Origin of the sequence: Rhodococcus sp. NPDC127593 (assembly GCF_042671975.1) — a bacterium.
Taxonomy (GTDB): domain Bacteria; phylum Actinomycetota; class Actinomycetes; order Mycobacteriales; family Mycobacteriaceae; genus Rhodococcus_F.
In genome coordinates this window covers 1-57,671 of the sequence record NZ_JBHXWI010000012.1, presented here as the reverse complement: position 1 = coordinate 57,671, position 57,671 = coordinate 1, and the positions used below count along the sequence as shown (strand labels likewise).

General features: G+C 66.8%; 49 protein-coding genes, 2 rRNA genes and 1 pseudogene (1 of these 52 running past the window's edge). 34 read left to right on the top strand and 18 right to left on the bottom strand.

Going from position 1 to position 57,671, the window contains the following annotated elements; genetic code table 11:
* Both ACFVJ3_RS13360 and ACFVJ3_RS13355 read right to left on the bottom strand, forming a co-directional pair.
* Positions 1 to 107: the 5' end (the start) of a branched-chain amino acid ABC transporter permease gene (locus tag ACFVJ3_RS13360; protein WP_378452482.1), read on the bottom strand. It extends 883 nt beyond the left edge of the window; the window shows 107 of its 990 coding nt (coding positions 1-107); it begins with the start codon at positions 105 to 107; the stop codon falls past the left edge of the window.
* Between the two features lie 4 nt (positions 108 to 111).
* Entirely contained in the window at positions 112 to 1,482 is a 1,371-nt protein-coding gene (locus ACFVJ3_RS13355) for a branched-chain amino acid ABC transporter permease (protein WP_378452481.1), read from the bottom strand.
* 226 nt (positions 1,483 to 1,708) lie between these two features.
* Here ACFVJ3_RS13355 and polA point away from each other — a divergent pair, with 226 nt between their 5' ends.
* Positions 1,709 to 4,453 (top strand): DNA polymerase I, encoded by a 2,745-nt coding sequence (gene polA / locus ACFVJ3_RS13350; protein ID WP_378452480.1) that lies wholly within the window; start codon positions 1,709 to 1,711, stop codon positions 4,451 to 4,453.
* Between the two features lie 19 nt (positions 4,454 to 4,472).
* On the opposite strand, the gene trxA is transcribed toward polA, so the two are convergent.
* Together trxA and ACFVJ3_RS13340 are read right to left on the bottom strand one after the other, a co-directional pair.
* Positions 4,473 to 4,841 carry a thioredoxin gene (gene trxA / locus ACFVJ3_RS13345; RefSeq protein WP_005260388.1) on the bottom strand — a complete coding sequence of 123 codons (369 nt, stop codon included), beginning with the start codon at positions 4,839 to 4,841 and terminating at the stop codon, positions 4,473 to 4,475.
* Between the two features lie 73 nt (positions 4,842 to 4,914).
* Entirely contained in the window at positions 4,915 to 5,913 is a 999-nt protein-coding gene (locus ACFVJ3_RS13340; protein WP_378452479.1) for a helix-turn-helix domain-containing protein, read from the bottom strand.
* A 194-nt stretch (positions 5,914 to 6,107) separates the two neighbouring features.
* Between ACFVJ3_RS13340 and ACFVJ3_RS13335 the strand changes: the two genes are divergently transcribed.
* Complete coding sequence (locus tag ACFVJ3_RS13335) at positions 6,108 to 7,013, top strand: DMT family transporter (protein WP_378452478.1); 906 nt, start codon at positions 6,108 to 6,110, stop codon at positions 7,011 to 7,013.
* On the opposite strand, the gene ACFVJ3_RS13330 is transcribed toward ACFVJ3_RS13335, so the two are convergent.
* Positions 7,014 to 7,535: a 2'-5' RNA ligase family protein gene (locus ACFVJ3_RS13330; protein ID WP_378452477.1), complete on the bottom strand. Its 522-nt coding sequence runs from the start codon at positions 7,533 to 7,535 to the stop codon at positions 7,014 to 7,016. It lies immediately after the preceding gene.
* A gap of 19 nt (positions 7,536 to 7,554) precedes the next feature.
* Between ACFVJ3_RS13330 and ACFVJ3_RS13325 the strand changes: the two genes are divergently transcribed.
* From ACFVJ3_RS13325 to ACFVJ3_RS13310, 4 genes are all read left to right on the top strand, one after another.
* Positions 7,555 to 8,652 carry an isocitrate/isopropylmalate dehydrogenase family protein gene (locus ACFVJ3_RS13325; protein ID WP_378452476.1) on the top strand — a complete coding sequence of 366 codons (1,098 nt, stop codon included), beginning with the start codon at positions 7,555 to 7,557 and terminating at the stop codon, positions 8,650 to 8,652.
* Positions 8,653 to 8,800: 148 nt separating this feature from the next.
* A complete protein-coding gene (locus tag ACFVJ3_RS13320; RefSeq protein ID WP_378452475.1) occupies positions 8,801 to 9,730 on the top strand; it encodes an ABC transporter substrate-binding protein in 930 nt (309 codons plus the stop codon).
* Between the two features lie 20 nt (positions 9,731 to 9,750).
* A complete protein-coding gene (locus ACFVJ3_RS13315; RefSeq protein WP_378452594.1) occupies positions 9,751 to 10,734 on the top strand; it encodes an amino acid ABC transporter permease in 984 nt (327 codons plus the stop codon).
* A complete protein-coding gene (locus ACFVJ3_RS13310; RefSeq protein WP_378452474.1) occupies positions 10,731 to 11,492 on the top strand; it encodes an amino acid ABC transporter ATP-binding protein in 762 nt (253 codons plus the stop codon). Before ACFVJ3_RS13315 ends, ACFVJ3_RS13310 begins: the two co-directional genes overlap by 4 nt.
* 39 nt (positions 11,493 to 11,531) lie before the next feature.
* On the opposite strand, the gene ACFVJ3_RS13305 is transcribed toward ACFVJ3_RS13310, so the two are convergent.
* Complete coding sequence (locus ACFVJ3_RS13305) at positions 11,532 to 12,425, bottom strand: class I SAM-dependent methyltransferase (protein ID WP_378452473.1); 894 nt, start codon at positions 12,423 to 12,425, stop codon at positions 11,532 to 11,534.
* 249 nt (positions 12,426 to 12,674) lie between these two features.
* On the opposite strand from ACFVJ3_RS13305, the gene rpsA reads away from it, so the two are divergent.
* A complete protein-coding gene (rpsA, locus tag ACFVJ3_RS13300) occupies positions 12,675 to 14,159 on the top strand; it encodes a 30S ribosomal protein S1 (RefSeq protein WP_378452472.1) in 1,485 nt (494 codons plus the stop codon).
* A gap of 148 nt (positions 14,160 to 14,307) precedes the next feature.
* On the opposite strand, the gene ACFVJ3_RS13295 is transcribed toward rpsA, so the two are convergent.
* Positions 14,308 to 14,526 (bottom strand): hypothetical protein, encoded by a 219-nt coding sequence (locus ACFVJ3_RS13295; RefSeq protein WP_378452471.1) that lies wholly within the window; start codon positions 14,524 to 14,526, stop codon positions 14,308 to 14,310.
* 170 nt (positions 14,527 to 14,696) lie between these two features.
* Here ACFVJ3_RS13295 and coaE point away from each other — a divergent pair, with 170 nt between their 5' ends.
* Positions 14,697 to 15,911, top strand: a complete 1,215-nt coding sequence (coaE, locus tag ACFVJ3_RS13290; protein WP_378452470.1) for a dephospho-CoA kinase — start codon at positions 14,697 to 14,699, stop codon at positions 15,909 to 15,911.
* Between the two features lies 1 nt (position 15,912).
* On the opposite strand, the gene ACFVJ3_RS13285 is transcribed toward coaE, so the two are convergent.
* Positions 15,913 to 16,431 carry a DUF402 domain-containing protein gene (locus tag ACFVJ3_RS13285; protein ID WP_378452469.1) on the bottom strand — a complete coding sequence of 173 codons (519 nt, stop codon included), beginning with the start codon at positions 16,429 to 16,431 and terminating at the stop codon, positions 15,913 to 15,915.
* 77 nt (positions 16,432 to 16,508) lie between these two features.
* On the opposite strand from ACFVJ3_RS13285, the gene uvrB reads away from it, so the two are divergent.
* The 3 genes from uvrB to ACFVJ3_RS13270 all read left to right on the top strand — a co-directional run bounded on the left by uvrB (position 16,509) and on the right by ACFVJ3_RS13270 (position 20,214).
* Complete coding sequence (uvrB, locus tag ACFVJ3_RS13280; protein ID WP_378452468.1) at positions 16,509 to 18,671, top strand: excinuclease ABC subunit UvrB; 2,163 nt, start codon at positions 16,509 to 16,511, stop codon at positions 18,669 to 18,671.
* A 30-nt stretch (positions 18,672 to 18,701) separates the two neighbouring features.
* The gene (locus ACFVJ3_RS13275) at positions 18,702 to 19,574 is read left to right on the top strand and encodes a hypothetical protein (protein WP_378452467.1); all 873 of its coding nucleotides are present in this window, start codon (positions 18,702 to 18,704) and stop codon (positions 19,572 to 19,574) included.
* 187 nt (positions 19,575 to 19,761) lie between these two features.
* Positions 19,762 to 20,214, top strand: a complete 453-nt coding sequence (locus ACFVJ3_RS13270) for a universal stress protein (RefSeq protein WP_378452466.1) — start codon at positions 19,762 to 19,764, stop codon at positions 20,212 to 20,214.
* A gap of 12 nt (positions 20,215 to 20,226) precedes the next feature.
* Here ACFVJ3_RS13270 and ACFVJ3_RS13265 read toward each other — a convergent pair whose 3' ends face one another.
* From ACFVJ3_RS13265 to ACFVJ3_RS13250, 4 genes are all read right to left on the bottom strand, one after another.
* Complete coding sequence (locus ACFVJ3_RS13265) at positions 20,227 to 20,613, bottom strand: DUF732 domain-containing protein (protein WP_378452465.1); 387 nt, start codon at positions 20,611 to 20,613, stop codon at positions 20,227 to 20,229.
* The gene (locus ACFVJ3_RS13260; RefSeq protein ID WP_378452464.1) at positions 20,610 to 22,892 is read right to left on the bottom strand and encodes a HelD family protein; all 2,283 of its coding nucleotides are present in this window, start codon (positions 22,890 to 22,892) and stop codon (positions 20,610 to 20,612) included. The genes ACFVJ3_RS13265 and ACFVJ3_RS13260 overlap by 4 nt, the downstream gene beginning before the upstream one ends.
* Positions 22,893 to 23,051: 159 nt before the next feature.
* Positions 23,052 to 23,981, bottom strand: coding sequence for a DoxX family membrane protein (locus tag ACFVJ3_RS13255; RefSeq protein WP_378452463.1), 930 nt, complete (start codon positions 23,979 to 23,981; stop codon positions 23,052 to 23,054).
* Positions 23,982 to 24,148: 167 nt separating this feature from the next.
* Positions 24,149 to 24,838: an MBL fold metallo-hydrolase gene (locus ACFVJ3_RS13250; protein ID WP_378452462.1), complete on the bottom strand. Its 690-nt coding sequence runs from the start codon at positions 24,836 to 24,838 to the stop codon at positions 24,149 to 24,151.
* Positions 24,839 to 24,989: 151 nt separating this feature from the next.
* Here ACFVJ3_RS13250 and uvrA point away from each other — a divergent pair, with 151 nt between their 5' ends.
* Complete coding sequence (gene uvrA, locus ACFVJ3_RS13245) at positions 24,990 to 27,986, top strand: excinuclease ABC subunit UvrA (protein WP_378452461.1); 2,997 nt, start codon at positions 24,990 to 24,992, stop codon at positions 27,984 to 27,986.
* A gap of 6 nt (positions 27,987 to 27,992) precedes the next feature.
* On the opposite strand, the gene ACFVJ3_RS13240 is transcribed toward uvrA, so the two are convergent.
* Positions 27,993 to 28,739, bottom strand: a complete 747-nt coding sequence (locus tag ACFVJ3_RS13240) for an alpha/beta fold hydrolase (protein ID WP_378452460.1) — start codon at positions 28,737 to 28,739, stop codon at positions 27,993 to 27,995.
* A gap of 119 nt (positions 28,740 to 28,858) precedes the next feature.
* Here ACFVJ3_RS13240 and ACFVJ3_RS13235 point away from each other — a divergent pair, with 119 nt between their 5' ends.
* On the top strand, positions 28,859 to 29,560 hold the full coding sequence (locus ACFVJ3_RS13235) for a helix-turn-helix transcriptional regulator (protein WP_378452459.1): 702 nt from the start codon (positions 28,859 to 28,861) through the stop codon (positions 29,558 to 29,560).
* 41 nt (positions 29,561 to 29,601) lie between these two features.
* On the opposite strand, the pseudogene ACFVJ3_RS13230 reads toward ACFVJ3_RS13235, so the two are convergent.
* Both ACFVJ3_RS13230 and ACFVJ3_RS13225 read right to left on the bottom strand, forming a co-directional pair.
* Positions 29,602 to 29,979, bottom strand: a pseudogene (locus ACFVJ3_RS13230) (DUF1801 domain-containing protein); the annotation flags it as partial.
* Between the two features lies 1 nt (position 29,980).
* Positions 29,981 to 30,364 carry a DUF1844 domain-containing protein gene (locus tag ACFVJ3_RS13225; RefSeq protein ID WP_378452458.1) on the bottom strand — a complete coding sequence of 128 codons (384 nt, stop codon included), beginning with the start codon at positions 30,362 to 30,364 and terminating at the stop codon, positions 29,981 to 29,983.
* Positions 30,365 to 30,741: 377 nt separating this feature from the next.
* Here ACFVJ3_RS13225 and infC point away from each other — a divergent pair, with 377 nt between their 5' ends.
* The 17 genes from infC (at position 30,742) to ACFVJ3_RS13140 (ending at position 49,110) form a co-directional block, all read left to right on the top strand.
* The gene (gene infC, locus ACFVJ3_RS13220; protein ID WP_378452593.1) at positions 30,742 to 31,398 is read left to right on the top strand and encodes a translation initiation factor IF-3; all 657 of its coding nucleotides are present in this window, start codon (positions 30,742 to 30,744) and stop codon (positions 31,396 to 31,398) included.
* A 57-nt stretch (positions 31,399 to 31,455) separates the two neighbouring features.
* A complete protein-coding gene (gene rpmI / locus ACFVJ3_RS13215) occupies positions 31,456 to 31,650 on the top strand; it encodes a 50S ribosomal protein L35 (RefSeq protein WP_005247390.1) in 195 nt (64 codons plus the stop codon).
* A 64-nt stretch (positions 31,651 to 31,714) separates the two neighbouring features.
* Complete coding sequence (rplT, locus tag ACFVJ3_RS13210) at positions 31,715 to 32,104, top strand: 50S ribosomal protein L20 (RefSeq protein ID WP_005247385.1); 390 nt, start codon at positions 31,715 to 31,717, stop codon at positions 32,102 to 32,104.
* A 41-nt stretch (positions 32,105 to 32,145) separates the two neighbouring features.
* Positions 32,146 to 32,955 carry a TrmH family RNA methyltransferase gene (locus tag ACFVJ3_RS13205; protein WP_378452457.1) on the top strand — a complete coding sequence of 270 codons (810 nt, stop codon included), beginning with the start codon at positions 32,146 to 32,148 and terminating at the stop codon, positions 32,953 to 32,955.
* 94 nt (positions 32,956 to 33,049) lie between these two features.
* Positions 33,050 to 34,135, top strand: a complete 1,086-nt coding sequence (pheS, locus tag ACFVJ3_RS13200) for a phenylalanine--tRNA ligase subunit alpha (RefSeq protein WP_378452456.1) — start codon at positions 33,050 to 33,052, stop codon at positions 34,133 to 34,135.
* A gap of 67 nt (positions 34,136 to 34,202) precedes the next feature.
* Positions 34,203 to 36,689, top strand: coding sequence for a phenylalanine--tRNA ligase subunit beta (pheT, locus tag ACFVJ3_RS13195; RefSeq protein ID WP_378452455.1), 2,487 nt, complete (start codon positions 34,203 to 34,205; stop codon positions 36,687 to 36,689).
* A 45-nt stretch (positions 36,690 to 36,734) separates the two neighbouring features.
* A complete protein-coding gene (locus tag ACFVJ3_RS13190) occupies positions 36,735 to 37,133 on the top strand; it encodes a hypothetical protein (protein ID WP_378452454.1) in 399 nt (132 codons plus the stop codon).
* A gap of 68 nt (positions 37,134 to 37,201) precedes the next feature.
* Positions 37,202 to 38,257, top strand: a complete 1,056-nt coding sequence (gene argC, locus ACFVJ3_RS13185; protein WP_378452453.1) for an N-acetyl-gamma-glutamyl-phosphate reductase — start codon at positions 37,202 to 37,204, stop codon at positions 38,255 to 38,257.
* Positions 38,254 to 39,498, top strand: coding sequence for a bifunctional glutamate N-acetyltransferase/amino-acid acetyltransferase ArgJ (gene argJ / locus ACFVJ3_RS13180; RefSeq protein ID WP_378452452.1), 1,245 nt, complete (start codon positions 38,254 to 38,256; stop codon positions 39,496 to 39,498). The genes argC and argJ overlap by 4 nt, the downstream gene beginning before the upstream one ends.
* Positions 39,495 to 40,421, top strand: coding sequence for an acetylglutamate kinase (argB, locus tag ACFVJ3_RS13175; protein ID WP_005247368.1), 927 nt, complete (start codon positions 39,495 to 39,497; stop codon positions 40,419 to 40,421). Before argJ ends, argB begins: the two co-directional genes overlap by 4 nt.
* Positions 40,418 to 41,617 carry an acetylornithine transaminase gene (locus ACFVJ3_RS13170; protein ID WP_378452451.1) on the top strand — a complete coding sequence of 400 codons (1,200 nt, stop codon included), beginning with the start codon at positions 40,418 to 40,420 and terminating at the stop codon, positions 41,615 to 41,617. Before argB ends, ACFVJ3_RS13170 begins: the two co-directional genes overlap by 4 nt.
* Entirely contained in the window at positions 41,614 to 42,561 is a 948-nt protein-coding gene (gene argF, locus ACFVJ3_RS13165) for an ornithine carbamoyltransferase (RefSeq protein ID WP_378452450.1), read from the top strand. Before ACFVJ3_RS13170 ends, argF begins: the two co-directional genes overlap by 4 nt.
* Positions 42,558 to 43,094 (top strand): arginine repressor, encoded by a 537-nt coding sequence (locus tag ACFVJ3_RS13160; protein WP_378452449.1) that lies wholly within the window; start codon positions 42,558 to 42,560, stop codon positions 43,092 to 43,094. Before argF ends, ACFVJ3_RS13160 begins: the two co-directional genes overlap by 4 nt.
* Positions 43,095 to 43,141: 47 nt before the next feature.
* Positions 43,142 to 44,341, top strand: a complete 1,200-nt coding sequence (locus ACFVJ3_RS13155) for an argininosuccinate synthase (RefSeq protein WP_378452448.1) — start codon at positions 43,142 to 43,144, stop codon at positions 44,339 to 44,341.
* 2 nt (positions 44,342 to 44,343) lie between these two features.
* On the top strand, positions 44,344 to 45,762 hold the full coding sequence (argH, locus tag ACFVJ3_RS13150; protein WP_378452447.1) for an argininosuccinate lyase: 1,419 nt from the start codon (positions 44,344 to 44,346) through the stop codon (positions 45,760 to 45,762).
* A gap of 106 nt (positions 45,763 to 45,868) precedes the next feature.
* Positions 45,869 to 48,859, top strand: coding sequence for an acyl-CoA synthetase (locus ACFVJ3_RS13145; protein ID WP_378452446.1), 2,991 nt, complete (start codon positions 45,869 to 45,871; stop codon positions 48,857 to 48,859).
* Positions 48,860 to 48,897: 38 nt separating this feature from the next.
* Positions 48,898 to 49,110: a Trm112 family protein gene (locus tag ACFVJ3_RS13140; protein ID WP_378452445.1), complete on the top strand. Its 213-nt coding sequence runs from the start codon at positions 48,898 to 48,900 to the stop codon at positions 49,108 to 49,110.
* On the opposite strand, the gene ACFVJ3_RS13135 is transcribed toward ACFVJ3_RS13140, so the two are convergent.
* The 3 genes from ACFVJ3_RS13135 to ACFVJ3_RS13125 are packed head-to-tail and all read right to left on the bottom strand — an operon-like array spanning position 49,111 to position 51,220.
* Entirely contained in the window at positions 49,111 to 49,737 is a 627-nt protein-coding gene (locus tag ACFVJ3_RS13135) for a TetR family transcriptional regulator (protein WP_378452444.1), read from the bottom strand.
* Entirely contained in the window at positions 49,734 to 50,489 is a 756-nt protein-coding gene (locus tag ACFVJ3_RS13130) for an ABC transporter permease (RefSeq protein WP_378452443.1), read from the bottom strand. The genes ACFVJ3_RS13135 and ACFVJ3_RS13130 overlap by 4 nt, the downstream gene beginning before the upstream one ends.
* Entirely contained in the window at positions 50,489 to 51,220 is a 732-nt protein-coding gene (locus ACFVJ3_RS13125; RefSeq protein WP_378452442.1) for an ABC transporter ATP-binding protein, read from the bottom strand. The genes ACFVJ3_RS13130 and ACFVJ3_RS13125 overlap by 1 nt, the downstream gene beginning before the upstream one ends.
* 39 nt (positions 51,221 to 51,259) lie before the next feature.
* Between ACFVJ3_RS13125 and ACFVJ3_RS13120 the strand changes: the two genes are divergently transcribed.
* The 4 genes from ACFVJ3_RS13120 to ACFVJ3_RS13105 form a co-directional block, all read left to right on the top strand.
* A complete protein-coding gene (locus ACFVJ3_RS13120; protein ID WP_378452441.1) occupies positions 51,260 to 51,931 on the top strand; it encodes a DNA-3-methyladenine glycosylase in 672 nt (223 codons plus the stop codon).
* Between the two features lie 8 nt (positions 51,932 to 51,939).
* Positions 51,940 to 53,217: a tyrosine--tRNA ligase gene (gene tyrS / locus ACFVJ3_RS13115; RefSeq protein ID WP_378452440.1), complete on the top strand. Its 1,278-nt coding sequence runs from the start codon at positions 51,940 to 51,942 to the stop codon at positions 53,215 to 53,217.
* 602 nt (positions 53,218 to 53,819) lie between these two features.
* Positions 53,820 to 55,337: ribosomal RNA gene (locus ACFVJ3_RS13110) — 16S ribosomal RNA — on the top strand.
* A 353-nt stretch (positions 55,338 to 55,690) separates the two neighbouring features.
* Positions 55,691 to 57,671: ribosomal RNA gene (locus tag ACFVJ3_RS13105) — 23S ribosomal RNA — on the top strand; the annotation flags it as partial.

Genomic DNA, 57,671 nt, shown 5'->3' with positions numbered 1-57,671 from the left:
GCGTAGCCGAAGTGCAGATTGAGGCCGATCGCGAGCAGCGCGTAGAAGATCGCGGACGGGCCGATCAGCTGGGCGAGCGAGACCTGGAGTGCTCCTGTGATGTCCATGCCCTCACCCGATCCTTTGCCGGCTGCCGAGAATGCCCTGAGGCCGGACGACCAGGATGACGATCAAGATGAGCAGTCCTCCGATGTACTTGAGGTCGGGGTTGATCACCAGCGTCGACAGCTGGACGAGCAGACCGACGATCACACAGCCGAGCAGTGCGCCGTAGGCGGTGCCGAGTCCACCGAGCGTGATGCCGGCGAACATCAGCAGCAGGAGTTTGAAGCCCATTTCCCACTGCACGCGGCCGCCGAGTTCGGAGATGCCGAACAGGACGCCGCCGAGCGCGGCGAGACCGCCTCCGAGACCCCACACGAAGCGGATCACGCGTTCGACGTCGATGCCGGAGGACGCGGCCAGGTCGCGGTTGTCGGACACCGCGCGCATGGCCTTGCCGATGCGCGTCTTCTGCAGCAGCAGGGCCACTCCGACGAGAACGACGAGACTGATTGCGATGCTCACGAGGTTGGCGTCGGTGATCGCGATCGGACCCCAGTGCCTCTCCACCTGGGCCTGGTAGTCGACGAACGGCTCCGCGCGATCGGAGAAGAAGATCAGGATCAGGTAGCGCAGGGAGATCGCGAGTCCGATCGACACCACCAGCTGCGCTATCAGGCCGGTCTTGCGTTTTCGCAGCGGTTTCCAGATCGCGGCGTTGTTCAGCAGACCTATCAGGATTCCCACGAAGACCGCGAGGATCGTGGCCGGGATCAGCTGCACACCGAACGTCACGTTGATCACCCACGCCGCGACCGCGCCGAGGGTGACGAGTTCGCCGTGCGCGAAGTTCGTCAGGCCGGTGGTGCCGTAGATCAGGCTCAGCCCGACACCGGCGATGGCGATGACGAGGCCGAACCGGAGTCCGTCGATAGTCTGGCGAATCAGCTTCTCGTAGAACGGGACCGCGGAACCGGTGCGGGCCTCGCCGAACGAGAAGATCACCGTGTTGGTGCGACCGGCCACCACTTCCCGCTGCACGGTGCCCTGCACGCTGACGTCGTCGGGAAGCGAGTCCGCCACGATCTCGAACGTGTACGTGCCGGGCGCGACCTGGACTTCCCAGCGGCCGTTCGACTCCGACGTCGCCTTCGCCACCTCGTTGCCCGACGAATCGAGAGCGCGCACCTCGACGTCGGCGAGCCGTTCGCCGGCGTTGTTCAGATTGCCGCTGACCCGCACCGCGTTCTCCGGGGGCGCCGGTTGCCCGCTCGTCGCGGGCGGTGGGGGCGGCGGGGTGGGTTCCTGCGCCGCCGCGGGACCGCCGAAAGCGATCGCCGCGACGAGGCCGAGCAGGACGAGGACGAACGCACGGCCGAGTTGCCGGGTGACCGACCCTCGCCTCGTGCGTTTCCTCGCGGATTTCGGTCGCGTACTCACTGCTGCGAGTCGCTTCCTCACGGTTGGGGCCACGCAGGTCCTCCGGGGACGTGTAGATCGGTCAGGAACGTGCTGCGACGGACTCGACTACCGTCCGTGCCGCAATTTCCGGACTCTAACGGCTCCGGTCGCGCGAAATGGGGTTCTCGGATTTCCGGCACGTTTCGGTTGGGTATCGAACCATCCGGCTGATCGGTGTCGGATCCGCTCCCTAGACTGGGCAACCGTGAGCCCTGCAACCACCCCCCGGTCCACCACGTCCCCCGCGTCCGGCGCAGCCGCGTCGTCCGACGATCGCCCCACCCTGATGCTGCTCGACGGCCATTCGCTGGCCTTCCGTGCGTTCTACGCCCTGCCCGCCGAGAACTTCAAGACGCACAGCGGTCAGGTCACCAACGCCGTCTACGGGTTCACGTCGATGTTGATCAACCTGCTGCGCGACGAACAGCCCAGCCACGTGGCGGCGGCGTTCGACGTGTCCAGGCAGACGTTCCGGGCCGAGAAGTTCCCCGAGTACAAGGCCAATCGCAGCAAGACTCCGGACGAGTTCAAGGGGCAGGTCGAGATCACCAAGGACGTCCTCGGGGCCCTCGGCATCCCGGTGATGGCCGAGGAAGGCTTCGAGGCCGACGACATCATCGCCACGCTCACCACCCAGGCCGAGGCGCTCGGGTACCGCGTCCTCGTGGTGACCGGCGACCGGGACTCGCTCCAGCTGGTCACCGACGGGGTGACGGTGCTCTACCCGAAGAAGGGCGTCTCGGACCTCACCCGGTTCACGCCGGCGGCCGTCGAGGAGAAGTACGGGCTCACACCTGCGCAGTACCCCGACTTCGCGGCATTGCGCGGCGACCCGAGCGACAACCTGCCGGGCATCCCGGGTGTGGGGGAGAAGACCGCCACCAAGTGGATAAAGGAGTACGGCGATCTCGTCGGCCTGGTCGACAACGTCGACAAGGTCCGCGGCAAGGTCGGTGACGCGCTGCGGGAGAACCTCCCGAACGTTCTGCTCAACCGGGAACTGACCGAGATGGTGCGCGACGTCCCGCTGCCGTACACCCCGGACCAGCTGATGCTCGCGCAGTGGGATCGGGAGAAGATCCACGCGCTGTTCGACGATCTCGAGTTCAAGGTGCTGCGCGACCGGCTGTTCGCGACGTTGGCCCCTGTCGAAGCGGAGGCGGAGGAGGGCTTCGAGGTGCGCGGGGGCGCGCTCGATCCCGGAGCGGTCGCGGACTGGCTGTCGGCGCACGCGTCGACGGGCGAGCGATCCGGCGTGTCGGTGGTCGGCACCCGCACCCCGTACGGCGGTGACGTGACGGCGATCGCCATCGCGGCCGCAGACGGCGAGGGCGCCTACATCGCCACCGCGTCCGCCACCCCGGAGGACGAGAAGGCGCTCGGCAACTGGCTCGCGGACGCGGGTCAGCCGAAGGCCCTGCACGAGGCCAAGTGGGCGATGCACGCGCTGCGCGGACGCGGCTGGGTGCTCGGCGGTCTCACCAGCGACACCGCGCTGGCGGCCTACCTGGTGCGCCCCGGACAGCGGACGTTCAACCTCGACGACCTGTCGCTGCGGTACCTGCGCAGGGAGCTGCGGGTGGAGGAGACCGGCCAGGAGCAGCTGTCGCTGCTCGACGACGCCGACCAGGTCGACGCGGAAGCCGCCGAGACCGAAATTCTCAGCGCCCGCGCCGTCCTCGACCTCGCGGCCGCGCTCGACACCGAACTCGAAAACATCGAATCGACGGCTCTGCTGTCCGAGATGGAGTTGCCGCTGCTGGAGGTGCTGGCCGTCATCGAGGCGTCCGGTATCGCCGTCGACGGCACCCACCTGCACGACCTGCAGAGCCGTTTCGCGGCCGAGGTCTCCGAGGCGGCGGAGGCGGCCTACGGGGTCATCGGCAAGCAGATCAACCTCGGGTCACCCAAGCAGCTGCAGGTCGTGCTGTTCGACGAGCTGGAGATGCCCAAGACGAAGAAGACGAAGACCGGGTACACCACGGACGCCGAGGCGTTGCAGAACCTGTTCGAGAAGACGTCGCACCCGTTCCTCGAGCACCTGCTCGCGCACCGCGACGCGACGCGGCTGAAGGTGACCGTCGACGGCCTGCTGAAGACGGTCGCCGAGGACGGGCGGATCCACACGACGTTCAACCAGACCGTCGCGGCCACCGGCCGGTTGTCGTCGACCGAGCCCAACCTCCAGAACATCCCGGTGCGCACCGACGCGGGCCGTCAGATCCGGGACGGTTTCGTCGTCGGCGAGGGCTACGACACGCTGCTCACGGCCGACTACAGCCAGATCGAGATGCGGATCATGGCCCACGTTTCCGGTGACGAGGGACTGATCGAGGCGTTCAACACCGGAGAAGACCTGCACAGCTTCGTCGGCGCGCGTGCCTTCGGCGTGCCGATCGAGGAGGTCACGCCGGAGCTGCGCCGCCGCGTGAAGGCGATGTCCTACGGGCTGGCGTACGGGCTGAGCGCGTTCGGTCTGGCCGCCCAGCTCAAGATCTCGACCGAAGAGGCCAAATCACAGATGGAGGCGTACTTCGCCCGGTTCGGCGGGGTACGCGATTACCTGCACGAGGTCGTGGAACAGGCCCGCAAGGACGGCTACACGTCCACGCTGTACGGGCGTCGCCGCTACCTTCCCGACCTCACGAGCGACAACCGCCAGCGGCGGGAGGTCGCCGAGCGCGCCGCGCTCAACGCCCCCATCCAGGGCACGGCCGCCGACATCATCAAGGTCGCGATGATCAACGTGCAGCGTTCGCTGCGCGAGGCGGGTCTGAGGTCGCGGATGCTGCTGCAGGTCCACGACGAACTCGTGCTCGAGGTCGTCGACTCGGAACGGGAACAGGTCGAACAGCTGGTCCGCGACAAGATGTCCTCGGCCATCGAGCTGTCGGTGCCGCTGGACGTGTCCGTCGGCACCGGTCGCAGTTGGGACGCCGCCGCACACTAGGCGGCGGCGGTCCTCCGCCCTATTCGGCCGGCGCCTGCTCGGCGATCTGCTTGCGCACCTCGTCCATGTCGAGGGCCTTGACCTGCGTGAGAAGATCCTCGAGCGCCGCAGGCGGCAGCGCACCCGGCTGGCTGAACACCAGCACACCCTCACGGAACGCCATGATGGTCGGGATCGACCGGATGTTCGCGGCGGCGGCGATGCCCTGTTCCGCCTCGGTGTCGACCTTGGCGTGCACGACGTCCGGGTGCTGCTCCGACGAGGCCTCGAAGGTGGGCGCGAAGGAGCGGCACGGTCCGCACCACGATGCCCAGAAGTCGACCAGAACGACGTCGTTGCCGGTCACGGTCTCGTCGAAGTTCTGCTGAGTCAGAGTCTTGGTGGCCACGAGGGTCCTTTCGTTCGATGACTGCTCTGCGTGTGCAACGCCGCGCCGCCGTCGATTCTTCCCTGCGGCGTCGTCAGCCGGTGCGCTCCGTGTCCCGGAACGTGCGGCGGTACGCCTGCGGGGTGGTGTGGCGCAGCCGCAGGAAATGCTGCCTCAGGACGGGGCCGCCGCCGAAGCCGACCCGTTCGGCGATCACGTCCACCGAGAGGTCCGAGTTCTCCAGGAGGTGCTGCGCGGCCAGCACCCGCTGATCGCTGAGCCATCGGGCGGGGGTGGTCCCGGTCTCGGCCTGGAACCGCCGCGCGAACGTGCGGGGAGACATGTTGGCCTTGGCCGCCACCGCGGTCACCGACAGGTCGAGGGCGAGGTGCTCGGTCATCCAGTCGAGCAGCGGTCCGAGCGTGTCGATCGTCGTCGACGGCAGCGGCATCGCCACGTACTGCGCCTGACCGCCGTCCCGGTGCGGCGGGACCACCATGCGCCGCGCGATCCCGTTGGCCACCCGGCTGCCCTGTTCCTTGCGCACGATGTGCAGGCACAGGTCGATACCCGCGGCGGTGCCCGCGCTGGTCAGGACGGGATCGTCGTCGACGTACAGGACGTTCGGGTCGACCGTGGCCGCCGGGTGGAGGTCGGCGAGCCGCTGGGCGTGCCGCCAGTGGGTGGTGCATTTGCGCCCGTCCAGCAGTCCGGCCGCACCGAGCACGAAGGCGCCGCTGCACAGGCTGGCAACCTTGGCGCCCCGGTCCACCGCGGCCCGCAGTTTGTCGAGGAGGGGGTCCATGCACGGATCGGGGTCCTTCGCGCAGACGAAGGTGCCGTCCGCCTCGGCGTAGGTTCCGCCCGCGGGAACGACGATGAGGTCGGCGTCGTCGAGCCGGTCGAGGTCGTACGGGACGTCGATGCCGTATCCGAATCGGGTGCGGATGGGTTCCCGTGAGCCGGCGACGAGGGAGAATTCGTAGGTGGGAAGTCCGTCGTCGGATCGGTCGAATCCGAACACCTCGCAGGCGACTCCGAGCTCGAACGCCTCGGTGAGCGGCATGAGCGGTACGACGACTTTTTTCAGCACCACCCGAGTATGGCAGAAATACGATCATCAATGTCGTTTCTGCCACTTTTCCTCGTAGGCTGATGATACGAGGCTGAAGACATGACAATCCTGGTCGTGGTACTCCTCGTGTTCCTGGCGCTCGACGCGCTGGCGCTCGCCGGCCGCACGCCCGACACGCACAACGAAGTCATCCAGCACGGGGACTTCCGCTTTTGAGAGGGAATCTGGCGGTCCAGTACGCGGGCACGGCGCTCGCCTGGGGCGCAAGTTTCCTCTTCATCAAGGTCGGGCTCGAGGGCCTGTCCTTCACGCAGGTCGTGCTGTGGCGACTCGTGTTCGGGGCGGTGACCCTCGGTGCCGTCCTCGGACTCACCCGGACACGGTTGCCGCGCGAAGCGGCGACGTGGGCGCACCTGTCGGTACTGGCGGTCGCCCAGTGTGTGGTGCCGTGGTTGCTGTTCAGCTGGGCCGAGCAGAGCATCAGTTCGGGCCTGGCCAGCATCTACAACGCGACCACACCGCTCATGACGATGTCGGTGGCCCTGGCGTTCCTGCCGGGGGAGAAGCTCACGGACGCAAAGCTGTTCGGCCTCCTGCTCGGTTTCACGGGGGTGGTCGTGGTGCTGGCGCCGTGGCAGGCGGGGATCATCGGTAGCGTTCCCGCCCAGCTCGCGTGCCTCGGCGCCACCGCGTCGTACGGTGTGGCACTGGTCTACCTGAGACGGTTCATCCTTCCGCGGGGCGTCGGCACACCCACCATCGCGTTCATGCAGGTGTCGATCGCCGCTGCCGCGATGGTCGTCGTCACCCCGTGGGTCGCGAGCACGCCGATGCACCTGACCCCCGCGATCGTCGCGTCGATGGTCGGGCTCGGGGCGTTCGGCACCGGGCTGGCGTTCGTGTGGAACACGAACGTGGTGCGCGGCTGGGGGCCCACCGCGGCCTCCACCGTCACCTACCTGACCCCGGTGGTCGGCGTCGTGCTCGGCGCGGTCGCACTCGACGAGCACATCTCCTGGAACCAGCCCGTCGGGGCACTCGCGGTGATCGCGGGAATCGTCGTCACTCAACGGTCTTCGCGCAAGGCCGCCCAGACGGTCGCCGCGGATGCACCGTGATCACGGCGGCGCCGTGACCACCCACTCGCGTTTGGCGTCCCCGTCCCACCGGCGCACCACCGACGCGCGGCCGATGATGTCGCCACCGTCGAGCAAGCGCGCAGCCTCCGCGATCTGATCGGCCGGCAGTCGCCGCGCGAGAGTCACGTGCGGCGTCCACTCGCCCGGGCGGATGTGCGGCGTGATTTCCGTGGCATGCGCCGCGAGATCGAACACGCTGTGGTGCAGGGCCAGCAGGGCCTTCGACGGCACCACCAAACGGGACAGCGTGACGTGCCTGCCGCCGAACATCACGAGCCCGCCCAGCCGGATGTGGAACGACGGCGTCGCGATCCGGCGGCCCAGCAATTCGTCGATCTCGGGCGGGATGTGGCGCGCCACGAACAGGGTGATGTGGGGCCTATTCGATTCGGCGCGAACGCGAGTGCGGCTGGGCATCCCGGCATCCCACAGGCGTTGCCACTCCGCGCGCACGGCAACGTCGGTCGCTTCGTCGAACAGCAGTTCCACCGACTGGACCATGGTAGGCAATGATGGCCTCATGAGCGGTGCTACGGCAAACATTTCCGATACCCGGATCGGGGTGCTCCTCGGCGACGGCATCGGTCACGAGATCGTTCCGGCAACCCAGCGGGTGGTGTCGGCCGCGTTGACTGCGGCGGGAGGCGGCGACGTCGACTGGGTGGAACTGCCCCTCGGCCTGGGCGCCATCGAGTCGCACGGAACGCCGATTCCCGATTCCACGCTCTCCGCGCTGGACGAACTCGACGCCTGGATCCTGGGCCCGCACGACAGCGCCGCCTACCCGGAACCGTTCCGCGGCCGGCTGACCCCCGGCGGGGTGGTGCGCAAGAAATTCGACCTCTTTGCAAACATCCGCCCCGCGCGCTCGCTCGAGGGCGTCGCCTCGACGGTTCCGGACATGGACCTGGTGATCGTCCGGGAGAACACCGAAGGGTTGTACGCGGACCGGAACATGTTCGCCGGCAGCGGCGAGTTCATGCCGACGCCCGACGTGGCCCTGGCGGTCGGCGTCGTGACGAGGAGGGCGTGTGAGCGCATCGCGCACACCGCATTCGCGCTGGCGCGCACGCGCGGCCGCCACGTCACGATCGTGCACAAGGCCAACGTCCTGTCGATGACGACCGGACTGTTCCGCGACGTCTGCCGGGAGGTGGGGGAGAGCGACTACCCGGACGTGCGGATCGACGACGAGCACGTCGACGCCATGACCGCGCATCTCGTTCGCAGGGGACGCGACTTCGATGTCGTGGTGACAGAGAACATGTTCGGCGACATCCTGTCGGACCTGACGGGTGAGTTGTCCGGGTCACTCGGCACGGCCCCGTCGATCAACATTTCCGAGACCAAGGTGATGGCGCAGGCGGCGCACGGAGCCGCCCCCGACATAGCGGGACGCAACCGGGCCAATCCCACGGCGCTGATGCTGTCGGCCGCGATGATGCTGGAGTGGCTCGGCGACCGCCGTGCGGACCGGCATCTGGGCGGCGCTGCCCACCGGATCCGCGACGCGGTCCGTGCGACGATCGCATCCGGAGTCGCCACGGCTGACCTGGGTGGACTCGCGTCGACCAGTGAATTCACCGAGACGGTCCTCGCGCGGACACTCCGTCGCTGAAACCGCCGCCACGGGCCGGGACAGGCCGTTAATGTTCGGTAACGACGTCCGCAGATGCGGGTGCCGTAACCTACCGTTCGACTATTCGGAGTTCGAGAGTTCTCCGTCGCCGTAGCTCGCTCGCTGTACCACGATTTCCTTGGAGGACATGCCAGTGTCTGGTCGATCTGTCTTCGCGCGAGGCCGAGTGGCCCGCACCATCTGTGCACTGGCGGGTGGCAGCGCTCTGCTGCTCGCCGGATGCGCCAGCAACACCGAGGGCGGTGGTACGCCTTCCGGAGAAGAGACCGTCGCCGTGGAAGTCGACAAGGTGGATGCCATCGCGGCGACACTGCCCGAGAAGATCGCCTCGTCCGGCAAGATCGTCGTCGGTGTCAATATTCCGTACTCGCCCAACGAGTTCAAGGATCCGAGCGGCAAGATAGTCGGCTTCGACGTCGACCTCGTGGATGCCGTGGGCAAGGTGCTCGGCGTGACACCGCAGTACACCGAGGCGGACTTCGACAAGATCATCCCGTCGATCCAGGCGGGCAGCTACGACATGGGTATGTCGTCGTTCACGGACACCAAGGAACGCGAGCAGTCGGTCGACTTCACCACCTACTTCAGCGCCGGAGTGCAGTGGGCGCAGCCCGCCGGTAAGTCCGTCGACCCCACCAACGCGTGCGGCCTGCGGGTCGGCGTGCAGACCACCACCATCGAGGATCTCGAGGAGGTGCCCGCCAAGAGCGCGGCGTGCGTCGCGGCAGGTAAGCCGCCCATCGAGATCGTGAAGTTCGACAGCCAGGACGACGCCGCCAACGCCGTCGCCCTCGGCAAGGTCGATGCGATGTCCGCCGATTCGCCCGTCACCGCGTACGCGATCAAGCAGAGCGACGGCAAGATCGAGGCCGCGGGCGAGGTCTTCGACGCCGCGCCGTACGGCTGGCCCGTCGCGAAGGGTTCGCCGCTCGCGCAGACCCTCCAGCAGGCGTTGCAGCACCTCATCGACGACGGCACCTACCGGACGATCGCGGAGAACTGGGGCGTCGAGGCGGGCGTCATCACCACGTCCCAGATCAACGGCGCCACGAGCTGAGCGGTTGACGAGTGTCTGACGTGGAGAAGGCTCCGGACCGGTCCGGCACCGAGACGGGGCAGGAACCGGAACCGATCAAGGCGATCCCGCTGCGGCGTCCCGGCCGCTGGATCGCCGCGATCGTCGTCGGTCTGCTGCTGGCGCTGTTCGTCAACGGTGCGCGTACCAACGAGGCGTACCGCTGGGACATCTACGCCCGCTATCTGTTCGACGCACGGATCTCGGCCGCGGCGTGGAACACCATCCAGCTGACGATCCTGTCGATGGCGATCGCGATCATCCTGGGTGTCGTCCTCGCCGTCATGCGGCTGTCGCCGAACCCGGTGCTGAAGGCGGCGTCGTGGGGTTACCTGTGGATCTTCCGCGGGACCCCGGTCTACGTGCAGTTGGTGTTCTGGGGACTGTTCCCGTCCATCTACAAGCAGCTGGATCTGGGAATCCCGTTCATCCACCAGTTCGTGCACATCGACCTGCAGGGAATCAACGCGGCGTTCCTGTTCGCGGTGATCGGGCTGGGACTCAACGAGGCCGCGTACATGGCCGAGATCGTCCGTGCCGGCGTGAACTCGGTCGCCGAGGGGCAGACCGAGGCGTCGGTGGCGCTCGGTATGACGTGGTCGCAGACGATGCGGCGCACGATCTTGCCGCAGGCCATGCGAGTGATCATCCCGCCCACGGGCAACGAGCTGATCAGCATGCTGAAGACGACCTCGCTGGTCACCGCGGTGCCGTACAGCCTGGAGTTGTACGGACGTGCCAGAGACATCTCGGGTGCGAACTTCCAGCCCATCCCGCTGCTGATGGTGGCCGCCACCTGGTACCTCGCCATCACCAGCCTGCTCATGATCGGCCAGTTCTACCTGGAGCGGTATTACTCGAAGGGCGCGTCCCGCAAACTCACCCCGCGGCAACTGCAGGCGCTCGCCGACGCGCAGGGCAAACCGCTGGTGATCGAACCCGGGCCCGAGACCTTGCCCGACACACCCGGAGGGGAACGACGATGACGCCGATGGTCAAGGCGGAGCGGGTCTGCAAGAACTTCGGGGCGCTGAAGGTACTCAAGGGCGTGTCGCTGGAGATCGACTCCGGCCAGGTCCTGTGCCTGGTCGGGCCGTCGGGCTCGGGGAAGTCGACGTTCCTGCGGTGCATCAACCACCTCGAGCAGGTCAACGCAGGGCGGCTGTACGTCGACGGTGAGATCGTCGGGTACTCCGAGCGGGGCGGAAAGCTCTACGAACTCCACCCCAGGGCTGCCGCGAAGCAGCGCCGCGACATCGGGATGGTCTTCCAGCACTTCAACCTCTTCCCGCACCGGACGGCACTCGAAAACATCATCGAGGCGCCCATTCAGGTGAAGAGGCTGAGCAAGAAGAAGGCGCTCGAGCGGGGACGGGATCTTCTCGAGCAGGTGGGTCTGAGCGAGAAGGCGGACGCGTACCCGGCGCAGCTGTCGGGTGGTCAGCAGCAGCGCGTCGCGATCGCCCGTGCGCTGGCGATGGACCCCAAGCTGATGCTGTTCGACGAGCCGACGTCCGCCCTCGACCCGGAGCTGGTCGGGGAGGTGCTGACCGTGATGAAGGATCTCGCGGCAGGCGGAATGACGATGGTCGTCGTCACGCATGAGATGGGCTTCGCACGCGAGGTGGCCGACCAGCTCGTCTTCATGGACGCCGGCGTCGTCGTGGAATCGGGCAACCCCCGCGAGCTGCTCGCCAATCCGCAACACGACCGCACCAAGTTGTTCTTGTCGAAGCTGCTGTAATGGCCTCCGGCCCCGTGAGTACTTGTCAACCGCGGGCGGTTAACAAGTACTCACGGGTTTGCGGCAGCTGAAGATGGCGGTGCCGGGGAAGATCTGCCCCCGCAGCGGGCTCCACTGCCCCCATTCGCGGTCGAGCCACTCGGGCCACTCCGGCTCGATGATGTCGCGCACCTCCAGGCCTGCCGCCACGATCTCGCGCACCCGGTCGCCGATGGTCCGGTGGTGCTCGACGTAGGTGGGGACGCCGTCGCCGTCGATCTCCACGTAGGGCGTGCGGTCGAAGTAGGGGAGCGACGCGGTGAGCCCGCGCGGGCCCGGATCGTCCGGGAAGATCCAGCGGATCGGATGGTTGACGGCGAACACCCACAGCCCGCCCGGACGAAGAACCCGGGCGACCTCACACATCACCTGCTGTGAGTCCGCCACGAACGGAACTGCTCCAAAGGCCGAACATGCGATGTCGAAGCTCGCGTCGGCAAAGGGGAGGTGTTCGGCTCCCGCATGAACGAGCGGCACGGTCGCGCCGCCCGCCTGCATGGCCTCGACCCCGCGGGTCAGCATCGACATGGACAGATCGAGCCCGACCGCCCGGGCGCCCCGGCCGGCGAGCCACCGCGCGCAGGGCGCGGAACCGCAGCCCACCTCGAGGACGTCCTTGCCCGCCACGTCACCGAGAAGGTGGTAGTCGCCCTCGTGGACTCCCTCCGGACACCAGACGAACTCACCCTCGGACGAGTCCACGCCGAGGAACTCGCCGTGGGTGCGGTGGTAGTCGTCCGCATCGGCGTCCCACCAGGCACGGCTCGCGCGTTCGCTGGACTCGGAATCGACGCGGACGCGGCTCACCCCGGACGTTCCGAGGACACTGTTGGCGGTGCCGTGACGGTCGTCTTCGGGGGAGAGAGGAGAATCGGACGGGCGAGGATCGGGCATGGGCAACAGAGTAGAGCGTGGGAACGTGCCCGGGTTTGCCCAGCTTGCCCCGGGGCGCGTAGCCTATTGCACGCGAGTGTCTATGTGTGCGGCATCGGATTCGGTTCAGTTCGAGTTTGTTCGGTTCCAGTCGGGTGTCGTTCACTGCGCTTGCGGTGATCTGATTCGGCGAAATGCTTCGTCGATTCAGGTCGCTTGTCCGACAAAACACCATCAACCGACCACAACCCGTCCGGAGCAACTCAACATATGCCCTCCACCACCGTGACCTCGCCGCAGGTAGCCGTAAACGACATCGGCTCCGCCGAGGACTTCCTCGCCGCCATCGACGCAACGATCAAGTACTTCAACGATGGCGACATCGTCGAAGGCACCATCGTCAAGGTCGATCGTGACGAGGTCCTGCTCGACATCGGTTACAAGACCGAAGGCGTCATCCCTTCCCGTGAGCTCTCCATCAAGCACGACGTCGACCCCAACGAGGTCGTCTCCGTGGGCGATGAGGTCGAAGCTCTCGTCCTCACCAAGGAGGACAAGGAAGGCCGACTGATCCTGTCGAAGAAGCGCGCTCAGTACGAGCGCGCCTGGGGCACCATCGAGGAGCTCAAGGAGAAGGACGAGGCCGTCAAGGGCACCGTCATCGAGGTCGTCAAGGGCGGCCTGATCCTCGACATCGGCCTGCGTGGCTTCCTCCCCGCTTCGCTCGTCGAGATGCGCCGTGTCCGCGATCTGCAGCCGTACGTCGGCAAGGAGATCGAGGCCAAGATCATCGAGCTCGACAAGAACCGCAACAACGTCGTCCTCTCGCGCCGTGCATGGCTCGAGCAGACGCAGTCCGAGGTTCGCAGCGAGTTCCTGCACCAGCTCCAGAAGGGCCAGGTCCGCAAGGGCGTCGTGTCCTCCATCGTCAACTTCGGTGCCTTCGTGGACCTGGGTGGCGTCGACGGCCTGGTGCACGTTTCCGAGCTGTCCTGGAAGCACATCGACCACCCGTCCGAGGTTGTCGAGGTCGGCACCGAGGTCACCGTCGAGGTTCTCGACGTCGACCTGGACCGCGAGCGCGTCTCCCTGTCGCTCAAGGCCACCCAGGAAGACCCGTGGCGCCAGTTCGCCCGCACGCACGCTATCGGCCAGATCGTGCCCGGCAAGGTCACGAAGCTGGTTCCGTTCGGTGCCTTCGTGCGCGTCGAAGAGGGAATCGAAGGCCTCGTCCACATCTCCGAGCTGGCCGAGCGCCACGTGGAGGTCCCGGACCAGGTTGTCGGCGTCAACGACGATGCACTCGTCAAGGTCATCGACATCGACCTCGAGCGTCGTCGTATCTCGCTGTCGCTGAAGCAGGCCAACGAGGACTACAACGCCGAGTTCGATCCGTCCAAGTACGGCATGGCGGACAGCTACGACGAGCAGGGCAACTACATCTTCCCCGAGGGCTTCGATCCCGAGACCAACGAATGGCTCGAGGGCTTCGACAAGCAGCGTGAAGAGTGGGAGAACCGCTACGCCGAGGCTGAGCGTCGTCACAAGATGCACACCGCTCAGATGGAGAAGACCGCTGCAGACGAGGCCGCCGAGGCTGCCACCGCTGCTGCCGGCTACTCCTCCGAGTCGGGTGCCGGCGAGGCCGACGCCGCTGCGCCGTCCAGCTCCTCGTCGTCCGAGTCTGCGGGCGGATCGCTCGCCAGCGACGCACAGCTCGCCGCTCTGCGCGAGAAGCTGTCGGGCAACGCCTAGCAAGTCCGCCTGACTCGTCAGGCAAAGCCGAAGACCCCGCTCCTGCCTTGCAGGGGCGGGGTCTCGTCGTTGCCGGGGCATGTCGAACATGACTGTGGCCCAACCTCTTCGGAGGTCGGGCCACAGTGGTGTCGGGTGAGGCGGGTGCTCAGTTCGCGGTGGCGGGAATCCAGTAACCGGACGACGACTGCACCTCGGCACGCTTGCGCATCGTTGCGAAGCTGTGCCTGCCGTGGCTGATGAGTGCCGTGAGCCACGTCCGGCGATGGTCGGCGAGCGCGGAGGCCACCTCGGGGATCTCGATGCAATGCACCCCGCCCGGAATGCCGAGGCGGTGCCGACCGAACTGGTTGCGGTGATCGCGCATGGCGTTCCTCTTCTTCGAGAAGGTGCAGGTCGGGTGCGTTCGCTAGAACATAACCGACCGTGTCGGACATCTGTGGTATTTGGGGCAGGTGAGTCTGCAGAGAGGGAAGTGGGTGGAGATCGGCGAGGGACGTGCGTACTCGTTCCGCGGCGGGTGCAACACTGGGAGGCGTGTTGAGAATCGGCCTCACTGGAGGCATAGGAGCCGGTAAGTCCACCGTGTCGAAGGTCCTCGCCGAACTCGGGGCCGTGATCGTCGACGCCGATCTGATCGCGAGGGAGGTCGTCGAACCCGGAACGCCCGGCCTCGCGGCTCTCGTCGATCGGTTCGGCGAGGAGATCCTGACGGAGGACGGCGCGCTCGACCGGCCCGCTCTGGCTGCCCGCGCCTTCGCCGACGACGAATCGCGGCTCGCGCTGAATGCGATCGTCCACCCGCTCGTCGGGGCGCGCACCACCGAGACCATTGAATCGGCGCCAACGGACGCGATCCTCGTTCAGGACATTCCGTTGCTGGTCGAGGGCGGAATGGGCGCCGCGTTCCACCTGGTCGTCGTCGTGTTCGTCGATGCGGAGGAGCGGGTGCAGCGGCTCGTCGGATCGCGGGGGATGCCCGAGACCGATGCGCGGGCGCGGATCGCAGCCCAGGCCGACGACGATCAGCGGCGGGCGGCGGCCGACGTCTGGCTCGACAACAGCGGCGCCCCGGGCGCGCTCGAGCCGGACATCCGGGCACTGTGGTCGGAGCGTCTCGTGCCCTTCGAGTCCAACATCCGCACGCGGACCGTCGTGCGTGTCCTGCCCGAACTCGCCCCGCCGAATCCGCAGTGGCAGGCGCAGGCGCACCGGCTGATCGCTCGACTGACACTGGTGTGCGGCGACCGCGCCATCCGGATCGACCACATCGGGTCGACGGCCGTCGAGGGATTGCCCGCCAAGGACGTCATCGACGTCCAGGTGACCGTCGCGAACCTCGAGATCGCGGACGACCTCGCCGAATCACTCGCCGACGCCGGGCTCCCCCGCATCGAGCACATCACCGCCGATGACCCGAAGCCGTCGTACCAGGGCGGGGAGACCGACCCGGCGCTGTGGGGCAAGCGAATCCACGGCGGTGCCGACCCGGGACGGCCCGTCAACGTCCACGTTCGGGTCGACGGGTGGCCCGGGCAGCAGTTCGCGCTCGTGTTCCGCGACTGGCTCCGCGCCGACACCGACGCCCGCACCGAGTACCTCGCGGTCAAGGAAGGTGCGGCGGAAAAGGCGGCCGGCCACACGGACTACCGGGACGCGATCACCGCCTATGTCGACGCGAAGTCTCCGTGGTTCGACCGCGCCTATCACCGGGCGTGGGAATGGGCCGAGCGGACCGGCTGGAGCGTGTAGGTCACCGCCAGTCGATCGGCATGTCGATCGAGGCCAGCCAGCGGCCGAGGTCGTGGCCGTGCGCGGCGATCCCGTCGATCGCCGTGGTGGCGGTGAGGATCGCCCGCTCGACGGTCGGTGTATCGAGCAGTCCGGTGCTGTGCGCCTCCATCAGTTCGTCGACGTCGAGGAGTTCGGTGTCGCGGCCGGTGCGGACGACCAGGTCCAGGTAGTGGTCCTCCGACTTCCACACGTCGTCACCCCGGGTGAAGGTGCCGATGTCGACGTAATGGTCCTGATCGCGCTGGTGGTAGGGGTGGTAGTGGAAGATCGACGCGCGCAGACCGAGGTCGGGGAGCAGCCACGACTCCAGGTAGTGGAACTGCCGGTGGTCGGAGGTGCGCGCCATATACAGCCCCCACGGTTCGACGCGGTAGTGATCGACGTGGCGGACGAAACCCTTGGGGTCGGTGTTGGTGTGATCCCGTAGGTCGAAGTACTCGACCTTCGGTGGGTGGATGTCGTGACTCGCGCCTGCCATGGTGGGGAACCTACCGGGTTTTTCAGCTGACGGAGATCGTCGGGGAGTTTGTCGGTACCTGCGCCTACCCTGGTTGCATGGCGTTTGCATCCGAGCACCCCGTGGTGGCACATTCCGAGTTCCGTCCCATCGGGGAGATCGAGCGGTCGGAAACGCGGTTCGAGGTCGTCAGCGACCACAAGCCGGCCGGTGACCAGCCCACCGCGATCGCCGATCTGGAACGCCGCATCAACGCCGGCGAGAAGGACGTGGTCCTGCTCGGCGCCACCGGTACGGGTAAGTCCGCGACCACGGCGTGGCTGATCGAGAAGGTGCAGCGGCCCACCCTGGTGATGGCGCCCAACAAGACGCTCGCCGCGCAGTTGGCCAACGAACTGCGCGACATGCTGCCCAACAACTCCGTCGAGTACTTCGTCTCGTACTACGACTACTACCAGCCCGAGGCGTACATCGCGCAGACCGACACCTACATCGAGAAGGACTCGTCGATCAACGACGACGTCGAGCGACTGCGCCACTCCGCGACGTCGAGCCTGCTGTCGCGCCGGGACGTGGTCGTGGTGGCGTCCGTGTCGTGCATCTACGGCCTCGGCACTCCGCAGTCGTACCTCGACCGGTCGGTGCAGCTCGAGGTCGGTGTGGAGGTTCCGCGCGACGCTCTGCTGCGGCTGCTGGTCGACGTGCAGTACACCCGCAACGATCTGGCGTTCACCCGTGGATCCTTCCGGGTGCGCGGCGACACCGTCGAGATCATTCCCTCGTACGAGGAGCTGGCGGTCCGGATCGAGTTCTTCGGCGACGAGATCGAGGCGCTGTATTACCTGCACCCCCTCACCGGGGATGTGGTGCGGAAGGTCGACTCGGTGCGCATCTTCCCGGCCACGCACTACGTCGCGGGTCCCGAGCGGATGGAACGTGCCGTCAAGGACATCGAAGCCGAACTCGAGGAGCGGCTCGCCGACCTCGAGAACAAGGGCAAGCTGCTCGAGGCGCAGCGGCTGCGGATGCGCACCCAGTACGACCTCGAGATGATCAAGCAGGTCGGGTTCTGCTCCGGCATCGAGAACTACTCGCGTCACATCGACGGTCGTGGTCCGGGCACGGCGCCCGCAACGCTGATCGACTACTTCCCGGAGGACTTCCTCCTCGTCATCGACGAGTCCCACGTGACTGTCCCGCAGATCGGCGCGATGTACGAGGGCGACATGTCGCGCAAGCGGAACCTCGTCGAATTCGGGTTCCGGTTGCCGTCCGCCACCGACAACCGCCCGCTGACCTGGGAGGAGTTTACCCAGCGCATCGGGCAGACGGTGTACTTGTCGGCCACACCAGGCAAGTACGAGCTGGGACAGGCAGGCGGGGAGTTCGTCGAGCAGGTCATCCGCCCCACCGGTCTCGTCGACCCCCAGGTGGTCGTCAAACCGACCAAGGGGCAGATCGACGATCTCGTGCACGAGATCCGCGAACGTGCCGACCGGGACGAGCGCGTCCTCGTCACCACGTTGACGAAGAAGATGTCGGAAGACCTCACCGACTACCTCCTCGAGCTCGGTATCCGTGTGCGATATCTGCACTCGGACATCGACACCCTGCGACGGGTCGAGCTGCTCCGGCAGCTCCGGCTGGGGGAGTACGACGTTCTGGTGGGTATCAACCTGCTGCGTGAGGGACTCGACCTTCCCGAGGTGTCGTTGGTCGCCATCCTCGACGCCGACAAGGAGGGGTTCCTCCGGAGCTCGACCAGCCTCATACAGACGATCGGCCGTGCGGCTCGAAACGTCTCCGGCCAGGTTCACATGTACGCCGACAAGATCACCGACTCGATGCAGCACGCGATCGAGGAGACCGAGCGGCGGCGTGAGAAGCAGATCGCCTACAACGAGAAGATGGGCGTCGATCCGCAGCCGCTGCGGAAGAAGATCGCAGACATCCTCGACCAGGTCTACGAGGAAGCCGAGGACACGGCGAGCGGAGTCGACGTCGGCGGTTCCGGACGCAACGCCACCCGCGGGCGCCGCGCGCAGGGCGAGGCCGGTCGCTCGGTCAGCGCCGGGGTGTACGAGGGCCGCGACACGAAGTCGATGCCCAGGGCGGAGTTGGCGGACCTGGTCAAGGAATTGACCGATCAGATGATGAACGCAGCCCGTGATCTGCAGTTCGAACTCGCCGGGCGACTGCGCGACGAGATCGCCGATCTGAAGAAGGAGCTGCGCGGCATGGACGCCGCAGGCCTGAAATAGCGGCGGCGCCGAGGCAGTACGGTCTGAAGCATGGATGCACACAACGCAGGTCGTACCGCCCGGTCCTTGGAGTTGCTTCATTCGCTCAGCTATTTCGTTCCCGAGGTCGAGGATCGTCTGGTCGAGGCGGGTCTCGAACCGGGTCGGATGGGCTACTTCGCGGGCCGCTCCGCGCCGATGGGCGCAGTCGGTGCGGGCGTCGTCACTGCGACCTTCTTCAACTTCAGTCCCGCCGTGATCGAGTCGGTCATTCCGCGCGCCTGGGGTCTGGCTACGCCCGCGGCAGTCGTCGAGGCGCGGTACCGGGCGGTCGGGGAGGCGTATGTGCGACTTCTCGGCGAATCGGTGACGAATTCACCGGAGATGGCCGAGGCCGCCGAACTCGCGTCGATCGCGGCCCGCGGGATCCCGGGTGTCGAGGGCAGGCCGCTCTGTGCGGGGTACACGGAGGTGGAGTGGCCGGACGCACCGCACCTCGCTTTCTGGCATGCCCTGACAGTGCTGCGGGAGTACCGCGGCGACGGTCACGTCGCCGCCCTGCAGACGGCGGCACTGAGCGGACTCGAATCGCTGATCACGCACACCGCGACGGGGCTCGGCTTCCAGAAGAAGTTCGCGATGACCCGCCGCGCCTGGACCCAGGACCAGTGGGACTCGGCATGCGAGAGTCTGCGTGACCGCGAGATCCTGGACGCCCGGGGCGAACTCACCGCCGACGGGAAGGAACTGCGGGTACTGGTCGAGGATCTCACCGACGATCTCGCGCTGGCTCCGTGGGCAGCGCTGGGGGAGGACGGGGCGGCCCGGCTCGTCGAACTCGCGACCCCGTGGCGTGACGCGATCGTGGCGGCGGGGGTGTTCCCGGCCGGCGTGTTCGGGCCCAAGGTCGGCGCGTCACGCTGACGCTGATCACAGCCCGGGCGCATCCGGAATGTGATCCGTCATGCACTGGGGATATCCCCTGTGGCATGTGTTGCAAATACACCTATGCGGGCACCGATACAGCTAGGGTCAGCGCAGTGGCTGCTGGGTCCAGACATGCGTATGTCCGGACCCCGGCCAATTGACCACCGCAGACATGGAGGAATGAATGAGCGCCTACCGGACCGTTGTCGTCGGAACCGATGGCTCCGAGTCGTCGTTTCTGGCCGTCGAGAAGGCTGCTGCCATCGCGGGGGACGCGGGCGCCAAGCTGATCATCGCCTGTGCGTACTACCCGGCCGATCCGAAGGACGTCGGGCAGGCCGCCGACGCGCTCGGTGACGAGGCCTACCAGATCACGGGTTCGGCCCCGACGTACGAGATCCTCCGCACCGCGAAAGAGCGCGCCCACGCCGTCGGCGCGAAGGATGTTGTGGAACGCGCTGTCGTCGGTGCCCCCGTCGAGTCGCTGCTGAACCTGGTCGACGAGGTCGAGGCCGGTCTTCTGGTGATCGGCAACCGCGGACTCAACACCCTCACCGGGCGGCTCCTCGGCTCCGTTCCGTCGGATGCCGCACGCAAGTCGACGTCCGACGTCCTGATCGTCCACACGGTGCGCTGACACCGAGGCGGATCAGCAGTAATTCGCCTCGGCGGCATCGAGATAGACCTGCGCCACCTGTTCGGTGGTGAGGCCGATATTCGACGTCGCCGAGGCGTACTGCGCCATCGGGGTCAGATGCGCGACGATCGTGGCTTCGTCGGTCCCCTCGGACAGCTGACCGCAGATCCCGTTGGCCAGTGCCATGACCGTGTCGTCGGGCAGCGCCGGTATGCCGGCCCCGATCAGCGACTCCTTGTAGCGCAGGCCACGGGCGTCGAGGTGTGTTGCGGCCGTAGTGGGCGCAACCGAGGCCGTCGACGGCGGGTCGGAGGCGGTGGCCTCCGAACACGCGGTCAGCACGATAGTGGTGAGGACGAGCCCACACCCGATCAGCCGACCGCGACCGCCCGGTGTCACGATAGGATCCCGACCTCGGCCGGACCGAGTTCGGACAGCACCGCGGGCAACGCCTTCGTGTGCACCACACCGAGTCGTTGCGTCGCGCGGGTCAGTGCGACGTAGAGGTCGTTCATTCCCCGCGGCGACTCGTCGAGAATGTCCTGTGGCTCGGCGATGAGCACCGAGTCGAACTCCAACCCCTTGACGTCCCGCACCGTCAGGACGCTGACGGAGTCCGACCTCAGATCGGCCAGCGCGGCGACGAGGTCGTGGCCCCCGATCACGACAGTCGTGCCCGGTCCGGTCTCCCGGGACACACAGGTGCGCACGGTGTCTGCGAGTTCGGTCTCGGACACCTGCAGTGCCCACGGTGCGAAACCGGATTCGCGCACCGACCGCGGCACGGTCTGTTCGGTGTCGATCTCGGCGAGAACTCGACGTGCCGACGTCATGATCTCCGCCGGAGTGCGGTAGTTGACGGTCAGTTCCGTGAGCTTCCACCGTGCGGCCACGTACGGCTCGAGGATCCGTTGCCACGACGACGTTCCCGCCGGGTCGCCGGTCTGCGCCGTGTCGCCGACGAGCGTCATCCAGCGATTCGGTATGCGCCGCATCAGCATTCGCCAGGCCATCTCCGAGAGTTCTTGCGCCTCGTCGACGATCACGTGGCCGTAGGTCCAGGTTCGGTCGCCCGCTGCGCGCTCCGCGGTGGTCTGGTGCTGCCCCACGTCGTGGCGTTCGGCCAGCTGACTGGCGTCGATCAGGTCGTAGGCCATCAGTATTTCCGGGTCCAGCTCGTCCTCGAGATCCTGTGGCGCCGAACCGGTCAGGATGTCCAGAGCACCCTGGGCATCCGCGATCTGCGCTCGCCACTGGCGGCGGGCGCGCTCCCGTTCGGCGGCGTCGTCGACGCCGAGCAGCTCCGCCAACTCGTCGAGGAGTGGCGCGTCGGCGGCACCGAAGCCGCGCATGACGGGGCGTCGCAGCGACTCACGTTGCGCTTCGGTCAAATTCGGCGCGGCGTCGGCCAGTCGCTTCGGCGATGCGTACAGCTCGGCGAGGACCTGCTGCGGCGAAAGTTCCGGCCACAGCGCGCTGATCGCCGTCATGATCTCCGGGTCTTGACGCATCTCGTCCCGCATGTCGGCGATGTCGTCGCGGCTCAGCAGGTTCCCGCCGTCGACGACGTTGGCGCCCAGTGTGTCCGCGAGTTGCTGGGCGAGTGCCTCGATGACCGACGAGACGAAGATGGGCCGCGCCAGGTTGTGCGGGCGCCGTGACGACCTCGCCCGGCCACGAGCGCGGGTGACGACCTTGCGGTCGAGGGAGATCCGGTAGGTGTCGAACGTCAGCTCCACGGGACGCGACGGCACTTCCTGTCGATCCCGGACGGCCTTCTTGAGAACGTCCAACATGTCGAGCGAGCCCTTGATCTCGCCGGCGTCGAGGCTGTCCTCGACGGTGGCGCGGACACCGGGGTAGAGGTCGCCGATGGTCGAGAGCAGCACACCGGTCTCGCCGAGCGACGGCAGCACCTGGCCGATGTAGTCGAGGAACGTGGCGTTCGGGCCGATGATGAGGACACCGGCCTTCGCGAGCTGCTGACGGTAGGTGTACAGCAGGTAGGCGGCGCGGTGCAGAGCGACCGCCGTCTTACCGGTACCGGGTCCACCCTGGACCACCAGCACACTCTTGTGGTCCGACCGGATGATCGCGTCCTGCTCACCCTGGATCGTCTCGACGATGTCGTTCATCTGACCCGTGCGGGCCGCGTTGAGCGCCGCGAGCAGCGCACTCTCACCCGCGACGCCGTCCGAGCCGGTGACCGTGCCCGCAGCTTCCGCCGCCGCCAGATCCAGATACTCGTCGTTGACGGCCGTCACCCGGCGGCTCCGCGTCCGGATGTGCCGTCGACGGGACACGCCGTCGGGGGCGGCGGGGGTGGCCAGGTAGAACGGGCGGGCAAGGGGCGCACGCCAATCGAGGAGCATCGTCTCGTAGTCGTTCTCCTCGTCGAGGATGCCGAGTCGGCCGATGTAGCGGTGCTCGCCGTCGAGATCGATGCGCCCGAAGCACAGTCCGTTCTCGGCGGCGTCGTACTTGGCGAGGTCTTCGGTGTAGAGCTGGTTGAACGACTCCCGCTCGCTGCGGGCCTGCGGGGTCCCGCCGGTTTCGAGCAGTACGCGGCTCAGCCGGTTCGCCGCGTACTGGCGAAGGCCGTCCAGTCGGGTGTAGAGCATCGTCACGTACTGCTGCTCGAGCTCGCGCTCGTCGCGTGACGTGTCCTCGTCGGGCAAGAGGTCTCCTTGACTGGTTCGGCTGCAACCGGATCGGCTGCAAAAGTGCCTGGACAGTCTAGTCGGCCCCGGAGACGGCCCGCTGACATTGCAGGTCAGGGGTGATCTCCGGGGCCGATCAGATCGAATATCCGGCGCCGGGCGGCGCCGCGCCGCGGGTCAGTGGGACAGTTCGTGCCGCTTCGCTCGGGCCTTCTCGAGCGCGGTCTCCGCCTGTTTGCGGGCCCGCTTGCTCAGCACTTCACCGCGTTCCGCGGCGGTGCCGGCCCATTCGCCGCCCTTCTCACGGGCGACCTCGGCCAATTCCGGGCCGCGCTCCTTCGCGACGTCGACGAGTTCGGCGCCGCGCTCCTTCGCCAGTTCGACGAGTTCGGCGCCGCGCTCCTTGGCGACCTCGGCCCACTCGGAGCCGTGTTCCTTCGCGACGTCCGCCCACTCGGGGCCGCGATCTGCGGCGACCTTCGCGAGTTCGGCGCCGCGGTCTTTCGCGACCTCGAGGAGACCGGAGCCGCGCTCGGCGGCCTCACCGGAGAGAATGCGTGCACGCTCCGACGCCGCAGCCAATGCCTCCCCGAACTCGGGGCCGTGATGGTCGTGACCCGATCCGAGCGGCAGAGCCGCGGCCACGGCCTCCTGTGCGTGCCGTGCGGCGCGGCGTCCACGCCAACCGAGGGACGGCTTGCCCTCGGTGTCGACGGCGGCGATCAGCAGTCCGCCGAGCAGGCCGACATTCTTGAGGAACTGAGTGCGCTGTGCCGCCTTCTTGGCGGGGTCGGTCTCGTTCCAGAAGTCGTGCCCCACAACGGTAGTGGGCACGAGACTGCCGGCCAGCGCGAGCGACGCGAGCCGTGGCGCCTTCCCGGTCGCGAGGAGCACGCCGCCGCCGATCTGCACGGCGGCGTTGATCTTGACCAACGTCTCCGGGTCGGACGGGATCTTCTGCGTGACGGACTCGGGAAGCGTCTCGGTGGACTTGTCGATCAGTGGTGCGGCGGCCTGTGCTCTCTGCGCCGGATTTCGAAGTGCATCGATCCCTCCGCTGATGAAGACTGCGGACAGCAGTGGGCGAGCGATACGACGGACAAGCATTCCTGGCCTCCCAATCTCGAGTTCTCCCGTCTCACACTAACGAGAGTTCTGGGCAGCCGTCGGCGTACGACTGTGTTGCCGAACCGACGGGCTGCCCATTCACCAGTACCCAGGTAGGCCGATCGCCAATCGCGGACCGTTCGGTGCGCAATCGCGATCGGGTGCGGTCACCAGCCGCGCTCGCGCCACTCCCCGAGGTGGGGGCGCTCGGCGCCGAGGGTGGTGTCGTCACCGTGGCCGGGGTAGACGACCGTGTCGTCGCCGTAACGGTCGAAGAGCTTGGTTTCGACGTCGGTGAGCAGTGATGCGAACTTGCCGGCGTCGGCGGTCTTGCCCACGCCGCCGGGGAAGAGGGAGTCGCCGGTGAAGAGGTGGATACGTCCGCCGCCGGACTCGGTGAGCGCGAGTGCGACGGAGCCGGGTGTGTGGCCGGCGAGATGGATCACGTCGAGGGTGACGTCGCCGACGGTGACCGTGTCACCGTCTTCGAGGAGACGGTCGGGCCGGACGGGCAGTGCGTCGGCGTCGAGTGGATGGGCGGCGGTGTCCACGCGGGTGGCGGCCGCGACGTCCTCGAGCGCCAGCCAATGGTCGCCGTGCTGGTGCGTGGTGACGATCAGCTCGAGGGACGGAGCGTGTTCGCCGATCAGTTGGTTGACGCGGTCCGCCTCGTTGGCGGCGTCGATGAGGACGGATTTTCCGGTTGTGGAACAGACGACCAGGTACACGTTGTTGTCCATGGGGCCGACGGACATCTTCGTGATCGTGGCTCCCGGAACCGTTCGGCGCTGCGGCGCCGAACCGGGGGAGACGTGGCCGGTGTACGAGTCTTCTATCACCATGGGCTGCTCGGTCATGATGGGGAGGCTACCGTCGAATACAGGCAGGTGAGTGGCAGGGCGGCCATCCGTCCCACAGAACGTGTCGGTGCCCCGGCTTACCATGGCACGGCCAGAGGGCTCAGCGTTCATGCGCGCCCTCGGCTGTCGGACAATGAAGGGACTTGGAGTGGCGGATCGCCTTATCGTGCGGGGTGCCCGTGAGCACAATCTGCGAGGGGTCGATCTCGATCTGCCCCGCGACAGCCTGATCGTGTTCACCGGGCTGTCGGGCTCGGGCAAGTCGAGTCTGGCGTTCGACACGATCTTCGCCGAGGGCCAGCGCCGCTACGTCGAGTCGCTGTCGGCGTACGCCCGCCAGTTCCTCGGTCAGATGGACAAGCCCGACGTCGACTTCATCGAAGGTCTGTCGCCGGCGGTGTCCATCGACCAGAAGTCGACCAACCGCAACCCGCGGTCGACGGTCGGCACGATCACGGAAGTCTACGACTACCTCCGTCTGCTGTACGCCCGGGCGGGCACCGCCCACTGCCCGGTGTGTGGCGAGCAGATCGCGCGGCAGACGCCCCAGCAGATCGTCGACCAGGTCCTCGACATGGAGGAAGGCACCCGCTTCCAGGTGCTCGCTCCCGTCGTGCGCACCCGCAAGGGTGAATTCGTCGACCTGTTCGACCAGCTCAACATGCAGGGCTACTCGCGTGTGCGGGTCGACGGCGTGGTGCATCCCCTCTCCGATCCGCCCAAGCTCAAAAAGCAGGAGAAGCACGACATCGAGGTCGTCGTCGACCGCCTCACCGTCAAGGCCGGTTCCAAGCAGCGGCTCACGGACTCCGTCGAGACCGCGCTGCGGTTGGCGGAGGGCATCGTCGTCCTCGATTTCGTCGACCGCGAAGAGAACGCCGCAGACCGGGAACGCCGATTCTCGGAGAAGCTGGCGTGCCCGAACGGCCACGCTCTCTCCATCGACGACCTCGAACCCCGGTCGTTCTCGTTCAACTCCCCGTACGGCGCCTGCCCCGAGTGCACCGGTCTCGGAATCCGCAAGGAGGTCGACCCCGACCTCGTGGTCCCCGACCCCGAGCTGTCCCTCGAGGACGGAGCCATCGCACCGTGGTCGATGGGGCAGAGTTCCGAATACTTCGGCCGCCTGCTGTCCGGGCTCGGCGACATTCTCGGCTTCGACATGAAGACGCCGTGGAACAAGCTGCCCGCGAAGGCGCGCCGGGCGATCCTCGAGGGCAGCGAGGAACAGGTCCACGTCCGGTACAAGAACCGGTACGGGCGTACCCGTTCCTACTATGCCGAGTTCGAGGGCGTCATGCCGTTCCTGCACCGCCGCCTCGAGCAGACCGAGTCGGACCAGATGAAGGAACGCTACGACGGCTACATGCGCGACACCCCCTGTCCCGCGTGTGGTGGTGCGCGTCTGCGTCCCGAGATCCTGTCGGTCACGATCGCGAACGAGAAGTTCGGCATGAAGTCGATCGCCGAGGTCTGCGAACTGTCGATCTCCGATTGCGCCGACTTCCTGAACAGCCTCACGCTGGGCAGCCGCGAGGAGGCCATCGCCGGTCAGGTGCTCAAGGAGGTCCAGGCACGTCTCGGCTTCCTCCTCGACGTCGGCCTCGAATACCTGTCGCTCGCTCGCGCCGCCGGGACCCTGTCCGGTGGTGAGGCGCAGCGTATCCGCCTCGCCACCCAGATCGGCTCGGGTCTGGTGGGGGTCCTGTACGTGCTCGACGAGCCGTCGATCGGTCTGCACCAGCGCGACAACCGGCGTCTCATCGAGACCCTGACGCGCCTGCGCGATCTCGGGAACACGCTCATCGTGGTCGAACACGACGAAGACACCATCCGCACGTCCGACTGGGTGGTCGACATCGGACCGCTCGCCGGCGAGCACGGAGGCAAGGTCGTCCACAGCGGGCCGTACGAGGAACTGCTCGACTGCGAGGAATCCCTCACCGGCGCCTACCTGTCGGGCCGCAGTCACATCGAGATTCCCGCCATCCGCCGGCCGGTCGATCGCAAACGGCAGGTCACCGTCATCGGTGCGCGCGAACACAACCTCGGGGGCATCGACGTCAGCTTCCCGCTGGGCGTGCTCACGTCGGTCACCGGCGTGTCCGGGTCCGGTAAGTCGACGCTCGTCAACGACATCCTCGCGACGGTGATGGCGAACAAGCTCAACGGCGCCCGCCAGGTGCCGGGCCGGCACACCCGCATCAACGGGCTCGACCAACTGGACAAGCTCGTGCAGGTCGACCAGTCACCGATCGGCCGCACCCCGCGTTCCAACGCGGCTACCTACACGGGGGTGTTCGACAAGATCCGCACCCTGTTCGCCGCCACCACGGAATCGAAGGTGCGCGGCTACCAGCCGGGCCGGTTCTCGTTCAACGTCAAAGGCGGCCGATGCGAGGCTTGCTCCGGCGACGGCACGTTGAAGATCGAGATGAACTTCCTACCCGACGTGTACGTGCCGTGCGAGGTGTGCCACGGGGCCCGGTACAACCGCGAGACTCTCGAGGTCCACTACAAGGGCAAGACCATCGCCGAGGTCCTGGACATGCCGATCGAGGAGGCCGCGGAGTTCTTCGAGCCCATCACCTCCATCCACCGCTACCTCAAGACCCTGGTCGAGGTCGGTCTCGGTTACGTACGGCTCGGTCAGCCGGCACCCACGCTGTCCGGCGGTGAGGCCCAGCGCGTGAAGCTTGCCGCCGAACTGCAGAAGCGTTCGACGGGCCGCACGGTGTACATCCTCGACGAGCCCACGACGGGTCTCCACTTCGAGGACATCCGGAAGCTGCTCGGGGTCGTCAACGGCTTGGTCGACAAGGGCAACACGGTGATCGTGATCGAGCACAACCTCGACGTGATCAAGACCTCCGACTGGGTGGTCGACATGGGCCCGGAGGGCGGGTCCGGCGGCGGAACCGTCGTCGCGCAAGGCACGCCGGAGGAGGTGGCGCAGGTTCCGGAGAGCTACACGGGTCGTTTCCTCGAAAACGTCCTCGAGGTGCCGACGCCTCCCGCCGCGGCGAAGTCGAAGGCGGCCAAGTCGTCGTCGACACGGAAGTCCGCTTCGGCGAAGAAGACTGTCGCGGCCGCCACGGCGACACCGCGTAAGCGGGCGCCGAAGAAGGCCGCAGCAGTCAGCTGAGTTCGGTCAGTTCCTCGCGGCCGCGTCGATCGCGGTCGCGAGGTCCGCGGGCCGCGACCACATCGGCCAGTGGCCGGTCGGCAGATCGACGTAGTCGACCTTCGCGATCTGCGCGAGTTCGGCGGCCATCGGATGACCCGCGCCTGCCATCTGCTGGATGACCTCCGACGGAAAGCTGGTGCAGATCACCGTGGTCGGCACGTCCAGACGGCTGCTGTCGACGAGTTCGAGCCTGTCCCTCGCGGGACCGGCTGGTTCGGGCACTGCGCGGCTGCGAAACATGTCGAGCAAGACGTCGTCGAGTCCGTCGAGACTGCTGCCTTCGGCTTCGAGTTCGGACCACGACGGAAGCGGGATCTCGGTGACCGAAGCATCGAGATCCTCCCGCAGCGCGGCGCCGTTCTGCAGTGGTCCCGAGTCGACGTAGACGATGCGGGCCAGTCGGTCGGGAATCCGATCGCTCGCCGCGTACGCCACCGGTCCCGCACCGCTGTGTGCCACGAGCACAACCCGCTCAGACGACGGTGTGGTCGCGACGACGTCCGCGATCGCGGAGATGTGATCGTCCAGTCGGATGCCGACGCGGTCGCTGTCCTCGGAGTCGAGTCCGGGCAGGGTCACCGCGGTGACGTGGTGTCCTCGCCGGACCAGGTCGGAAGCCACTGCCTCCCAAGCCCATGCGCCGAGCCAGAATCCGGGAGCCAGGATGATGTGAATGCCTGTGCTGTCGTGTGCTTCGCTTGTCTGGGTCATGAGACAAGAGTGAACCCGTATCGGTGACATGTGCGTGTCACCGTATGTGTCACAGTCGCATAACGGAATCGGTTGGCGAGATTCGGGACATTGCCGCGGTCGTTCGGCAGACTGCCCTCATGGACCGTCCCGCCCGCCTCCACGCCCTGACGGAAGAACTGCGCCGCGCGGGCGCCCGGGGCCGGACCGCGGAGCAGTTGGCGGCACAGTTCGAGGTGACCACCCGCACGATCAAGCGGGACATCGCCGTGCTGCAGTCCTCGGGCGCCCCGATCTGGGCCACTGCCGGCCCGGGCGGGGGATACGGGATCATCGGGAACGGCACGTTGCCGCCGGTGAATTTCACTCCCGCTCAAGCGGTCTCGGTGGCATTGGTCCTCACGGCGTTTCGCGATGCGCCGTTCGCGACCGACGGCCGCGCCGCGCTGGCCAAGCTGCTCGACGTGATGGATGCAGAGTCGAGGGTGCGGGTGGAGCGACTCGGCGCGAAGGTGTGGATCCGGCGGGACGCCGACACGGCGAGCGCGGAACCACGCATCCGCCGCGTCGTCGAAGACGGATTGCAGCGCGAACTGATGGTGTCGCTCCGATATGTGGACCGGGACGGTGAGCGCACCGAACGCGTCGTCGAACCGCACCTTCTCGCTCACACCAGGGGATCGTGGTTCCTCGTCGCGTGGTGCCTGAGCCGGGCGGGTGTGCGGTGGTTCCGGCTGGACCGGGTGTCCGACGCCACCCTCACCGGCCGGTCGTTCGTCCCGCGCGATGCGAGCCTCTTCGGTGAACCGCCGGCCGACGCGCGCACCGTGTTCGAACGGTGAGATTCGATCAGAGCGCGGGCGGCGGCCACGGATCGGTTCAGCAGTGAGACGAGAACCGACTCGTCGACATCGGCGAGCTTCTTGACGTAGAGGCAGCCCTTGCCGAGGGTGTGCTTGCCGAGAGCGGCGAGTTCGGCCTCGAACTCGGTGAAGTCGAGCGAGAGGTACAGGGTCAGTGCTGCGGCTCGGGGCGAGAAGCCGATCAGTGCGGTGTCGCCCTCGTGACCGCTGGCATACCGGTAGTGGCGGGAGCCGAACCCGACGATGCTGGTGCCCCACATCGCGGCGCGCTCTCCGCTCGCGGCGGTGAGCAGTTCCACCAGCCGTGCGCTGTCGGCGCGCTTGACCGGGTCGGCGATCGTGGCGAGGAACTCGTCGACGCCGGCCGGCGTCTGCGCGGTCTTGTTTCGGCTCGCCATGTCAGTACACGGGGCCGGTGTACTTCTCGCCCGGACCCTTGCCCGGCTCGTCCGGGTGCGAGGACGCTTCGCGGAACGCGCGCTGCAGTGCCTGGAGGCCTTCGCGGATCGGTCCCGCGTGCGGTCCGAGGTACTCGATGGACGCGGTCACCAGGCCGGCGAGGGCGGTGATGACCCGCCGGGCCTCGTCGAGGTCGCGGTGGGGGCTGGAGTCGGGGTCGGCGTCGGACAGGCCGAGCTTCTCGGCTGCCGAACTCATGAGCATGACCGCGGCGCGGCTGATGACCTCGACCGAAGGGACGTCGGCCAGTTCCCGGACGTCGGTATTCTGGTCACCGTCGTTCGGGGTGCCGTCGTTCGGGGTGTCATCGATGTTGTCCGTCATGCCTTAGAGGATTCCACCAGTGCCCCGTGGCGCAACGTCCCGGTATCGATTAGCTCGGGACGTGCGCAAATGTTACTCTTGACGCAACGACCGCCTTCGGATTTGTCGGGGGCAGCAAGTGGAGTCCGACTCCCACCTCTGCGCGGCAGGTAAAACTGCAGTTCAGTGGTCCGGTCGCTCGATCCGAGGCTGCTCGGTTCGAGTTCCTCGAGTGTGAGGAGATGAGGGATCGGCGTGAGCCGTGAGTTCGTCTGATCGGTCGACATCGGGCCCCGCATGGTGAGAGTCATTCACCGCAGCGGGGCTTTTTTGTTGGGAATCCGGGCGTACGGGCTGCTGGCGGTCTCGAGACAAGACCGTTCAACCTAGGAGGCCCCATCAGCACTGAGACCCGCATCAACGATCGCATCCGAGTTCCCGAGGTCCGCCTCGTCGGACCCGGAGGTGAACAGGTTGGCATCGTGCGTGTTGAAGATGCACTCCGCTTGGCCCTCGAGGCCGATCTCGACCTGGTCGAGGTGGCCCCCGACGCTCGCCCGCCGGTCTGCAAGATCATGGACTACGGCAAGTTCAAGTACGAGGCCGCGCAGAAGGCGCGTGAGTCGCGCAAGAACCAGCAGCTCACGGTCATCAAGGAGCAGAAGCTCCGCCCCAAGATCGACGATCACGACTACGAGACGAAGAAGCGCAACGTCGTGCGCTTCCTCGAAGCCGGATCCAAGGTCAAGGTCACGATCATGTTCCGCGGACGTGAGCAGTCGCGTCCGGAACTCGGATTCCGGCTGCTGCAGCGTCTCGGTGCAGACGTCGCGGACCTCGGGTTCGTGGAGACGTCCGCCAAGCAGGACGGTCGAAACATGACGATGGTGCTCGCTCCGCACAAGGGCGCGAAGACCCGTGTGAAGGCGCAGGAAAGCGCCGCTGCGCCGCCGGCGCAGCGGGCAGTTCCCGCGCCGGCCGAACCGGCACAGGCTCCGGCGGCACCTGCGGAGCAGGCGGGCGGCAGTGCGCCCGGCGAAGCGCCGACCAGCTAGTCCGACTACACCAGCACGACCCGGATCACGGTCCGGATACAGAGAACTGAGGACTCCATGCCCAAGTCGAAGACCCACAGCGGCACCGCGAAGCGATTCAAGGTGTCCGGCAGCGGAAAGATCCTGCGCCAGAAGGCCGGTCGCCGCCACCTGCTCGAGCACAAGGCCACGAAGGTGACCCGTCGCCTCGATGGCGTGGCTGTCGTCAGCAAGGCTGACACTCCTCGCATCAAGCGCCTGCTCGACATCTGAGTCGACACCCCTTTTACTGACCACCCGGGGCAGCTCACCGCCCCAAGATTGACAGGATTTTTCAGTGGCACGCGTAAAGAGGGCGGTAAACGCCCAGAAGAAGCGTCGTTCGATTCTCGAAGCCTCCAGCGGCTACCGCGGTCAGCGCTCGCGCCTGTACCGCAAGGCGAAGGAACAGCAGCTCCACTCGCTGACCTACGCCTACCGTGACCGCCGTGCGCGCAAGGGCGACTTCCGCAAGCTGTGGATCACGCGTATCAACGCTGCGGCGCGGGCGAACGACATCACGTACAACCGCCTGATCCAGGGTCTGCGTCTGGCCGAGATCGAGGTCGACCGCAAGAACCTCGCCGAGCTGGCCGTTTCCGACGCGGCGGCATTCGCCGGCCTCGTGGCCCTGGCCAAGGCGGCGCTTCCGGCCGACGTGAACGCTCCGGCCGGAGAAGCAGCCTGAGTCTCGCAGCACCCCGGCCTTCAGAGCCTCGGAAACGACCCGTGGACCCGCTCACCGAGCGCACTCCACGGGTCGTTTCTGCTGTCAAGCTGCTGCGCACCGCGGAACGCCGCAAGGTCGGGCGGTTCCTGGTGGAAGGCGAGAATTCCGTCGGTGAGGCACTCGACACCCGCCCCGTGCACGACCTCTTCTACACCGAGGACGCGGAGCAGCGGTACTCGAGGCTGATCGACCGGGCACACACTGCGGGCGTCCGTACGTCGCTGGTGACGGACCGGGCGGTCCGAGCGCTCAGCGACACGGTGACCCCACCGGGTCTCGTCGCGGTGTGCGACCTCCTCGATGTTCCGCTGGCGGAGGCGATAGGCCCCGGAACTCGTCTGCTCGCGGTTCCGGTCGCGGTCGCGGAGCCCGGTAACGCGGGCACCGTCATCCGAGTCGCGGACGCGGTGGGCGCGGACGCGGCGATTCTCGCGGGCGACAGCGTCGACCCGCACAACGGCAAATGCGTCCGGGCGTCCGCCGGAAGCCTCTTCCACCTCCCGGTGGTGCGTGAACGGGACATCGCGGCGGTCCTCGACAGCATCAGCGCGGCGGGAATCCAATTGCTCGCCACGGCGGCCGACGGCGAAGTAGATCTGGACGACGCCGACGAACTGCTGGCCCGCCCCACGGCGTGGCTGTTCGGCAACGAGGCCCACGGCCTCGACGCAGCCACCTCGGCGCGAGCCGATCACCGGGTGCGGATTCCGATCCACGGTCGAGCCGAGAGCCTCAACCTGGCGACGGCGGCGTCGATCTGCCTGTATTCGAGCGCACGGGTCCAGAACCGCAAGCGAACCGACAGCTGAACCGGCGAAAATCGGATCGCATAGGATTTGACGGCGAGCTGTTTCGGTTTCGTCGAGAGTGTTGACTGAAAGAACTTAAGGAGTGGCACCGGTCGTGGCTAAAAAAGAGGGCGCTGCCTCCACGGGGGTCGAAGGCGGCGCGGTCGATGCGAGTGCGCTCACCGAAGACGCCCTGACTGCGGCAGCGGAGAGCGCCGAGAAGGCGTTCGCGTCGGCGGCGGATCTCGACGACCTGGCGAAGGCCAAGGTCGAGCACATGGGTGACAAGTCGCCGATCGCCCTCGCTCGCCGCGGACTCGGAGCCCTCCCGGGCAAGGAGAAGGCCGACGCAGGCAAGCGCGTGAACGTCGCCCGCACCCGGATCAGTGCGGCGTTCGACGAGCGCCGCGCCGTCCTGCTCGCCGAACGCGACGCGGCCGTACTCGTGGCCGAGGCCATCGACGTGACGCTGCCGTCGCAGCGTCAGCCGGCGGGTGCCCGCCACCCGATCAGCATCATCTCCGAGCAGGTCGAGGACGTGTTCGTCGCGATGGGCTGGGAGGTCGCCGAGGGCCCGGAGGTGGAGACCGAGCACTTCAACTTCGATGCTCTCAACTTCCTGCCCGATCACCCCGCCCGGACGATGCAGGACACGTTCCACATCGCACCGGAGGGCTCGCGCCAGGTGCTCCGCACGCACACGTCGCCGGTACAGGTGCGCACCATGCTCGCGCGCGAGGTGCCGATCTACGTGGTGTGCCCCGGGCGGACGTTCCGCACCGACGAACTCGATGCGACCCACACCCCGGTCTTCTCTCAGGTGGAGGGACTCGCCGTCGACAAGGGCCTCACCATGGCCCACCTGCGTGGCACGCTCGACGCGTTCGCCCGCGCACTGTTCGGTCCCGAGACCCGTACCCGGATGCGACCGAACTACTTCCCGTTCACGGAACCGTCCGCCGAAGTGGACGTCTGGTTCCCGAACAAGAAGGGCGGCGCAGGCTGGGTCGAGTGGGGCGGCTGCGGAATGGTCAATCCGAATGTGCTGCGCGCCTCCGGAATCGACCCCGACGTGTACACCGGGTTCGCGTTCGGCATGGGGCTCGAGCGCACACTCCAGTTCCGGAACGGGATCCCGGACATGCGCGACATCGTCGAGGGCGACGTGCGATTCACGCTGCCCTTCGGTGTCCAGGGCTGACCCTGCGTCACCCGAATCCCGCCCACCACAGTCACGACATCTTCACGAACGAGAGAGCTGAGCAGACGTGCGAGTAGCGCAATCCTGGCTGACCGAGATCCTGCAGCGTGCCACCCCGGACTGGGACGTCACCGCCGAGGAACTCGACGCAGGTTTCGTCCGGGTCGGGCTCGAGGTCGAGGAAGTCGACCGGCTCGAGCCCGTCGACGGCCCCCTCGTGGTCGGCAAGGTTCTCGAGATCGCCGAGCTCACCGAGTTCAAGAAGCCGATCCGCTTCTGCAAGGTGGATGTGGGGGCGGCCGAGCCGCAGGGCATCGTGTGCGGTGCCCGGAACTTCGCCGAAGGCGACCTCGTGGTGGTCGCACTGCCGGGTGCAGTCCTTCCCGGTGGTTTCGCCATCGCGTCCCGCAAGACGTACGGGCAGGTCTCCGACGGGATGATCTGCTCGGTGGCCGAACTCGGCATCGGCAAGGACCACTCGGGCATCCTCGTCCTCGAGCCGGGCACCGCGCTCCCCGGCGCGGACGCCAACGAGTTGATGGGCCTGCACGACACGGTCATCGAACTCAACATCACCCCGGACCGCGGCTACTGCTTCTCCGTCCGCGGGCTCACCCGCGAACTGGCGTGTGGGTTCGACCTGGACTTCGCCGACCCGGCGTCGGTGGCGCCGTACCCGGCGGAGGGAGAGGCGTGGCCGATCCGCGTCGAGCCGGCGTCGAAGGCGACGCGTTTCGCCGCCCGCCGGGTGACGGGTATCGATCCGAAGGCGGTCAGCCCGTGGTGGCTGCAGCGTCGGTTGCTGCTGTCGGGGGTCCGCCCGATCTCGCCGGCCGTCGACGTCACCAATTACGTTCTGCTCGAACTGGGCCAGCCGTTGCACGCGTTCGATGCCGCGAAGATCAGCGGTGAACTCGTCGTGCGCCGCGCGGTGGCGGGGGAGACGCTGACGACTCTCGACGAGACCGAGCGCGCCCTCGACCCCGAGGACGTCGTGATCGCCGACGATTCGGGCGTCGTGTCGCTGGCCGGGATCATGGGTGGCGCGTCCACCGAGGTCGGGTCGGAAACCACCGACATCCTGCTCGAGGCGGCCACGTGGGATCCGCTCGCGGTGTTCAAGACCGCGCGCAGGCACAAGCTGTCGAGTGAGGCAGGCAAGCGTTTCGAGCGCGTCGTCGACCCCGAGATCCCCGTCGCGGCACTCGACCGGGCGGCCGCGCTGCTCGTCGACATCGCCGGCGGGCGGGTCGAGCCGGCGCTCACCGACATCGGTGAGGTCACCCCGCACGAGCCCATCCACATGGACATCGACCTCCCCGACCGGGTTGCGGGGGTCGACTACCCCAACGGCACCGCTGCGCGCCGGCTCACACAGATCGGCTGCAACGTCGAGGTCGGGGTCAGCGACAGCGGGCACGGTCAGCTCGTCGCCGGCCCGCCGTCGTGGCGGCCCGATCTGGTGCAGCCCGCCGACCTGGTGGAGGAGGTGCTGCGCCTCGAGGGGCTCGAGAAGATTCCGTCGGTGCTGCCCGCTGCCCCCGCGGGTCGTGGGTTGACTCCTGCGCAGCGCCGCAAGCGCGCCGTCGGCCGTGCCCTGGCATTCTCGGGATACGTCGAGATCCTTCCCCCCGTCTTCCTGCCCACCGCGATCTTCGACACGTGGGGGCTGGACCCCGAGGATCCGCGCAGGAATACCAGCACGGTGCTCAACCCGCTCGAATCGGATCGGCCGGAACTGGCCACCACGTTGCTGCCCGGACTTCTCGAGGTCCTCGCCCGCAACGTCTCCCGCGGTCAACGCGACCTGTCGCTGTTCGGCATAGCGCAGGTCGTGCTGCCCGGCGCCGACACCAAGCCGGTCGAGGCGCTGCCGGTGGACAGGCGACCGACCGACGAACAGATCACGGCACTGCTGCAGTCGTTGCCGGACCAGCCGGTGCACGTGGCGGCGGTGCTGACGGGGCAGCGTGAGCCGAGCGGTCCGTGGGGTCCGGGCCGCGCAGCCGACGCCACCGACGCGTTCGCCGCCGCCCGGGCGGTCGCCGCCGCGGCCGGTGTCGAGGTGGAGTTCCGCGCGACGCAGTACTTGCCGTGGCACCCGGGCCGCGGCGCGGAGCTGCTCGTGGACGGTGTCGTCGTCGGACACGCGGGCGAGTTGCATCCCGCCGTGCTCGAGCGCGCCGGACTTCCCCCGCGGACGAGTGCCGTGGAGATCGATCTGGACGCCCTGCCGCTGGTGGAGAATCTGCCCGCGCCGAAGGTCTCGCCCTTTCCCGCGGTCCTTCAGGACGTGGCGGTCGTGGTCGACACCGCGGTGCCCGCCGGCGAGGTCCAGGCGGCCCTGCGGTCGGGTGGAGGAGAGCTCCTCGAGGACATCCGGCTGTTCGACGTGTTCGAAGGTGAGCAGGTCGGGGAGGGCCGGAAGTCGCTGGCCTTCGCGCTGCGATTCCGCGGCCCCGACCGCACCCTGACCGAGGACGAGGCGAGCGCCGCCCGCGACGCCGCCGTGGCTGCGGCGTCCGCCGCCGTAGGTGCCGAACTGCGCAGCTGACCCGTAGCCTGGGTGGAGGGGCCCGAGGCGGTGAGGAGCAGTGCGATGACCGAAGTGCGCGACGTCGTGGCGGCGGCGAGTCAGTTGACCGACGCCGAGTTCGTCGAGGTCGTGCGTGCGGTGGCCGCGGGTCGTCCGGGCCTCGGGGCGCTCCTCGCGGCGGTGGACGTCGGTGCGGCGATTCCGGCCGAGGATCCGGTGACCGCGGAGGTCGTGCCCCACATCGCGCCCGGTGTGCCCGAGCCGGACTACACGCCGGCTGGTGTCCCGACGTTCGACCGCGTGCGTGAGCGGATCGAGGGACGGTTCGGGACGGCGATGGGCTCCTCCGAACTCGCGCACGACAGCCCGTCGGGGCAGTCGCTGGACGAGGCGTGGGAGAAGCGGGAGAAGGCGGGAAAGGCCAAACTCGACGAGATTCGGCGGTCGCTCGGCAAGCAGTGACCACGGATTCCGTCCCGTCGAAAGACCGCGGTGTGTATTAGCTTGCATGATGATGCATAATCAATCGTATGACTGAGCACGCGGGAAAACCGATCAGGATTGCCGTCGCCGGCGCGAGCGGATACGCCGGCGGCGAGGTGCTGCGTCTGCTGCTGGGGCACCCGTCGTATGCGGACGGTTCGCTCGTCATCGGCGCGCTCACTGCCGGCGGCAACGCCGGATCGACTCTGGGCTCGCACCATCCGCACCTGCTTCCCCTCGCCGACCGAGTGCTCGAGGACACCACCGTCGAGACGCTCGGCGGACACGACGTGGTGTTTCTCGGCCTGCCGCACGGCAATTCGGCGCAATACGCGAAGGAACTGCCCGAGTCCACGGTCATCATCGACTGCGGCGCCGACTTCCGGTTGACGAACGCCGAGGACTGGGAGCGGTACTACAAGAGCCCGCACGCAGGTAGCTGGCCGTACGGACTTCCGGAACTCCCGGGTGCCCGCGAGAAACTCGTCGGCGCCACACGAATCGCCGTCCCCGGGTGCTTCCCGACGGTGTCGAGCCTGGCGATGGCTCCGGCGGTCGCGGCGGGTGTCGTCGAACCGCGGGTCACGATCGTCGCCGTCACCGGTGCCTCCGGCGCCGGACGCGCACCCAAGGCCGATCTGCTGGGCTCCGAGGTGATGGGTTCGGTTCGTGCCTATGGTGTCGGCGGCGTGCACCGCCACACCCCGGAGATCATCCAGAACCTCTCCGAACTCGCCGGTGAGCGCGTCACCGTGTCGTTCACCCCCGTGCTGGCGCCGATGCCGCGCGGCATCCTCGCCACGTGCACCGCGGTCACCACGGCGTCCGAGGACGAGGTGCGCGCGATCTACGAAAAGGCTTACGCGGACGAGCCGTTCGTGCACGTCCTGCCCCGGGGCGTGCTGCCGCAGACCGGTGCGGTCGTCGGATCGAACGCGGTCCAGATCGCGGTGACGGTCGACGCCGACGCCGGTCAGATCGTCGTGGTCGCGGTGATCGACAACCTTGCGAAGGGCACCGCCGGGGGAGCGGTGCAATCGATGAATCTTGCGCTTGGACTACCCGAGACCGCCGGTCTCTCGACAGTGGGAGTTGCCCCGTGAGCAGTGACAGCACGATCGATCCGCACCCGACCCGGGCGGTCGCCGGCGGCACTCTGGTGCGAACCCAGGGAGTGTCGGGGCCCGCGGGCTTCCGCGCGTCCGGGATCAAGGCGGGAATCAAGGCGAGCGGCAACGCCGACCTGGCTCTCGTCGTCAACGAGGGACCCGAGCTTGCAGCGGCCGGCGTCTTCACCGCGAACAAGGTGAAGGCTGCCCCCGTCCTGTGGTCGCAGCAGGTGCTCACCACGGGCAGGCTGCGCGCCGTCGTGCTCAATTCCGGTGGGGCGAACGCGTGCACGGGTGCAGGCGGGTTCCAGGACGCGCACAAGACGGCCGAGGAAGTGGCGTCCGCGCTGAGCAACTGGGGAACAGAGACCGGCGCCGTCGAGGTCGCGGTGTGTTCCACCGGTCTGATCGGCGACCGCCTGCCCATGGACAAGGTCCTGGCCGGGGTCACGGAGGCGGTGCACGAACTCGCCGGGGGAATTTCGGGTGGCACCGACGCCGCGTACGCGATCATGACCACCGACACGGTGCCGAAGCAGTCCGCCCTGCACCATGCGGACAAGTGGAACGTGGGCGGAATGGCGAAAGGCGCAGGCATGCTGGCCCCCGCGCTGGCGACGATGCTGTGCGTGGTGACGACCGACGCCGTCGCGACCGCCGCGCAACTCGACGCCGCGCTGCGGGCGGCCACCCGGGTGACGTTCGATCGGCTGGACGTCGACGGTGCCACGTCGACCAACGACACGGTGCTGCTGCTCGCGTCCGGTGCGAGCAACGTGACACCGACCCAAGAAGAACTGAATGCGGCCGTGACGGCCGTCTGCGACGATCTGGCCGATCAGATGATGGCCGACGCGGAGGGCGTCACCAAGCGGGTGCGGGTCACGGTCAGCGGCGCGGTCAGCGAGGACGACGCCCTGATCGGTGCCCGGACGGTCGCGCGGGACAGCCTCGTCAAGACGGCGCTGTTCGGCTCTGACCCCAACTGGGGCCGGGTGCTCGCCGCGATCGGCATCGCGCCGATCGAACTGGACCCCGACAAGATCTCGGTGTCGTTCAACGGCGCCCCCGTCTGCATCGACGGTGTCGGCGCACCGGGTGCGCGGGACGTGGACCTGAGCGACATCGACATCTCCCTCGACATCGACCTCGGTCTGGGCGAGCACGCGGTGAGCATCCGGACCACCGACCTGTCGCACGCGTATGTCGAAGAGAACTCGGCGTATTCGTCATGACAGCGACCAGTGAGGCACTCAGCGGCATCACCGATCACCAGAAGGCGCACGTCCTGGCGGAGGCTCTGCCGTGGCTGCAGCAGTTCCGCGACAAGGTCGTCGTCGTGAAGTACGGCGGCAACGCCATGGTCGACGACGCGCTGAAGACGGCGTTCGCCGCCGACATGGCGTTCCTGCGGACGGTGGGAATTCAGCCGGTCGTCGTGCACGGCGGCGGCCCCCAGATCAATGCCATGCTCGGAAAGCTCGGCATGACAGGTGAATTCAAGGGCGGCTTCCGCGTCACCACCCCCGAGGTGATGGACGTCGTCCGGATGGTGCTGTTCGGTCAGGTCGGCCGCGAACTGGTCGGACTGATCAACGCGCACGGACCGTACGCCGTCGGCATCTCCGGCGAGGACGCGCACCTGTTCACCGCCACCAAGCGCACCGTGATGGTCGAGGGCAGGCCGACCGACATCGGTCTCGTCGGCGACGTCACGACCGTGAACCCGGAGGCCGTCCTGGATCTGATCCGTGCGGGCCGAATTCCCGTGGTGTCCACCATCGCCCCCGACTCGGACGGTGTGGTGCACAACATCAACGCGGACACCGCCGCCGCCGCGCTCGCCGAGGCCATCGGCGCCGAGAAGCTTGTGGTACTCACGGATGTCGAAGGGCTGTACACCAACTGGCCGGACCGCGATTCGCTGGCCACCGAGATCGACGTGGACGCGCTCGCGCAACTGCTGCCCAGCCTCGACGCGGGGATGGTGCCCAAGATGGAGGCCTGCCTGCGCGCGGTCCGCGGTGGTGTGCCCACCGCGCACGTCATCGACGGCCGTGTCGCGCATTCCGTTCTGCTCGAACTGTTCACCGGCGAGGGCATCGGCACGATGGTCACGCCCGGCCCGACTTCACCTACCGAGGGAGTTGCCTCATGACCGGAACCCCGGAACTCCAGCAGCGCTGGTCCGGCGCTCTGATGAACACGTACGGCGTCCCCCGGGTGGCACTTGCGCGCGGTCAGGGGGCGGTGCTGACCGACGCCGACGGCAAGGAGTACGTCGACTTCCTCGCCGGCATCGCCGTCAACATCCTCGGGCACGCACACCCGGCGATCATCGAGGCGGTCACGACGCAGTTGTCGACCCTCGGGCACGTGTCGAATTTCTACGCCAGCGAGCCGGCGATCGAACTGGCCGAGAAGCTGCTTTCCCATCTGGGTGCGCCCGGCCGTGTCTTCCTGTGCAATTCCGGCACGGAGGCCAACGAGGCGGCGTTCAAGCTCGCGCGGGCCACGGGACGATCGAAGATCATCGCCGCGGAGAACTCCTTCCACGGCCGCACGATGGGTGCTCTCGCGCTCACCGGCCAGGCCGCCAAGCGGGCTCCGTTCGAGCCGATGCCCCCGGGTGTCGAGCACGTGCCCTACGGCGATCTCGACGCACTCGATCGCGCCGTCGACGCCGACACCGCGGCCGTGTTCCTGGAGCCGATGATGGGCGAGGGCGGAGTCGTCGTTCCGCCGGAGGGGTACCTCGTGGGCGCACGGCAGATCACCGCCGATCGCGGCGCCCTGCTCGTGCTCGACGAAGTGCAGACCGGGATCGGCCGCACGGGCTGGTTCTACGCACACCAGGCGGTCGGGATCGTGCCCGACGTCATGACTCTCGCGAAGGGTCTCGGTGGCGGGATGCCGATCGGCGCGTGCATCGCGACCGGCGCGGCCGCGGACCTGTTCGGGCCGGGCAAGCACGGCACGACGTTCGGCGGGAACCCCGTCTGCGCGTCGGCGGCGCTCGCCGTGCTGCGGACGATCGCCGAGGACGACCTCATCTCCCGCGCCGACACGCTCGGGAAGTCGCTCTCGGCCGGCATCGAAGGTCTCGGACATCCGTTGATCGACCACGTCCGCGGCGCCGGCCTGCTGCTCGGCATCGTCCTGACCCAGGACGTGGCCCCCGCCGTGGAGAACTCCGCGCGCGAGGCCGGATACCTGATCAATGCCGCGCAACCGGGCGTCGTCCGGCTGGCTCCGCCCCTGGTCCTCACGGACGACCAGGCCGAAGGTTTCGTCGCGGCGCTGCCCGCGATTCTCGACAACGCGCAATCGGCCGATCAGCCGGGAAAGCAGTGACGACCGTGGTGAAACACTTTCTCCGGGACGACGACCTCACCCCTGCACAGCAGGCCGAGGTCCTCGAGCTCGCCGCCAGGCTGAAGAAGGCCCCCTTCGCAGAGCGTCCGCTGGAGGGTCCCCGAGGGGTCGGCGTGATCTTCGAGAAGAATTCGACGCGCACCCGGTTCTCGTTCGAGATGGGCATCGCCCAGCTCGGCGGTCACGCGATCGTCGTCGACGGGCGCAGCACCCAGCTCGGCCGCGAGGAGACGTTGCAGGACACGGGCCGCGTCCTGTCGCGGTACGTCGACGCCGTGGTGTGGCGCACGTTCGGGCAGAAGCGGCTCGAGGCGATGGCGTCCGGCGCCGACGTCCCGATCGTCAACGCGCTGTCCGACGAGTTCCACCCGTGCCAGGTCCTGGCCGATCTGCAGACCCTCGCGGAGCGGAAGGGTTCGCTGAAGGGGCTGAAGCTCACCTACCTCGGCGACGGCGCCAACAACATGGCGCACTCGCTGATGCTGGGCGGCGTGACCGCAGGCGTCGATGTGACCATCGCCGGCCCCGAAGGGTTCGCACCCCTGCCGTGGGTGGTCGAGGCAGCCCGCGCGCGGGCCGCCGAGACCGGCGCGACCATCACCCTCACCGATGACCCGCAGACGGCGGTCGTCGGCGCGGACGCACTCGTCACCGATACCTGGACGTCGATGGGCCAGGAGAACGACGGGCTCGACCGGGTCGGTCCGTTCCGCCCCTTCCAGATCAACGAGGCGCTGCTCGCGAAGGCCGACGCCGACGCGGTGGTCCTGCACTGCCTGCCTGCCCACCGCGGGGAGGAGATCACCGACGAGGTACTCGACGGACCGCAGAGCGTCGTCTGGGACGAGGCGGAGAATCGGCTGCACGCGCAGAAGGCACTGCTCGTGTGGCTGCTGGCGCAGCGAACCGGGGACCGTCCGTGAGTGCGGCACCTCCGCAGCGTGCAGGTGCGGCTCAGCCGCAGCGTGCATCCAACGCGGCGACGGCACCGACACGGGCGGGACGGCAGGCGCGCATCGTCGCGATCCTGTCGAACAACCCGGTCCGCAGCCAGACCGAACTCGCGGCGCTGCTCGCGGCCGAGGGCATCGACGCCACCCAGGCCACGCTGTCGCGAGACCTCGAAGAACTGGGTGCCGTGAAGCTTCGCGCCGCAGACGGCGGCGCCGGGGTCTACGTGGTGCCCGAGGACGGAAATCCCGTCCGCGGCGTCTCCGGGGGAACCGACCGGCTGTCGCGGTTGCTGGGGGAGTTACTGGTATCGACCGATGCCAGTGGCAACATGGCGGTGCTGCGAACTCCCCCGGGGGCAGCGCACTATCTGGCGAGTGCACTCGATCGGGCATCATTACCTGACGTCGTGGGAACCATCGCGGGGGATGACACCATTCTCGTGGTGGCACGGGAGCCGCTGAGCGGGGCGGAACTCGCGGCCAAGATCGAATCCCTCGCCTGACAACTGAATCATCTCTACAGATCTTCAACCTAAGGAGCACAAGGACCATGGCCGATCGCGTCGTACTCGCCTACTCGGGCGGGCTGGACACCTCAGTCGCCATCAGCTGGATCGGCAAGGAGACCGGCAAGGAAGTTGTTGCTGTCGCCATCGATCTCGGCCAGGGCGGCGAGGACATGGAGGTCGTGCGTCAGCGTGCACTCGACTGCGGTGCGGTCGAGTCGGTCGTGGTGGATGCGCGCGACGAGTTCGCCGACGAATACTGCCTGCCGACCATCCAGGCCAACGCCCTCTACATGGACCGCTACCCGCTCGTGTCGGCCATCAGCCGCCCGCTGATCGTCAAGCACCTCGTCGAGGCCGCGCGTGCCTACGGCGGCACCACGGTCGCGCACGGCTGCACCGGCAAGGGCAACGACCAGGTCCGGTTCGAGGTCGGCTTCGGATCGCTCGCTCCCGACCTCGACGTGATCGCACCGGTGCGCGACTACGCGTGGACCCGTGAGAAGGCGATCGCGTTCGCCGAGGAGAACGCGATCCCGATCAACGTCTCCAAGAAGTCGCCGTTCTCGATCGACCAGAACGTGTGGGGCCGCGCCGTCGAGACCGGGTTCCTCGAGGACCTGTGGAACGCGCCGACCAAGGACGTCTACGACTACACGCAGGATCCGACCGTCAACTGGCAGGCCCCGGACGAGCTGATCGTCAGCTTCGAGGCGGGCCGCCCCGTCGCGATCGACGGCAAGCCGGTCAGCGTCCTCGAAGCGATCCAGGAGCTCAACCGCCGCGCCGGTGCTCAGGGCGTCGGCCGCCTCGACGTCGTCGAGGACCGTCTCGTGGGCATCAAGAGCCGTGAGATCTACGAGGCTCCCGGAGCCATGGTCCTCATCAACGCCCACCAGGAACTCGAGCACGTCACGCAGGAACGCGAGCTCGGTCGTTACAAGCGTCAGACCGAGCAGCGCTGGAGCGAGCTGGTGTACGACGGCCTCTGGTTCTCGCCGCTCAAGGTCGCGCTGGACACGTTCATCGAGAAGACGCAGGAACGCGTCTCCGGCGACATCCGGCTGGTGCTGCACGGTGGTGCGATCATCGTCAACGGCCGCCGCAGCAACGAGTCCCTGTACGACTTCAACCTGGCCACCTACGACGAGGGCGACACGTTCGACCAGTCCTACGCCAAGGGCTTCGTGCAGATCCACGGACTGTCCTCGAAGGTCGCGGCGAAGCGCGATCTGGGCCTCTAGGTATGAGTGCTCACGGCACCAACGAAGGAGCCCTGTGGGGCGGCCGGTTCGAGTCCGGACCCGCCGCCGCCATGGCCGCGCTGAGCAAGTCCACCCACTTCGACTGGGTGCTGGCCCCGTACGACGTGCGTGCGTCCCAGGCACATGCCCGGGTGCTGCACAAGGCCGGCCTGCTCGGTGACGAAGACCTGGCGGCGATGCTCGACGGTCTCGGCAGGCTCGCGGCCGACGTCGCGAGCGGCGAGTTCGTCCCGAGCGAATCCGACGAGGACGTGCATGGGGCACTCGAGCGCGGCCTGATCGATCGGGTCGGTCCCGAGGTCGGGGGACGCCTGCGCGCCGGGCGTTCGCGCAACGACCAGGTGGCGACGCTGTTCCGGATGTGGCTGCGGGACGCCGTGCGTCGCGTGGCCGCGGGTGTGCTCGACGTCGTCGACGCACTCGCGACGCAGGCCGCCGCGCACCCCGCCGCGGTGATGCCGGGCAAGACCCACCTGCAGGCCGCGCAGCCGGTGTTGCTCGCGCACCATCTGCTGGCGCACACGCACCCGCTGCTTCGTGACGTTCGGCGGCTGCAGGACTTCGACGTGCGGGCGGCCGTGTCGCCGTACGGTTCCGGAGCGCTGGCCGGTTCGTCACTCGGACTCGATCCCGAGGCGATCGCCGCGGAACTCGCCTTCGATTCGTCGGCCGAGAACTCGATCGACGCCACGTCGTCGCGGGACTTCGCGGCCGAGGCGGCGTTCGTGCTCGCGATGATCGGCGTCGACCTGTCGCGGATGGCCGAGGAGGTCATCCTCTGGAGCACTCCGGAATTCGGCTACATCACACTCGCCGACGCCTGGTCGACCGGTTCGTCGATCATGCCGCAGAAGAAGAACCCGGACGTGTCCGAGCTCACCCGCGGCAAGTCCGGTCGGCTGATCGGCAACCTGACCGGTCTGCTGGCCACCCTGAAGGCGCAGCCGCTCGCGTACAACCGGGATCTGCAGGAGGACAAGGAGCCGGTCTTCGATTCGGTGGCGCAGCTCGAAATGCTGCTCCCGGCGATCACCGGACTGGTCTCCACTCTCGAATTCCACACGGACCGAATGGCGGAACTGGCACCGGCGGGATTCACGCTTGCCACCGACATCGCCGAGTGGCTCGTTCGTCAGGGTGTCCCGTTCCGGGTCGCGCACGAGGCGGCGGGGGCGTGCGTCCGCGCTGCCGAGGCGCGGGGCGTCGGACTCGAGGATCTCACCGACGAAGAACTCGCCGGGGTCGACCCGGCGCTCACTCCGGACGTGCGGGAGGTGCTCACCGTCGAGGGCTCGATCGCCTCGCGTAACGCCCGCGGCGGTACGGCCGGTATCCGTGTGGCCGAACAGCTGGGCGGGGTCCGTGAGCTGTCCGAGTCGCTGCGTGAGTGGTGTCGATGACGCCGGCGTCGGACGCCCCGGATTAGGGGCAGTGTGACGCGTCGAGCGCAGTAGGGTGAGGGCGGGCGGCAGTGAGACGTGCGTCACAGTTCGAGAGTCTGGGAGAGTGTTCGTGGGACTGAATACCGAAACGGTGATGGGCCCGATCCGTCGCGTGGTGGCGACGGCGCAGAACGGGTTGGAGGTAGTTCGCCTCGGCGGGCTCGAGACGGACCTCACCACATCGCCGTTCGAGGTGGTCGAACGCGCACCGATGTATCGGCTCCGCAGGTATTTCCCCGACACGGCCCCTGCCGACGCCCGGCCCCCGATCGTTCTGGTCCCGCCGATGATGATGTCGGCCGACGTCTACGACGTGACCCGGGATCAGGGCGCAGTCGGCATCCTGCACTCGATGGGAATCGACCCCTGGGTGGTCGACTTCGGATCGCCGGATTCCGAAGAGGGCGGGTGGGATCGGACTCTCGCCGACCACATCGTCGCGATCAGCGAGATCATCGACCAGGTGCGGGCGCACACCGGTCGTGACGTCTATCTGTCCGGATACTCGCAGGGCGGCATGTTCGCCTACCAGGCTGCGGCGTACCGCCGCAGTCGCAACATCGCGGGACTCGTGACGTTCGGCAGTCCGGTCGACACACTCGCCGGGCTGCCGTTCGGTATCCCCGCGGGGTTCGCCGCCGACGCTGCCGGCTTCCTCGCCGACCACGTCTTCAATCGGCTCGCGGTGTCGGGGTGGATGGCGCGCACCGGTTTTCAGCTCCTCGATCCCGTCAAGACGCTGAAGTCGAGGCTCGACTTCCTGCGTCAGTTGCACGACCGGGAAGCGCTGTTGCCGCGGGAGCAGCAGCGACGGTTCCTCGCGACCGAGGGTTGGGTGGCGTGGTCCGGTCCGGCCGTCGCGGAGTTGCTCAAGCAGTTCATCGTGCACAACCGCATGATGACCGGCGGGTTCGTGATCAAGGACCAGGTGGTGTCGCTCGCGGAGTTGACCTGCCCGATCCTCGCGTTCGTCGGGGAGGTCGACGACATCGGCCAGCCGTTGGCCGTCCGCGGCATCCGCCGGGCCGCCCCGCGGGCGAATGTGTACGAATCGACGTTGCGGGCAGGACATTTCGGCCTCGTTGTCGGTTCGGCCGCGGCGACCCACACGTGGCCCACCACCGGGAAGTGGGTGCTGTGGAACGAGGGGCTCGGGGCGCGGCCCACCAATATCGAGCTCATGCGCTACGACGAACATTTCGGCAGCGAATCCGGAGTCTCCATCAGCGACCGCATCATTCACACCGTGGCGTCGGTCGCCGAGGTCGGTGTCGGTGTCGGCAAGGGGATCAGCGATTTCGCTTCGGGGGCGCTGCGGGGAACGGTGGAACTGTCCGGCGAGGCCACGCGGGCGCTGCCGCGGCTGGCCCGGCTCGGTCAGATCCAGCCTCACACCCAGATCTCGCTCAGCCGGTTGCTGGCCGAACAGGGCCGGAAGGCGCCGGGCGGCGAGTGCTTCCTCTTCGACAATCGCGTCCACACGTACGAGGCGGTCAATCAGCGGATCGACAACGTGGTTCGCGGCCTGATCCAGGCCGGTGTCCGTCCCGCCGCTCACGTCGGCGTCGTGATGCAGACGCGCCCGAGTGCGCTCGCCGCCATCGCGGCGCTGTCCCGTCTCGGTGCGGTGGCTGTCTTGCTGCCCCCGGGCCGGGAGGTCCACACCGCGATCCGCATCGACGGTGTCGAGCGCATCGTCACCGACCCGGAGAATCTCGACGCGGCGATCGCGACCGGCACGCAGGTCCTGGTCCTGGGCGGCGGCGACCAGCGCGAGCTCGACGTGGATCCGTCGGCGAACGTCGTGGATCTCGAGAAGATCGACCCCGCCGCTGTGACGCTTCCGGGCTGGTACCGGCCCGATCCCGGTCTGGCCCGCGAACTGGCATTCATCATCTGCAGTGAGTCCAACGGCCACTGGGAGACCAAGCAGATCACCAACTACCGGTGGGCGCTGTCGGCGTTCGGAACGGCCTCGGCCGCCGATCTCGACCGCGGCGACACCGTGTATTGCCTTGCCCCCCTGCATCATTCGTCGAGTCTGCTCGCCGCGATCGGTGGTGCCGTGGCAGGTGGATCCCGGATCGCGATCTCTCGCGGACTCGATCCTGAACGTTTCGCCGAGGAAGTCCACCGCTACGGGGTGACCGTGGTCAGCTACACGTGGACGATGATGCGCGAGATCCTCGACGCCGAGAACCTCGCACTCGACGGCAGTCACCCCGTCCGGCTCTTCATCGGATCCGGAATGCCGCAGGGGTTGTGGCGTCGCACGACGGAGCGGTTCGCACCGGCGAAGGTCCTCGAGTTCTACGCGTCCACCGAGGGCGACGTCGTTCTCGCGAACGTCGCCGGCGCGAAGGTCGGGGCGAAGGGGCGCCCGCTCCCGGGAAGCGCGGAGGTCCGGCTCGCGGCCTACGACCCGATCGCCGGCCGGCTGCTGGAGGACGAGCAGGGGTTCATCCGGGAATGCCAGGACGACGAGGTCGGTCTGCTCCTCGGCAGGGCGGGCGTGCACGCCGAGATATCCGGCGGCGCGATGCGGGGGATCTTCGCTGCGGGCGACGCCTGGATTCCGACGGAGAACCTCTTCCGCCGCGACGCGGACGGGGACTACTGGCTGGTCGACCACCGGAAGACCGTGATCGCGACTCCGCGAGGGGCCGTATACACCCAGCCGATCGTCGACGCGCTCGCGTCCGTCGATCGCGTCGATCTCGCGGTTGCCTACGGGGTGGAGGTCGGCGGCCGGACACTGGCCGTTGCCGCGTTCACCCTCCGCGACGGGCGGGTGCCGAGGCTGGCGGAGATCGCCGACGCCTTCGAGGTGCTTCCTCCCGCGCTGCGACCCGACATCATCCATGTGGTGGGCGACATTCCGCTGGGGTCCTCGTACCGTCCGAATGCCGAGGCGCTGAGCGCCGCCGGACTGCCCAAGCCGGGAACCCGTGTGTGGTACGTCGATCCGGGATCGCAGCAGTACAAGCGACTGACCAAGGCGGTGGCCGCGGAGTTTCAGAACGGCTCGGCCGGTGTGCCTGCCGGTGCGCGGTAACCTGACACTGCTCACCCGAACGGTTGGAGAGGACTTCCGTGGTTATTGATCCGACGTTGCTCGGCATTCTCGCGTGCCCACAGGACAAGGGTCCTCTGTTGTTGGTCGGCGACGAACTGCTCTACAACCCTCGCCTGCGGCGGGCGTATCCCATCGAGAACGGGATTCCCGTCCTCCTCATCGACGAGGCCCGGGACGTCGGCGCGGACGAGCACGAGACGCTGCTCGCCCGGGTCGCCGGCGAGGCCTGATCACACCGGCAGGGCGCCGGTGAGGTAGCGCTGCAACGTCGGTCCGACGATCGCGACCAGGTCGTCGACGGGCAGCGACGCGAGCGGCTCGAATTCGAGGATGTACCGCGTCACCAGAACCCCGGCCATTTGCGATGCCACCAGCTGCATGCGCAGCATCCCGGTTCCGGGCGGTTCGTCGACCCGCGGTCCGAGGTCGCGGAGCACGACCTCCAGCAGGAACGTACGAATCAGGTTGGGTTCGTTTCCCGCCATCGCGGACCGGAACGCCGCGACCACGGCGGGCTTGTGCGGCGACTCCCAGACGGAGAAGACGGCCCGGGCGAGGTGACTGCCGACCTCGCCCGTCGGGATGTCGAGCACCGGAGCGATTACCTGCGTCGGATCCACGGGAATGTCCACCGAGGCGAGGAACAGTTCCCGCTTGGTTCCGAAGTAGTGGTGGATCAGGGCGGAGTCGACGCCCGCCCCGGTTGCCACGGAGCGGACACTGGTCTTGTCGAAGCCGTTCTGTGCAAACAGTTTCCGTGCAGTCGCCAGGATTCGTGACCGTGTGTCCGGGTTGCCCGGGCGTCGTCCCGTGCGCAGACCGGGAGTGGCGTCTGCGCGTGTCGCGGGACCGGTCATGGTGTGCGACGCCTCAGGGTCGCGGCCCCCAGCGACAGGGCGAGAAGCGCGAAGGCGGCGACCACAGCAAGATCTCTCCACATGACGCCCGTCGCTCCGGGATGGGTGGCGACCTGCTGCAGCGCGTCGACCGCGTAGCTCAGCGGGAGGACGTTGCTGATCCACTCGAGCCACGTGGGGAGCTGATCTCGCGGAACGAGCAGCCCGCACAGAAAGAGCTGGGGAACCACGACCACCGGCATGAACTGCACCGCCTGGAACTCGGTCCGCGCGAAGGCGCTGCACAGTAGGCCGAGGGCGACACCGAGTATCGCGTTCAGCACGGCGATCAGCAGCACCCACGTCACGCTGCCCTCGGTGGTGAGGCCGAGGAATCCGAACGAGACGACGCAGGCCAGCGCCGCCTGAGCGGCGGCGGCCGTGGAGAACGCCGCCGCGTAGCCGCCGAGCAGGTCGAGTTTGCCCATCGGGGTCGCGAGAAGGCGTTCGAGTGTTCCCGACGTCCGTTCGCGTTGCATCGCGATCGACGTGACGAGGAACATCACGACGAACGGAAGGATGCCGAGCATCGTGATCGCGACGCGCTCGAACAGCGACAGCTGACCGGGTGGCGCCGGAACGTTCTGATACAGGAAGTACAGCAACACCATCAGCAGGCTGGGTACCACCAGAATCATGGCGACGGTGCGGTGATCCGTTCGCAGTTGCGCGAGGATCCGGCCCGCAGTGGCCGCGAAGATCGTGACGTTCATCAGTTCTCGCTCCCGACATGTGATGCGCGAATGAGGTTCAGGAAGGCGTCTTCGAGGCTCGTCTCACCGGTCTGCTCCCGGAGTTCGCTGGGGGAGACCTGCGCGAGAACGTAGCCGTCGCGCATGAGGAGCAGTGAAGCGCAATGTTCGGCCTCGTCCATGACGTGGCTCGACACGAGCAGGGTGGTACCGGCGTCGGCGAGAGCTTCGAACCGTTCCCACAGTTCGACGCGCAGGAGTGGGTCCAGGCCGACGGTCGGCTCGTCGAGGACGAGGATTTCGGGGCGTGCCACCAAGGCGCAGGCGAGGCTGACCCGTCCGAGCTGTCCTCCCGACAGATCCGCCGCCTTCTGGGTCTCGAAGCGTGTCAGCCCCACCGCGTCGATGGCTTCGGTCACCGCGCTCGACGGCTGACCGTAGAGCGCGGCGAAGTAGGCGACGTTCTTCTTGACCGTGAGGTCGGCATACACGCTGGGGGACTGGGTGACGTACCCGACGCGGCTCCGCAACGAGACCGAGCCCGCGGGGGAGCCCAGCACCGTGACCGTCCCCGATTCCACGATCTGAGTGCCGACCACGCACCGCATCAGCGTGGTCTTTCCGCAGCCGGAGGGTCCGAGGAGGCCGGTGATGGATCCGCTCGGCACCTGGACGTCGATGCCGTGCAGTACTTCGTTCTTGCCTCTTCGCACATGCAGATCTCGGATGTCGATCGCCGGGCTGCCGGTCATGGCGGGCCTCAATTCATCACGGGGTGAATTCATTGCTTGATGAATTATGCGACCGTTGAGGTGGCGACGTCAACGGTTGTGGAGAATCGGGACGTGACCATCGATCGACTTGACCGGGCGGAACCCGTCGACGCCGCGCGAATCGTCCTCGGATCCACGCTGATCGTCGGTGACGTCCGCATCCGCGTCGTCGAAGTGGAGGCGTACGGCGGGGAGAAGGACGGCCCGTGGCCCGACCCGGCATCGCATTCGTACCGGGGGAGGACGCCGCGCAACGAGGTGATGTTCGGTCCGGCCGGGCACCTGTACGTCTACCGCAGTTACGGGATGCACTTCTGCATGAACGTGTCTTACGGGCCTGTCGGGACCGCGGGCGGGGTGCTTCTCCGGGCGGGCGAAGTGCTCGACGGTTGCGCGACGGTTCAGGCGCGCCGCCCCCGCGTCACGCGACCTGCGGAGTGGGCGCGCGGTCCCGGCAACCTGGGGTCCGCGACCGGCGTGACCCTCGCGGAGAACGGTGCGGCCCTGTTCGAGGCCGATTCGCCGGTTCGACTGGAGATCGCGGAGTCGGACGGCTGGGTGAGTGGCCCCCGGGTCGGCGTCAGCACGGCCGCCGACCGGCCGTGGCGCTTCTGGATTCCGGAGTCGCCGTCCGTGTCCGTATACCGGAGAAGCCCGCGTGCGATGCCCGCCGACGAGCAGATGGGATGATCGGACCCGTGACTGAGAACATCATCGATGAACTGACCTGGCGCGGGCTCATCGCCCAATCAACCGATCTGGACGCGTTGCGCCGTGATCTCGACGCCGGACCGGTCACGCTCTATGCCGGTTTCGATCCGACCGGACCGAGTTTGCACGCCGGCCACCTCGTGCCCCTGCTCGCGCTGAAGCGATTCCAGCGCGCGGGCAACCGCCCCATCGTGTTGGCCGGCGGAGCGACCGGTCTGATCGGCGATCCTCGCGACGTCGGTGAGCGGACGATGAACTCCGCCGACACCGTGGCGGAATGGGCAGATCGGATCCGGGGTCAGCTCGAACGCTTCGTCGACTTCGACGACTCGCCGAGCGGCGCGATCATCGAGAACAACATGACCTGGACCGGCAAGCTGTCGGCCATCGACTTCCTGCGCGACGTGGGCAAGCACTTCTCCGTCAACGTGATGCTCGCGCGAGACACCGTGAAGCGGCGCCTCGAATCCGACGGCATGTCCTACACCGAATTCAGCTACATGCTGCTCCAGGCCAACGACTACCTGCACCTGCGTCGCAGTCACGGCTGCTCGTTGCAGGTCGGCGGATCCGACCAGTGGGGCAACATCATCGCCGGCGTCGAGCTGAACCGACGCATCGACGCCGAGTCGGTCCACGGTCTGACCGTCCCGCTCGTCACGTCGGCGGACGGCAAGAAGTTCGGGAAGTCGACCGGAGGCGGGAGCCTGTGGCTCGACCCGGAGATGACGAGCCCCTACGCGTGGTACCAGTACTTCGTGAACACCGGCGACGCCGACGTGATCAAGTACCTGCGGTGGTTCACCTTCCTCACGGCCGAGGAGTTGGCGGAACTGGAGACGGCGACGGCCGAGCGGCCGCATGCGCGCGAGGCGCAGCGCAGGCTTGCGGCCGAGATGACGACGCTCGTGCACGGCGAAGCCAACACTCGCGCCGTGGAGCTCGCGAGTCAGGCACTGTTCGGTCGCGCGGAACTGCAGGACCTCGACGAGCCGACGCTCGGTGCCGCCCTTCGGGAGGCGTCCGTCGCGGAACTCGCGCCGGGGGAGCCCGCCGGCATCGTCGACCTTCTGGTTCTCAGCGGATTGTGCGAGAGCAAGGGTGCGGCCCGCCGTACCGTGAAGGAAGGCGGGGCTTCGGTGAACAATCAGAAGATCGCGAGTGAGGACTGGACGCCCGCACCGACCGATCTGCTGCACGGAACGTGGCTCGTGGTTCGCCGTGGAAAGCGCAACTTCGCCGGCATCAAGGTGCGGTCGAATTAGCGTGCGGCGGGTCACACCGGCGTAATTCGGCGAATTCCGGTCCGGTGGCCCGCGCGCAGCGCGGGCCACCAGCGGATTTTACATAGCGGATGCCTGTGACCTGGGGATTTGACGCTCCGTTTCCCGTCGCGTAACTTATTCCAGGTCAGAGCGACACGGACACCAACCCCGACCGAGAGGCCGGGGACACGAGGTCGGACGCAGGCGCCTGAACTTCCCGAGAATACCGAACTTGGTTCGATGCTTTCGAGATGTGCTGATCGCCCCGGTTTGCGCCGGGACGCGGCAGGAGATAAGTTGGAACGGTTGCCCCGGAGCGGCTGGCGAGTGTGTCAGTGGTGATGGTGTGTGCGTGTTCTTTGAGAACTCAACAGTGTGTCGATGAATGTCAGTGCCAAATGTTTTTGGTACTCCGCATCACGGATGATCAACTGGGCCTTGTGGTGTGGTTGTGAGTGGTGGTGTGGGTATTTGCTGGCTCTTTTCCTTCTTCCGTCGGAGGGGGGTCAGTGTTTGATTAGCTAGTTTGAGTTTTTGATCGCTAGTGATTTGACTCGATGTCTATGACTGATTAGCGGGTTCGCCCGTGAAATCTAGAGTCTTCAACGGAGAGTTTGATCCTGGCTCAGGACGAACGCTGGCGGCGTGCTTAACACATGCAAGTCGAGCGGTAAGGCCCTTCGGGGTACACGAGCGGCGAACGGGTGAGTAACACGTGGGTGATCTGCCCTGCACTTCGGGATAAGCCTGGGAAACTGGGTCTAATACCGGATATGACCTTCGGCTGCATGGCTGAGGGTGGAAAGGTTTACTGGTGCAGGATGGGCCCGCGGCCTATCAGCTTGTTGGTGGGGTAATGGCCTACCAAGGCGACGACGGGTAGCCGACCTGAGAGGGTGACCGGCCACACTGGGACTGAGACACGGCCCAGACTCCTACGGGAGGCAGCAGTGGGGAATATTGCACAATGGGCGAAAGCCTGATGCAGCGACGCCGCGTGAGGGATGACGGCCTTCGGGTTGTAAACCTCTTTCAGCAGGGACGAAGCGAAAGTGACGGTACCTGCAGAAGAAGCACCGGCTAACTACGTGCCAGCAGCCGCGGTAATACGTAGGGTGCAAGCGTTGTCCGGAATTACTGGGCGTAAAGAGTTCGTAGGCGGTTTGTCGCGTCGTTTGTGAAAACTCACAGCTCAACTGTGAGCCTGCAGGCGATACGGGCAGACTTGAGTACTGCAGGGGAGACTGGAATTCCTGGTGTAGCGGTGAAATGCGCAGATATCAGGAGGAACACCGGTGGCGAAGGCGGGTCTCTGGGCAGTAACTGACGCTGAGGAACGAAAGCGTGGGTAGCAAACAGGATTAGATACCCTGGTAGTCCACGCCGTAAACGGTGGGCGCTAGGTGTGGGTTCCTTCCACGGGATCTGTGCCGTAGCTAACGCATTAAGCGCCCCGCCTGGGGAGTACGGCCGCAAGGCTAAAACTCAAAGGAATTGACGGGGGCCCGCACAAGCGGCGGAGCATGTGGATTAATTCGATGCAACGCGAAGAACCTTACCTGGGTTTGACATATACCGGAAAGCCGTAGAGATACGGCCCCCCTTGTGGTCGGTATACAGGTGGTGCATGGCTGTCGTCAGCTCGTGTCGTGAGATGTTGGGTTAAGTCCCGCAACGAGCGCAACCCTTGTCTTATGTTGCCAGCACGTAATGGTGGGGACTCGTAAGAGACTGCCGGGGTCAACTCGGAGGAAGGTGGGGACGACGTCAAGTCATCATGCCCCTTATGTCCAGGGCTTCACACATGCTACAATGGCCAGTACAGAGGGCTGCGAGACCGTGAGGTGGAGCGAATCCCTTAAAGCTGGTCTCAGTTCGGATCGGGGTCTGCAACTCGACCCCGTGAAGTCGGAGTCGCTAGTAATCGCAGATCAGCAACGCTGCGGTGAATACGTTCCCGGGCCTTGTACACACCGCCCGTCACGTCATGAAAGTCGGTAACACCCGAAGCCGGTGGCCTAACCCCTTGTGGGAGGGAGCCGTCGAAGGTGGGATCGGCGATTGGGACGAAGTCGTAACAAGGTAGCCGTACCGGAAGGTGCGGCTGGATCACCTCCTTTCTAAGGAGCATTCTCCAGACGTGTACCACTGAACAGTCAGTGGATGATGTTCTGGCAGAGACCGTTTAGTCCTCATCAGTAGGGCTGCGGGCGCTCATGGGTGGAACACTGACAAACATTCTTTTCGCCTGCTGCCGGCCCGAGTGCCGGTGGGAGAAGAGTTATATCGACATACTGTTGGGTCCTGAGAGAACACGCGAGTGTTTCCTCTACAGGAAAGTGACGACAAACAAGCACTGCAGTCAAACCGCAGGAGGGTGTGCCCGTGAGGGTGTGCTTTTCTGGTCTGGTGTCTGCGCGGGTGGTTGGTTGTGTGTTGTTTGAGAACTGCACAGTGGACGCGAGCATCTTTGTTGTAAGTAATGAAGAGCGTACGGTGGATGCCTTGGCACCAGGAGCCGATGAAGGACGTAGGAGGCTGCGATAAGCCTCGGGGAGCTGTCAACCGAGCTGAGATCCGAGGATGTCCGAATGGGGAAACCCAGCACGAGTGATGTCGTGTTACCCGCACCTGAATATATAGGGTGTGTGGAGGGAACGTGGGGAAGTGAAACATCTCAGTACCCACAGGAAGAGAAAACAATAGTGATTCCGTGAGTAGTGGCGAGCGAAAGCGGAAGAGGCTAAACCATGGATGTGTGATAGCCGGCAGGTGTTGCATTCGTGGGGTTGTGGGGTTCATCTTGTCAATGCTGCCGTGTTGGCCGACAGTAAGAAATCATTGTGTTAGTGGAAGTGGTCTGGAACGGCCTGTCGTAGAGGGTGAGAGTCCCGTACACGAAAACATGATGACTGTCGTGATGGAAACCCAAGTAGCACCGGGCCCGTGAAATCTGGTGTGAATCTGTCGGGACCACCCGATAAGCCTGAATACTCCCTGGTGACCGATAGCGGACTAGTACCGTGAGGGAAAGGTGAAAAGTACCCCGGGAGGGGAGTGAAATAGTACCTGAAACCGTGCGCTTACAATCCGTCAAAGCCTTTGCACACTTCGGTGTGGGGGGTGATGGCGTGCCTTTTGAAGAATGAGCCTGCGAGTTAGTGGCATGTCGCGAGGTTAACCCGTGTGGGGTAGCCGTAGCGAAAGCGAGTCCGAATAGGGCGTCCGTAGTGGCATGTTCTAGACCCGAAGCGGAGTGATCTACCCATGGCCAGGTTGAAGCGACGGTAAGACGTCGTGGAGGACCGAACCCACTTAGGTTGAAAACTGAGGGGATGAGTTGTGGGTAGGGGTGAAAGGCCAATCAAACTCCGTGATAGCTGGTTCTCCCCGAAATGCATTTAGGTGCAGCGTCGCGTGTTTCTCACCGGAGGTAGAGCTACTGGATGGTCTAGGGGGCCCACAAGCTTACCGAAATCAGCCAAACTCCGAATGCCGGTGAGTGAGAGCGCGGCAGTGAGACTGCGGGCGATAAGGTTCGTAGTCGAGAGGGAAACAGCCCAGATCGCCAGCTAAGGTCCCTAAGCGTGTACTAAGTGGAAAAGGATGTGGGGTCGCGAAGACAACCAGGAGGTTGGCTTAGAAGCAGCCACCCTTGAAAGAGTGCGTAATAGCTCACTGGTCAAGTGATCCTGCGCCGACAATGTAGCGGGGCTCAAGTACACCACCGAAGCTGCGGCATTCACACAATGCACCCCCTTGATTCTGCGGAGTCTTGGGCAGTGGTGTGGATGGGTAGGGGAGCGTCGTGTGGCCATGGAAGCGGCGGGGTGACCCAGCCGTGGAGGCCACACGAGTGAGAATGCAGGCATGAGTAGCGAAAGACGAGTGAGAAACTCGTCCGCCGAATGACCAAGGGTTCCTGGGCCAGGTTAATCCGCCCAGGGTGAGTCGGGACCTAAGACGAGGCCGACAGGCGTAGCCGATGGACAACGGGTTGATATTCCCGTACCCGTGTGAACGCGCCCCTGGTGAATCAGTGATACTAACCATCCTGAAGCGTCCTTACGCCCCTTCGGGGGCCCTGGATGTGGATGCATGGGACCTGATCTGGTAGTAGCCAAGCGATGGGGTGACGCAGGAAGGTAGCTGAGCCAGTCAGTGGTAATACTGGTGTAAGCCTGTAGGGCGAATGGTAGGCAAATCCGCCATTCACACAGCCTGAGAGGTGACGCATAGCCGAATGAGGCGAATTCAGTGATCCTATGCTGCCGAGAAAAGCCTCTAGCGAGCTTTCACACGGCCCGTACCCCAAACCGACACAGGTGGTCAGGTAGAGAATACTAAGGCGATCGAGATAACTATGGTTAAGGAACTCGGCAAAATGCCCCCGTAACTTCGGGAGAAGGGGGGCCTCGTCCGGTGATCACTCTTGCAGTGTGAGCTGGGTGGGG

What these genes read in the sequence shown, in the direction of transcription:
- ACFVJ3_RS13330 (WP_378452477.1), bottom strand. Translation starts at nt 7,535, where the DNA reads ATGGTCCAGTCGGTGGAACTGCTGTTCGACGAAGCGACCGACGTTGCC.
- ACFVJ3_RS13325 (WP_378452476.1), top strand. Translation starts at nt 7,555, where the DNA reads ATGAGCGGTGCTACGGCAAACATTTCCGATACCCGGATCGGGGTGCTC.
- ACFVJ3_RS13320 (WP_378452475.1), top strand. Translation starts at nt 8,801, where the DNA reads ATGCCAGTGTCTGGTCGATCTGTCTTCGCGCGAGGCCGAGTGGCCCGC.
- ACFVJ3_RS13310 (WP_378452474.1), top strand. Translation starts at nt 10,731, where the DNA reads ATGACGCCGATGGTCAAGGCGGAGCGGGTCTGCAAGAACTTCGGGGCG.
- ACFVJ3_RS13305 (WP_378452473.1), bottom strand. Translation starts at nt 12,425, where the DNA reads ATGCCCGATCCTCGCCCGTCCGATTCTCCTCTCTCCCCCGAAGACGAC.
- rpsA (WP_378452472.1), top strand. Translation starts at nt 12,675, where the DNA reads ATGCCCTCCACCACCGTGACCTCGCCGCAGGTAGCCGTAAACGACATC.
- ACFVJ3_RS13295 (WP_378452471.1), bottom strand. Translation starts at nt 14,526, where the DNA reads ATGCGCGATCACCGCAACCAGTTCGGTCGGCACCGCCTCGGCATTCCG.
- ACFVJ3_RS13285 (WP_378452469.1), bottom strand. Translation starts at nt 16,431, where the DNA reads ATGGCAGGCGCGAGTCACGACATCCACCCACCGAAGGTCGAGTACTTC.
- uvrB (WP_378452468.1), top strand. Translation starts at nt 16,509, where the DNA reads ATGGCGTTTGCATCCGAGCACCCCGTGGTGGCACATTCCGAGTTCCGT.
- ACFVJ3_RS13275 (WP_378452467.1), top strand. Translation starts at nt 18,702, where the DNA reads ATGGATGCACACAACGCAGGTCGTACCGCCCGGTCCTTGGAGTTGCTT.
- ACFVJ3_RS13270 (WP_378452466.1), top strand. Translation starts at nt 19,762, where the DNA reads ATGAGCGCCTACCGGACCGTTGTCGTCGGAACCGATGGCTCCGAGTCG.
- ACFVJ3_RS13255 (WP_378452463.1), bottom strand. Translation starts at nt 23,981, where the DNA reads ATGCTTGTCCGTCGTATCGCTCGCCCACTGCTGTCCGCAGTCTTCATC.
- ACFVJ3_RS13250 (WP_378452462.1), bottom strand. Translation starts at nt 24,838, where the DNA reads ATGACCGAGCAGCCCATGGTGATAGAAGACTCGTACACCGGCCACGTC.
- ACFVJ3_RS13240 (WP_378452460.1), bottom strand. Translation starts at nt 28,739, where the DNA reads ATGACCCAGACAAGCGAAGCACACGACAGCACAGGCATTCACATCATC.
- ACFVJ3_RS13235 (WP_378452459.1), top strand. Translation starts at nt 28,859, where the DNA reads ATGGACCGTCCCGCCCGCCTCCACGCCCTGACGGAAGAACTGCGCCGC.
- ACFVJ3_RS13225 (WP_378452458.1), bottom strand. Translation starts at nt 30,364, where the DNA reads ATGACGGACAACATCGATGACACCCCGAACGACGGCACCCCGAACGAC.
- rpmI (WP_005247390.1), top strand. Translation starts at nt 31,456, where the DNA reads ATGCCCAAGTCGAAGACCCACAGCGGCACCGCGAAGCGATTCAAGGTG.
- ACFVJ3_RS13190 (WP_378452454.1), top strand. Translation starts at nt 36,735, where the DNA reads ATGACCGAAGTGCGCGACGTCGTGGCGGCGGCGAGTCAGTTGACCGAC.
- argC (WP_378452453.1), top strand. Translation starts at nt 37,202, where the DNA reads ATGACTGAGCACGCGGGAAAACCGATCAGGATTGCCGTCGCCGGCGCG.
- argB (WP_005247368.1), top strand. Translation starts at nt 39,495, where the DNA reads ATGACAGCGACCAGTGAGGCACTCAGCGGCATCACCGATCACCAGAAG.
- ACFVJ3_RS13170 (WP_378452451.1), top strand. Translation starts at nt 40,418, where the DNA reads ATGACCGGAACCCCGGAACTCCAGCAGCGCTGGTCCGGCGCTCTGATG.
- ACFVJ3_RS13155 (WP_378452448.1), top strand. Translation starts at nt 43,142, where the DNA reads ATGGCCGATCGCGTCGTACTCGCCTACTCGGGCGGGCTGGACACCTCA.
- argH (WP_378452447.1), top strand. Translation starts at nt 44,344, where the DNA reads ATGAGTGCTCACGGCACCAACGAAGGAGCCCTGTGGGGCGGCCGGTTC.
- ACFVJ3_RS13135 (WP_378452444.1), bottom strand. Translation starts at nt 49,737, where the DNA reads ATGACCGGTCCCGCGACACGCGCAGACGCCACTCCCGGTCTGCGCACG.
- ACFVJ3_RS13130 (WP_378452443.1), bottom strand. Translation starts at nt 50,489, where the DNA reads ATGAACGTCACGATCTTCGCGGCCACTGCGGGCCGGATCCTCGCGCAA.
- ACFVJ3_RS13125 (WP_378452442.1), bottom strand. Translation starts at nt 51,220, where the DNA reads ATGACCGGCAGCCCGGCGATCGACATCCGAGATCTGCATGTGCGAAGA.
- ACFVJ3_RS13120 (WP_378452441.1), top strand. Translation starts at nt 51,260, where the DNA reads ATGAATTATGCGACCGTTGAGGTGGCGACGTCAACGGTTGTGGAGAAT.